The organism is Curtobacterium sp. NPDC087082 (assembly GCF_044745045.1).
Lineage (GTDB): Bacteria > Actinomycetota > Actinomycetes > Actinomycetales > Microbacteriaceae > Curtobacterium.
The window spans coordinates 437,298-480,193 of record NZ_JBIUZN010000004.1 but is presented as its reverse complement, the minus strand read 5'-3'; the positions used below and the strand labels follow the sequence as shown (position 1 = coordinate 480,193).

Sequence of the window (42,896 nt, the reverse complement as noted above, 5' to 3'; positions counted from 1 at the left end):
GGGGGGCGCCTCCCCGGCGGCCACATTGGTGGGTTGGCACATTACGGTGGGGGGAACCCTGAAAACGGGGGGGGGGGGGGGGGGCCGCCCCCCCCCCCCCCCCCGGGGGGGGGGGGGCCCCGGGGCCCCCGCGCCTCCCGTCTCGCTGTCACCGCGTCTGTTCATCGACCAGACCGGGCCCGTTCACCCGCCTGTACCCACGCACAGCCATCCTCGGATGGCACCCGTTCGGGGCACAGACGAGGGGAACACCCAATGCAGCACACTCCGCAGCGCCGCCGCCGCGCGGCGCTCGCACTCGGCGCCGCGCTCATCGCCGGCGCCGTCGCCCTGCCGGGCGCGGCCGAGGCCGTCGGGCAGCTCGCGCTGAACCAGCACGGCGGCGCACAGCGCCACCAGGGCGACCAGACCCGGTCGATCCAGCAGGAGATCAAGCGGGCCGGCGCGAAGAACGTCATCCTGCTCATCGGCGACGGGATGGGCGACTCCGAGATCACCATCGCGCGGAACTACCAGTACGGCGCGGCCGGTCGGCTCCCGGGCCTCGACGCGCTGCCGCTCACCGGCTCGTACACGACGTACTCCCTCTACAAGGACGGTGCGGACAAGGGCAAGCCCGACTACGTCACCGACTCGGCGGCATCCGGCAGCGCCTGGGCGACGGGGACGAAGACGTACGACGGCGCGATCTCGGTCGACATCGACGGGAAGCAGCAGCAGACGCTCCTCGAGCTCGCGAAGGCGAACGGCCTCCGCACCGGCGACGTGTCCACCGCCGAGATCCAGGACGCCACCCCGGCGGTCCAGGTCGCCCACGTCGGCGCCCGCTCCTGCTACGGCCCGGACACGGCGTCGTGCGGCACGGACGCGCTGCAGAACGGCGGGCTCGGGTCGATCAGCGAGCAGCTGCTGAACACGCGCCCGGACCTCACCCTCGGCGGCGGTTCGGCGAGCTTCCAGCAGACCGCGAAGGCCGGACAGTGGCAGGGCTCGACGCTCTTCGACCAGGCTGAGCAGCGCGGCTACCAGGTGGTCTCCGACGCCGACGGCCTCGCCGCCGTTCGTCGCGCGGACCAGTCGAAGCCGCTCCTCGGGCTCTTCACGCCGGGCAACTTCCCGACCCGGTACGCACCCACCACGGCGACGGTAGGCGGGGCGGACCAGGCACCGGTGCAGTGCACGCCGAACCCGGCACGCCTGTCGACCGGGCTGTCGCTGCAGTCGCTCACGAACAAGTCGATCGACCTGCTGAACCGTGACCGTGCGAAGACCGGCAAGGGCTTCTTCCTGCAGGTCGAGGGCGCGAGCATCGACAAGCAGGACCACGCCGCCGACGCCTGCGGCCAGATCGGCGAGACGATCGACTTCGACGAGGCCGTGCAGTCCGCACTCGCCTTCGCGAAGAAGGACGGCAACACGCTCGTCATCGCCACGGCCGACCACGCCCACTCGAGCCAGATCGTCGACAGCACGCCGCCGACCTCGCTCTCCACGGCGCTCCGCACCGCGGACGGCACCACGATGAAGGTCTCGTACGGCACCTCGGCCGCGGGCAGCTCGCAGCAGCACACCGGCACGCAGGTCCGCATCGCGGCGTACGGCCCGGGTGCCGCGAACGTCGTCGGGCTGTCGGACCAGACGGACACGTTCTCCACCATCCGCGACGGGCTCCGGCTGCACGACGACCTCGCAGCACTGTCGCGCGGCGCCCGCATCGACCTGTCCGTCGGGGCACCGCGTCCGAACCAGCGCGTGACGCTCACCGGGTCGCGGTTCGCCGGTGACCGCCAGGTGCGGGTCGCCGTCGGTTCGACCGACCTCGGCACGGTGGACGTCATCGACGGCACGGCGACGGTGGCGTGGAAGGCGACGTCGGGGAAGTCGACGATCACCTTCACCGGCGTGCAGTCCGGCAAGCAGGCCTCGAAGCAGGTCCGAGTCCGCTAGCCTCCTCGGCTCGGTCGAGACGGCCTGGTGACACCGGTCCCTCAGGGGGCCGGCGTCACCAGGCCGGTCTCGTACGCCAGCACCACCGCGTGCACCCGGTCCCGCAGCTGCAGCTTCGCCAGGATCCGGCCGACGTGCGTCTTCACGGTCTGCTCGGCGATGTAGAGCTCCGCCGCGATCTCCCCGTTCGACCGGCCCCGTGCCAGCAGGAGGAACACGTCGCGCTCCCGTTCGGTCAGCACCTCGAGCACCTCGGTCCGGGGTGCGGCCGGGAGCGGGCCCGCGACGAACGCCTCGACGAGGTGCCGGGTCACCCGCGGCGCCAGCAACGAGTCGCCCGCCGCGACCGTGCGGACCGCCTGCACGAGCTCGTCGGCGCTGGCGTCCTTGAGCAGGAACCCGCTCGCCCCGGCACGGAGGGCGTCGAACACGTAGTCGTCGATGTCGAACGTCGTGAGCATGACGACCCGCACCGGCTGCGTGGCCGGAGCGGCCGTGATCCGTCGGGTCGCCTCGATCCCGTCGAGCTCGGGCATCCGGACGTCCATGAGCACGACGTCGGGTCGGAGCCGCAGCGCCTCGACGACCGCTTCGGCGCCGTCCGACGCCTCGCCCACGACCTCGACGTCGTCCTGGGCCTGGAGGATCGCCCGCAGTCCCATGCGGAACATCTGCTGGTCGTCCACCACCATCACACGCGTCATCGGGTTCCTCGGTCGGGCGGGGCCGTGCTCGGCTGGGCGGTGCTCGGGTGGGCGGTGCTCGGGTGGGCGGGCAGGGTCACGGCGACCCGGAACCCGCCGTCCGGGAGCGGCCCGTGCTCGATCGTCCCGCCGAGTGCCGACACGCGCTCCCGCATGCCGGCGAGCCCGAACCCGCCATCGTCCGGGGGAGCGGCGGGGACGGTGCCGGCGGGTGGCGCGGCGTTGGTCACCTCGACCGCCAGCAGGGCGCCGCGCCGGGCGACCGTCACGATCGTGACCGCACCGGGAGCGTGCCGCGCGACGTTCCCGAGCGCCTCCTGCACGACCCGGTACGCGCTCAGCTGTGCCAGCCGGTCGTCCCCGTCGTCGGATGCGTCGTCGTCGAGGTGGAGCTCGACCGGGATCCCGGCGGCCCGCGTGGCCTGCACGAGCGCGGGGAGGTCGGCGAGCCGGGGCTGCGGCGCCCGTTCCGCCGAGCCGTCGCCGCGCAGGGTGCCGAGCAGCTGCCGCATCTCGCGGAGCGCCGTCCGCGAGGTCTCGGCGATCGCCGCGAACTCCGCACGTGCTGCCGGCGGGAGGTCGGCCACGCGGAACGGCGCCGACTCGGCCTGCATGTGCACGACGGACATGCTGTGCGCCACGACGTCGTGGAGTTCGCGGGCGATCCGGGAGCGTTCCTCGACCGACCGGCGGCGGGCCTGCTCGAGTTCGGCGTCGCGGCGGGCCTCGGCGAGCTCCACCCGGACGGCCCGGCGCTGCCCGATCGCCACGGCCGTCCCGGCGAGGAGCAGGTCGCTGCCGCCGGAGACGACGAAGGTCGCGGCCCAGACGTCGGCCGGGTCCCACCGACCGGGGACCACCGCGACCAGGCCGAGCGTGAGCACCGTCGCCGCGGTCCAGACAGCCGCGGTGAGTCGCCAGTCCGTCCGGACGCCGAGCACGACGAGGAGCGCGCCGACGCCGATGATCGCGGTGACCGGGAGCGGCCACGGACCGGCCGGCGACCCGGCGGTGAGGAGCCCGAGGGCCGCCACCCCCGCCAGGTGCACCACCGAGGCCGTCCGCGGCAGCACGGGAGCGAGCCCGAGCGAGACGGAGAGCACCGCGGTCACGAGCAGCGCGAGCGGGACGGGCACGTCGTACACGGCGACCGTCACGGGTGCGGCCACCGCGAAGAGCGTCGCGGCGACGACGACGAGCACGATCCGGGCGACGACGACGGGCCAGGTCGCCCACTCCCGGCGCGTCGACCACGGCCGGCGTCGGCGCGGCGTCACGGGTGGGACGTGGGCGGTCACGGTCGTGCGGTCCCTCCGGAGTGGGCGAGGTGCGGTGCGGTGCGGGGGGCGCTGAGGACCGCTGCCCGGGCGTCCGCGCGGTCGTCCGCCCGGGCGGACGCTCGGGCCTCCCGCTTCCGGGTGACTCTACCGATGACCCGGTCGACGGCGATCCCCAGTCCGGCGGCGACCACCATCGAGACCAGTGCTGCGACGAGCGGCTCGTGCAGCACGCTCGACGCCGCGAGGGCGATCCCGATCGAGGTGGCCGACCACGCCAGCCCGGCGACCGAGCTGATCGCGAGGAACTTACGGTACGGGAGCCGGGTCGCACCGGCGGTCATGTTCACCGCGACGCGTCCGACGGGGATGTACCGACCGACGAGGATGAGGCTCGCGGACCGCCGTCGCATCTGGCGCTCGGCGAACGCGAACGCCGCGGCGATCCTCGGACGCCGGGACCGGGCGAGGCGGCCGAGTCCGATCCGACGGCCGATCCAGTAGGCGACGGAGTCCCCGGCGACCGCCCCGAGTGCGGCGGCCGCGAGGACCCCGGCGAGGACCGGCTGGCCGGAGGTCGCGGCGATGGCGGCGACCGCGACGAGGGCGGCCTCGCTCGGCACGGGTGGGAAGAAGCCGTCCACCAGGCAGAGCGCGAAGATGACGACGAAGACGAGCGGGCTGGCCGCCAGCTCGACGACGAGCGGGGTGATCTGGTCGAACACGGTGGCTCCCTCCGCCGACGGACCTCGTCGACGGGTTCGACGCTACGGAGCGTGCGACCGGCTGCCATCCCGCGCGGGTCTCGACCACCCCCTACCGCGGTATGACTTCCCCCTGACGGGTCACGGTGTGGCCTCGGGGTCCGTCCGTGCGGCCTCGGTCGCCGCGGCCGCCTCGCGGATCCGTCGGACGACGGCGGTCGTGGAGTGCTCGGGCACGTAGTCGACCATGACGACCTCGCCGCCGTAGCCCTCCACCACCGCGGTCTCGCGCAGCATCTCGGGCGAGTAGTCACCGCCCTTGACGTAGACCTCGGGGTGCAGCCGTTCGATGAGCGGGATCGGGGTGTCGGTGGCGAAGACCGTCACCAGGTCGACGCACGCGAGGGCGGCGAGGACACCGGCCCGGTCCTCGGCCGGGTTGATCGGCCGCTCCGGACCCTTCAGGCGCCGGACGGAATCGTCGTCGTTCAGTGCGACGACGAGCAGGTCGCCGAGGTCCCGGGCCTGCCGGAGGTAGGTCGTGTGTCCGCGGTGGACCACGTCGAAGCAGCCGTTCGTGAACACGATCCGTCGTCCGGCCTCCCGCGCGGCGTCCACCGCGGCGGCGAGCTCGTCGTGGTCGACGACGGTCGCGGCCGGCGCGGTCACCGACTCCAGCAGCGCCGCGGCCGAGCACACCGAGGTGCCGGCCTCGCGGACGACGACATCGGCTGCCGCCTGGGCGACCGACACGGCGTCGCGGAGCGGGGCGTACACCGCGAGCGCCACCGTGGCAGCGGCGCAGAAGGTGTCGCCAGCACCGGAGGCCTGCTGCTCCGACGCGGGGACCGCCCGCGTGCGGAAGCCACCGTCGGAACCGTGCTCGACCAGGACCGTGCCGTCGCGGTCCAGCGTCACGACCGCCGCACGTGCGCCGGTCCGTCGGAGGACCTCGTGCCGGGCGTCGACGACCGCGGACGCCCGGTCCGGGCCGGTCCCGAGCGGCGCCCCGAGCAGGGCGGCCGCCTCGCCGGCGTTGGGCGTCACGAGGTCGGGCCGGAGCGCCGCCCAGCGGGTGAGGTCGTGCGCGTCGACGACGACCGCGGTGGGACGGTCGGCGTCGAGCACGGGGACGACGTCGGCCGGGTCCACCCCGAGGCCGTAGTCGCAGACGACCGCGGCGTCGGCGCACCGCAGCGCGCGGGCGACGGCCTCGGCCAGCCGGACGCCGTGCTCGGCGGTGGGCTCCGCGGCGATCTCGTCGACGCGGACGACGACCCGGTCGCCGCCGACGACCCGCGACTTCGTCGTGGTGCGGGTGCCGGGGACGACGACCATGCAGGACGTGTCCACCCCGGCGGCGTCGAGGCGTTCGCGGAGCACGGCACCGGCCTCGTCGTCGCCGAGCAGCCCGACCATCCGGACGCGGGCGCCGAGTGCGCGGGCGTTCACCGCGGTGTTCGCCGCGCCGCCAGGGACGGCCACGGTCTCCGTCACGCGGACCACCGGGGCCGGGGCCTCGCGCGAGACCCGTTCGGCCTCGCCGACGGTCCAGCGGTCGAGGATGCAGTCGCCGATCACGACGACGAGCGGCTCGCGGTCGTCGACCGTGGCGACGAGGTCCCGGACGAGCCGGACGTCGACGCTCACCGGTCACCCCCGGCCGGCGGGGCCGCCTCGAGGTGCACGACCGTCGTGGTGGTGAGCTCGTCGAGCAGGTGCGGGCCGTACCCAAACCCGGCTCCGGAGGCACCCCGGGGCTGCGCGCTGCCACCCGGGGCACCGCCGAAGACGGCGTTCACCTTCACCGTGCCGACGGGGAGTTCCGCGGCCGCACGCAGGGCGTGTCCGGTGTCGTTCGTGAGCACCGTCGCCGCGAGGCCGTAGCGGTCGGACGCCGCGAGCCGCAGGCCCTCGTCGAAGTCCTCGACGACGCGCACGGGGGCGATCGGCCCGAAGGTCTCCTCGATCATGACGAGCATGTCGTCGGTGACACCGGTGAGCACGGTCGCGGGGTAGAAGGCGCCCGGGCCGTCCGGTGTGGCACCGCCGGTGCGCGCCGACGCCCCACGCTGCAGCGCGTCGTCGACGTGCGACTGCACGGTGCGCCGGAGCCGGTCGTCGACGAGCGGCCCGTACTCCGCCGCCGGGGCGGACGTGCGCCGCTCGGCCTCGGCGACGAGTGCGGTCACGAACGGCTCGGCGACCGCGCGGTGCACGTACACCCGCTCGACGCTCGTGCAGATCTGGCCGGTGTTCGCGAAGGCGCCGAGGGCCACCTGGGCCGCGGCCCACACCGGGTCGACGTCGGCGTCCACGACGACCGCGTCGTTCCCGCCGTTCTCCCGGACGACGTGGGCACGGGTCCGCACTGCAGCCTCGGAGAGCCGGTCCCCGGTCGCGGTGGAGCCCACGTGCGCGTACACGTCGATGCCGTCCTGCGCGAGGAGCAGTTCACCCGTCGCGCCGTCGCCGTCCACGCCGACGAGGACGCCGTCCGGCAGGACCTCGGCGAGCAGGGCGTTCAGGCGGGCGATCGTCGCGGGGGAGCGCTCGCTGCCCTTGTGCACGACCGTGTTGCCGGTGACGATCGCGGCGCCGAGGATCCCGCACGCCACGGCGACCGGGTCGTTCCACGGGGTCAGCGCGAGCACCACGCCGCGGGGGTGCGGCACCGACCAGTCGGCAGCGCCGAACGCGCCGCGCAGGGCCTCGCCGCGGTGCACGGGTCCGAGCTCGGCGTACTGCACGAGCGTCCCGACCCCGGCCTCGACGCCGCCGAGCGCGTCGCCGGGGACCTTGCCGGTCTCCCGGGTGTTCAGCTCGGCCAGCTCCTGGGCGTGCGCGCGGACGTGCTCGGCAGCGCGGTGCAGCAGGGCACCCCGCTCCGCCGGTGCGGTCCGGGCCCACATCGGGGCCGCGGCCCGGGCACGGGCGACGGCGGTGCGGACCTCGTCCTCGGAGGCGCGGCGCACCGTCGAGGCGAGGGTCCCGGTGGCGGGGTCGGCCACCACGATGTCATCGGTGGCGGGGGGAGCGATCGTCATGGTGTCCTTCCGGGGGACGGGCGGGGGTCCGACGGTCCTCGCGGGAAGCTGGGCACGCCCACGGCATCGCGTTTCTCGTCCATCCGAGCCCGCTGCTGGACGTCCGGGCGGCCCCCGGTCGGTAGACGGGACGGGTGCAACTGATCGGCAACGGTGGAGAACGGTTCGACGATGTCCGCGAGATCGGGGTGCTCCGGGGCGGGGGCCTCGGCGACCTGCTCTTCGCGGTGCCGGCGCTCGATGCCCTGGCAGCGGCGTACCCCGAGGCGCGCGTCACCCTGCTCGGCACGCCGACCGCCCCGGCGGTGCTGCGCGGCCGGACCGACGCCGTGCACGTGTTCGAGGAGCTGCCGGTCGTCCCGGGCGTCCGGGACTCCGGCGAGGGTGCTCCGACCCTCGCGGACTTCGAGTCGCGGCTCGCCGGGCGCTTCGACCTCGCCGTGCAGCTGCACGGGGGCGGACGGAACTCGAACCCGTTCCTGCTCCGGCTCGGCGCCCGGCACACGGTCGGCACCGCCACCGAGGACGCCGAGGTCACGGAGCGCTGGGTCCGCTACGTCTACTACCAGCACGAGGTCCTCCGGGCGCTCGAGGTCGTGTCGCTCGCCGGTGCTGCACCGGCGACCCTCGACCCCCGCGTGCGGGTCTCCGACGAGGAGCGCGCGGCGGTCCGCCACCGGCTCGGCGTCCGCACCGCGTCGGACCGCAGCGGGCGGCTCGTCGCGATCCACCCGGGCGCCACCGATCCGCGGCGCCGCTGGAGTCCGGACCGGTTCGCCGCGGTCGCCCGGGCTCGGCTCGCCGCCGGTGACGACGTCGTCCTCGTCGGTGACGCCACGGACGTGCCCGCTGCGGCAGCGATCCGGGCCGCGCTGCCCGCCGACACCGCGTACCGCGTGCACGACCGCACCGGCTCGCTCCCGCTCACCGACCTCCCGGCGGTCCTCGCGGCGGCGGACGTCATGGTCGGCGACGACTCCGGCCCGCGGCACCTCGCCGTGGCCGTGGGCACCCCGACGGTGGGCGTGTTCTGGTTCGGCAACGTGGTGAACGCCGGTCCGTTCGACCGCGGTCGGCACCGCGTCCACCTCTCGTACGTGACGCGGTGCCCGGTGTGCGGGGTCGACGTGACGCAGGTCGGGTGGACGGCCGAGCGCTGCGCGCACGACCCGTCCTACGTCGACGAGGTCGAGCCGCAGGCCGTGCTCGACGACGTCGCGGACCTGCTCCGCACCACGTGACGGGAGGCGCGGTGCGGGCCCGCACCGCGCCTCCCGTCCGTCAGACGGTCGCGTCTACGGCCAGCTCGGCTCCGTCGCCGGCATGATCGACAGCTCGCGGATCTCGCAGCCGGCCGGCTGCGCGAGCGCGAACAGGATCGCGTTCGCGACGTACTCCGGCTCGATGAGCTGCGCGTCCGGCCCGGGCTTGTACTGCTCCGTGCGGTCGGCGAAGAAGTTCGTCCGCATGCCCGCCGGGATCACGTTCGTGACGCCGACGCTGCCGCCGGTCTCGGCGGCGAGGGCCTGCGAGAACCCGCGGACGCCGAACTTCGACGCCGAGTAGGCGGTGCCGTCCCCGACGCCGCGGAGGGCGAGCGACGAGGAGACCGTGACGACCCGACCGTGCGACGCCTCGAGTGCGGGCAGCGCCGCACGGACGACGGCCGCCGTGCCGAGCAGGTTGACGGCGACGATCCGCTCCCAGTCGCCGGACGAGATGCCGCCGATCGGAGCGGGCTTGTCGATCCCCGCCGCGGTCACGACGGCGTCGAGGCCGCCGTGCCGTTCCGCTGCCTCGCGGACGGCTCGCTCGGTCGCCTCCGTGTCGGTGACGTCGACCGCGACGGCGTCGAGGCCGTCCGGGACGGCATCGATCCGGAGGTCGAGGACGATCGGCGTGCCGCCGGCCTCGGTGACCGCGGCGACGACGGCGGCCCCGAGGCCGGAGGCGCCGCCGGTGACGAGGACACGGCCGATGGGGGTGGTGGGGACGGGCATGGACTTCCTTCCGTGGTGGGGTGGTGGGGGCGTGCCGGCTCAGCCGACGTGTTCGAGGGCCGCCGCGAGTCGCGTGGTCGACCGGCCGGGGTGGAACGGGACCGTCACGACGCGGCCGCCCCACTCGGCGAGGGTGCGCGACTCCGGGAGCTCGGCCGCGGTGTAGTCGCCGCCCTTCGCCCAGACGTCCGGACGGAAGCGGCGCAGGGCCTCGTCGGGCGTGTGCTCGTCGAAGACCACGACGGCGTCGACGCAGTCGAGCGCGAGGAGCAGCTCGACGCGGTCGTCCTGGCCCATGATCGGCCGGTCGGGGCCCTTGAGCGCCCGGACCGAGTCGTCGGAGTTCAGGCAGACCACCAGGCAGTCCCCGAGCGCCCGGGCTGCCGAGAGCGTGCGGGCGTGCCCGGCGTGCAGGAGGTCGAAGCAGCCACCCGTGGCCACCACGGTCCCGCCCGCGTTCCGCACGTCGTGCACGAGGCGCATCGCGTCGCGGTCGGCGCCGGGGACGCGCACGGGTGCCGGACCCTCCTGGGCGAAGAGCGCCGTGACGCCGCCCGCGGCGAGGTACTCGGACGCGGCGGTGACCCCGGCGGTGACGGCCTCGGCGACGTCGGCTCCCGAGGCGAGGGCGACGGCAACACCGGCGGCGAGACGGTCGCCCGCACCGCAGGGGTCGCCTGCGGTGACGGAGGGTGCCGGGACGAAGCGGTTGCCGTCCCTGCTGCTCGCGACGAGCGCGCCGCGGTCGCCGAGCGTCACGGCGACGGCGTCGACGCGCCACGTGGCGACCAGGTGGGCCGCTGCCGCGGTGGCGAAGGTGACGTCCGCGCTGCCGGCGCTGCCCGCGCCCGCGTGGGGTGCCACGACCGCGTCGGCGGTGAACCGGCGCGCCTCGGCGGAGTTCGGGGTCACGACCGCGACCCCGGCGACCGGTGCGGCGCCCGTCGGGTGCGGGTCCCAGACGACGGGGGTGCTCCGGGCCGCCCGGGCGAGGGCCTCCCGCATGGTCGGGGCGGCGGCGACCCCGCGGCCGTAGTCGGCGACGACGACGGCGTCGACCCCGTCGAGGGCGGCGGTCATCGCGTCGGTGACGTCCGGGACGGGCGGGGTGCCGCACCCCTCGTCGATCCGCACGAGGGCGTGGTCGACGACGCGCACGCGGGTCTTCACGGGCGTGGGCGCTCCGGACGGGCCCGCGACGACGGTGACGTCCGGGAGCAGGCTGCGGATCTCCGGTCCCCTGGAGTCGTCGGAGAGCACGGTGACGAGGGTCACGTCGTGGCCGTCGCGCGCGAGCATCGTCGCCACGAGGCCGGCGCCACCGGCACGGCGGTCGTCGGTGCGGACGTCGACGACGGGCACGGGCGCGTCGGGGCTGAGGCGCTCGCTCGTGCCGGAGACGTCGACGTCGAGCAGGGTGTCCCCGACGACGGCGATGCGGAGCCGCGGAGCGGTCGCGGACCCGTGCGGCACGGTGGGGTTCCCGTGCGGCACGGTGGGGTTCCCGTGCGGCCCGGTCATCGCCGTGCCCCGCGGCGGAGCGCCGGTTCCATCGCCCGGCACAGCGCGTGCACGAGGACGAGCTGCGCCTCCTGCACGTTCGCAGACGGCCCGTCGATGCAGATCGCGTCGTCGACCGCCTCGGCGAGCGGGTTCGGCCGCGGCCCCGTCATCGCGATCGTCCGGGCCCCGACGGCGCGGGCGGCCTCGGCGGCGCGGAGCAGGTTCGGGCTCCGACCGCTCGTGCTCAGCAGGACGAGGACGTCGCCGGCCCGTGCGTGCGCCGAGACCTGTCGGGCGAAGACCTGGTCGAAGCCGTAGTCGTTCCCGATGGCCGTCACGGCGGAGGACTCGGCGTGCAGGGAGATCGCCGAGTACGCCGGGCGGTCCCCGTCGAAGCGACCGGTCAGCTCGGACGTGAGGTGCTGCGCCTCGGCCGCCGACCCGCCGTTGCCCGCGGCGAGCAACCGGCGTCCGGCGACGAGCCGCGCGGCGATGTCGTCCGCCCAGGCACCGATGTGGTCGCCGTGGTCGACGAGCGACGCGACCACGGGGACCGAGGCCGCCACGTGGTCGAGCACGATCCGCGCACTGGCGCTGGTGCGCTCGTCGACGGTCCCCGTGCGTTGGTCGATTGTCATCGTGCCGTCCTCTCGGTGGACTGGGTGGAGCGGGCGGTCCGTCCGGCCCGTGGACCGCGGGTCTCGGTGTCGATCGGGGCGAGGGCGTCGGGGGCGAGGGCGTCCGGGACGGGGGCGGCGACCGACCGGCTGCCGGCGAGCAGCCGCTCGTAGACCCGCTCGCTGTCCGCGGCGACCTTCTGCCACGTGTAGCGCGACTCGGCACGCTCGCGGCCGGCCCGTCCGTACTGCGCCCGTCGGTCGGGGTCGTCGAGCAGACCGCCGACGGCCGCGGCGACGGCGTGCTCGTCGCGCGGGGGCACGTGCAGCCCGGTGGCGTCCTCGACGACGGTGTCGATCAGCCCCCCGACGCTCGACGCGACGACCGGGCGCCCGCACGCCATCGCCTCGAGCGGGACGATCCCGAACGGCTCGTACCAGGGCGCGCAGACGACGACGTCCGCGCTGCGGTAGACCGCCGGCATGTCGTGCTGTCCGAGCTGGCCCCGGAAGGTGACGTGGTCGCGGACACCGAGGGACCGCGCGAGCGCGTCGAGGCGCTGGTACTCCGGGTCGTCCGGGAGGTCGGCGCCGGCGACTCCGGCACCGCCGACGACGACGAGCTCGACGTCGCGACCCTCGTGCACGAGCGCGGCGAGTGCGGCGATGGTGGTCCCGACGCCCTTGCGCCGGACGAGCCGCGACGCCGTGAGGATCCGGGCGGCACGGCCGCGCTCCTCCACGGGGAGACCGGCGCCCTCGGGTCGGAACAGCGACACGTCGACGCCGCAGGGCACCACGGAGATGCGGTGCAGCGGGACACCGAGCGCCTTCAGCTCGAACGCCTCGTCCGAGCACGTCGCCACGACCTGGTCGGCGCTGCGGCCCACCGCGGGCTCGAGCCACTCGCGCTCGGCCGGGCTCGTGTCGGCAGCGCCCTGGTGTCGGCGCTTCACGACCCCGAGCGCGTGGAAGGTCTGGACGACCGGGATGCGGACGCCGCCGGTGCGCGCCTGGACCTGGGCGACGGCTTCGAGGGCCGCGTGCCCGGACATCCAGAAGTGCGCGTGCACGACGTCGGGCCGGTCGACGAACCACTCCGCGGCGAGCACCGACGCGAAGGTCCCCATGTACGGGAAGAGGTCGTCCTTCGGCACGGTCCGCGCGGGCCCGGCATCGACGTGCACGACCTCGACACCGGGGCGGAGCAGGACGCGCACGGGCTGGTCGGCGTCGTCGCGGCGCGTGTACACCGTCACCCGGTGCCCGCGGTCCGCGAGCGCGCCCGACAGTTCGGCGACGTGCACGTTCTGCCCGCCGGCGTCGACCCCGCCGAGGACCGCGAGCGGACTCGCGTGCTCGGACACCATCGCGATCCTCATCGCGCACTCCCTTCCAGCGCGGCGGAGGCCGTGCGGTTCCGCGTCACGGCGCGCGTCACGGCGTCGTCGAGCAGGTCGTCCCAGTCCGCGGTGAAGCGGCCGAGTGCGTGCCGCGCGAGCGCGGCCTCGCGGGCGACGGCACCCCGTCGGCGCGCTTCGTCCGGGTCCTCGAGCAGGGTCCTGGAGGCGCGGACCAGCTCCTCGACGTCCGTCGCGATCGCGCCCGCCTCGGCCGGGACCGTGCGGGCCGCGTCCGTCGTCGCCAGGACCAGGACCGGCATCGCCAGGTGCATCGCCTCGATGAGCGACAGGCCGAGGGACGTCCACCGGTTCGGGTGCACGTACGCCCGGCGCTCGGCGAGGGCGGCGTGCATCGGGTCGGCGGGCACGTCGCCGCGGGCGACCACACGGTCGCCGAAGTCGAGTTCGGGCAGGCGCTCGGTGCCCATGCCCCAGACGTCGACCGGCGCGACCGCGGCGAAGCGGGGGAGCAGGTCGGTCCCGACGACGCGGCCGCGGCGCACGGGTTCGTTGATGACGACGCCGAGTCGGTCGAGCGTGCCGGTGTACCGGGGCCCGGGGTCGACGACGCCGTGCTCGACGACCGTGGTCCGCGTCGAGCCGCAGTCCCACATGAGCGCGTTCCAGTGCGTGACGTGGGCGATGGTGACGTCGTCGCGGTCCCGCAGCGGGTGGCGGCTGTTCGGCACGTCCACACGGGGTGCGTTGTGCTCGACGAACACCATCGGGACCTCGCGCCCGCCGAGCAGCCGGCGCGCCTCGTCGAGTTCCTCGGGCCGCTGCAGCACCACGACGTCGACCTCGGCGTCGGCGACGTCGGCCGGGTCGATCTCGACGACGGAGGCCGGCCAGGCGCGGTCGGCACGGCCGAGCCCCCAGGCGTCCCGGGCGGGCGTGGTCGGGACGAGGTACTCGTGCTGGCCGCGGACGAAGGCGTCCATCCAGCCGCCGTGCACGTGCCACACGAGGATCCGCATGCGGGGCCTTCCGGTCGGGACGAGGAGAAGAGGAGGAGGAGCAGTGCGGAAGCTACGCAGCACCTTCTGGCGTGCTCCGCAGACTTCTCCGGACCATCCGGGAAGCGCGGTCGAGCAGCCTCCGGTGCGCTTCGAGGACGTCCTCGATGCGCACGGAGGACAGGCACGGGTGCCCCGGCACCGGGCACGCTCGGGCTCGGCTGAGGCGACACGGAGCCCCCTGGTCGCCGAGCAGTTCGACGAGCGGTGCGTCCGGCGCCCACTTGACCGCCGGGACCACCGGCGAGAACAGGCTGACGATCGGCACGCCCACCGCTGCGGCGAGGTGCGCCGGCCCCGTGTTGCCCACGACGACGACCTCGGCACCGGCCAGGACCGCCGCGAGCTCTGCCGGCGTGGTGCGGCCGCCGAGGTCGATCGCGGTGTCGCCGGCGACCCGCGCCGTCAGGGCGCGCTCGCCCGGCGAGCCGGTGACGACGACGGCGGTGCCCTGCGCCGCGTACGCGGCGACGAGGGCCCGGTGACGGTCCTCCGGCCAGGCGCGGGCCGGGACGCTCGCGCCGGGGTGCACGACCACGTACCGGTCCAGCCCGGCCACCTCGGCAGGCGGGGCGACGTCGAGACGCACGCCGAGCCTCCTGGACGCACCCGACGGCAGTCGGAACCCGGCGGCCTCGGCGATGCGGAGGGCGCGCTCGGGTTCGGGGACGTCCTCGGGGAGGTCCTCGCCGGGTCGGAGCCGCACGTCGAGCAGTGAACCGGGGTGGTCGACGCTCGCGCCGGAGACGCGACGGACGCCCGCGAGGCGGAGCAGCAGCGCGACCGGCAGCGGCGACTGGTGGAACGAGGTGAGGACCACGGCCTCGTCCGGCGCCTCCTCGGCGACCAGGGCGCGGAAGTCGGCGAGCAGTGCGTCGTCGATCGGGCGGGCGGTCTCGGTGACCCACGGCGCCGCCCAGACCCGGACCCGGTCCACGCCGGGCAGCAGGTCCGCGGCGGGCGCACCCTGCGGCCCGCACAGCATCGTCACGTGGGACGCGCCGGCGGCCACGGCCCGGACGGCGGGACCGGCGACGAGGACGTCGCCGAACGAGTCGAGCCGGACGACGAGGACCCGGGGTCCGGTCCTCACGTGCGCACCGCCCGCACGTGGTCGAGGACGAGCGCCACGGCGTCCTCGATCGTCGCCGCGACCGTCGGCGCGGCGTCGACCTCCTCCTGCCGGGTGCGCGGCGTCGGGACCAGGACGGCCTGGGCGCCCGCGGCCAGAGCGGCGGCGACGTCCGCGCCGATGTCGCCGACGACCACGAGCTCGGACGGGTCGAGGCCGAGACGTCCGGCCGCGTCGAGGACCATCCCGGGCCGCGGCTTCCGGCACGCGCAGTCGTCGTCGGCGTCGTGCGGGCAGACGCACCACACGTCGAAGGGTCCGACGAGTTCGTCCACCCGGGCGTTCGTGGCGTCGACCTGCTCGCGCGTCGCCATCCCCTTCGCGATCACCGACTGGTTCGTGACGACCCCGAGCGCCAGACCGGCTGCGCGGGCACGTGCCACTGCTCGACGCGCGCCGGGGACGGGCACCACCCGGTGCGGGTCGGCGTTGTACGGGACGTCGATGACGAGCGTGTCGTCCCGGTCGAAGAGGAGACCGCGCACGGTGCGGTCCGGAGCGAGGGCCATGCTCCTGACGTACCGACCGCGGGCCGGTGACGGGTTCAGGAACAGCCGCGGAACGCGTTCCCGGACGGGCGGGCGGCGGCGTCCGTCTAGCGTCGGCGCGGTGACCGCCGTCGACACCCTGCCCCCGTCCGACGGGCGCCCCGAGCTGCTCGTGCTCCGCGCCATCAAGCTCGGCGACCTGCTCGTCGCCGTGCCCGCACTGCACGCGCTGCGCCGCGCCTTCCCGGACCACCGGATCTCGCTCGCGACGACGGCCTGGCTGGCGCCCGTCGTGGAGCTCGTGCCCGACGTCGACGTGCACCTCGCCCAGCACGGTCTGGACCACCCGATCGGCGCACCCGCGGGCGCGGTCGACGTAGCGGTGAACCTGCACGGCGCCGGGCCGGAGTCGTCCGACCTCGTCGCCGTGCTCGGTGCCCGTCGGGTGATCGGCCACGCCGACCCCACGAACGGCTTCGACGGACCGGAGTGGCCCGACGCGGTGCACGAGCGCGACCGCTGGGCCGACCTGCTCCGGTGGCACGGGATCGAGGCCGACCCCGACGACGTCGCGATCGCCCGTCCCGACGCGCCGCCGGTCGCCGAGGGTGCCGCGGTCGTGCACGTCGGCGCGTTCCACGGTGCGCGGCACTGGCCGACGGACCGCTTCGCCGCCGTGGTGCGCGGACTGCGCGAGCGCGGCCTCGACGTGGTGCTGACGGGAGGCGCGGACGACGTCGAGCGCGCCGCCGCCGTCGCGCAGGCGGCCGGGCTGGCGCCGGGGGCGGTCCTGGCCGGCGTGCTCGCACTGCAGGACTTCGCGGGCGTGATCGCGGCCGCACGGCTCGTCGTGACGGTCGACACCGGCGCCGCGCACCTCGCGTCCGCCTACGGCGTCCCGTCGGTGGTGGTCTTCGGTCCGGCGCCGCCGGAGGCATGGGGGCCTCCGGCCTCCGGTCCGCACGTCGTCCTCACCGACGCCTCGGTGCGGCGCGGCGACGTCTTCGCCGAGGACCCGGACCCCGCGCTGCTCGCCATCGGGCCCGACGACGTGCTCGCCGCGGTGGACTCGCTCGGCGTGACCGACCCGTCCGCGGCCCGGTAGCGTCGACGGAGAGCGACCCGGACGCGCCGGGTGCTCGCGAGGAGGCGCACGTGTTCGAAGCCGCGAACATCCGGGACTGGATCGGCCTGCCGGTCGTCGACGAGGCGGACGACAAGGTCGGGACGCTCGAGAGCATCTACTACGACACCGCGACGTCCGAGCCTGCCTTCGGCGCGGTGACCACGGGGATGGTCGGCTTCCAGAAGCTCCTGTTCGTGCCCCTGACCGGAGCCCTCGTCGCGCCGAAGCACCTGCGTGTCGCGTACCCGAAGAAGACCATCAAGGCCGCGCCGACGATCGCGACCGACGGCGAGCTCGACGCGTCGCTCGAACCCGAGGTCTACCAGCACTACGGGCTCGAGTACCGCACCGGCAGCGGGGGAGAGCGGCGCCTGGGTCGTCGCTGACCGCGGCGCCCGGTCGTTCGCTGACCGCGGCCGCCGGGTCGACCGGTTAGCCTGGTCCGTCCGACCCGTCCCTGGAGGCCGAACCTGCTCCGCTCCGTCCGCTCGACGCTGCTCGCCGTGGTGGCGGCCTTCGTCGTGCTCGCCGGATCGGTCGCGGGTGGTGGTGCGGCGTGGGCTGCACCGATGTGGCCGGCCCCGCAGCCCTACCCGGTGACCGGTGTGCCGGCGGAGACGCTCGCGGACATCCCGCCGGGCAGCGAGTACGTCGCGCTCGGCGACTCGTACTCCGCGGGGTACGGGCTGTCCGACCCGACGCACCTGCCGACGAGTGCGTGCGGGCAGTCCGCCCAGGACTACCCGCACCGCATCGCCGCGCGCTTCGGGCTCGCCCTCACCGACGTCACGTGCGGCGGCGCCACGAGCGACGACGTCACGAGCGGCTTCCAGTTCAAGGGCGTGCCGCCGCAGATCCGGTCGCTGTCCGAACGCACCCGCCTGGTGACGCTGACGATCGGCGGGAACGACGCCGACCTCTTCGGCACGGCGGCGTCCTGCCTCGCGCTCTCGGCGAAGGGCCCGGTGTTCTCCGGACGCGACGCACCGTCCTGCCGGAGCACGCTCGTGGCCGACGGCGAGGACCTGCTCGGCACGAAGATCGAGTCCCGCGTCGCCCTCGGCATCGCCGACACCCTCGCCACGGTCAAGGAGGCCGCGCCGAACGCGACGATCGTCTTCCTCGGGTACCCGGCGATCTTCCCGGACGCCGACCACACGCCGAAGGGCGGCTGCTTCCGGTCCGCCCTCGACCTCGGGACGCTCGCGGGGTCCTTCCCGACGAACTCGTACCCGTTCACGAACACCGACGTGCGGTACCTGCACGGCGTGCAGGAGGCGCTGAACGACGTCTCGGCGTCGGCGGCACGAGCAGCCGGGGTCCGGTTCGTGGACGTGTTCTCGTCCACCCAGGCGCACTCGGCGTGCGCGACGAAGAAGCCCTACGTGTCGGGCGTCTCGCTCGACGGCACCGGCGACCTGCGGCGGATCGACCTCGAGCCGGGCGCCCTGCACCCGAACACGCGAGGCGTCGCCTACCTCACGAAGCGCGTGGCGGCCGCCGCGCGCGACCTCGCCGGCTGACCGGTCGCGGCGGGGACCTCCGCGCTGCCGACGTCGTGTGCGCCGTGCGCCGCCCGCGGGACCACGCACACCGGCGACGCGGTCTCCCGCAGGACGTCGTGCAGCACCGACCCCGAGAGCGCCGTCACGTGCCCGAGGCCGAGCACGACGAGCGAGGCACGGCGGGTGTGCGCGGCGATCGCGTGCCCCGGGTGCCCCTCGACGAGCAGCGGGTGGAACCGGACGCCGGGGTACCGAGCGGTCAGGGCCGTCGTGACCCGCTGCAGCAGCTCGGCGTTCCGGGTGCGCCACCGCAACGGGTCCTCGGCGAAGTCCGTGAGGCCCGTGCGGGTCAGCACCGGCATCTCCCAGGCACGCAGGAGCGTCACGCGACGGTGGAGTCGGTGCGCCTCGTCGACAGCGATCGCGAGGGCGCGTTCGTCGATCGGCTCCTCGACCGCGAGGACGACGTCGCCGTCGATCGGGTGCGGCCCCTCCGGCACGACGACCGTCGGCACGGCTGCCCGTTCGGCGACCCGCGCCGGGTCCCCACCAGCCGTCGAACCGCGCCGGCCACGGAAGGTCCCGACGACGAGCAGGTCGCCACCGTCGGACTCCTCGACGAGTGCCGCGGCGAAGGGCCCGGCGTGCCGACGCACCTCGACCCGGACGTCGGGCATCGCGGTGCGGGCAGCGTCCGCCAGGGCGTCGGCCACGCGCTTGCCGTCCGGTCCGGTGCGTCCTTCGATCGCCGGGTCCACGCCGATGACCCGGATGCGTTCGATGCCCGTGCCGACCCGGGACGTGACCCAGTGCAGGGCTTCCTCGTGCGGCTTCGCCGCGTCGGCGGCCAGTGTGACCGTCGTCCACCGTTCGTCCATCCCGATCGACCTCCTCGTCCGGGGTCCTCCGGGGGCGTCGCCATGGCGCTCCTTGCGCTGCAAACTACTCCCGTTGCCCGCTGTGTCGCCGTTGCCCGCTGTGTAGCCTCGCGCTGTGGTGTTGAGCGCTGGACTCCTGCTGTACCGGGCCGACGACGCCGGCGTGCAGGTCTGGATCGCGCACATGGGCGGGCCGTTCTGGCGGGACCGCCCGCGCGCGTGGTCGATCCCGAAGGGGATCGTCGAGGGGGACGAGGACCCGCTCGACACCGCACGGCGCGAGTTCGCCGAGGAGATCGGGGTCGCCGCACCGGACGGACCGGTGACCGATCTCGGCGAGGTGCGGCAGGCGTCCGGCAAGCGCGTGCGGGTGTTCGCGGTCGACGCCCCGGGCTTCTCGGTCGATCGGGTGCGGTCGAACACGGCGCGGATCGAGCTGCCGCGGGGCTCCGGACGGTTCGTCGAGGTGCCGGAGGTCGACGACGCACGCTGGGTCCCGATCGACGAGGCGCGGTCGATGGTCGTCGCGGGACAGGTCGCGGCGCTGGACCGGCTGACCGCGGAGTGACCGGCTCCGGGCGCGTGTCACGAACACGTCTCGGTGTGGACGGACTTCGCGGTCCCTGGATAACCTGAGCGAGCGTCGTGGTGAGGCGGCGCCGAAACAGGGGAGTTCCACATGCGGCGTTGGCGCGCAGTCACCGCAGGGCTGACCGGGATCGTGCTCGGAGCGGGTCTGGCGTTCGGGGGCGCCACGAGCGCGTCCGCCGCGCCGGCCGGCCACTGGGGCACGTTCACCGTCAGCGGGTCGAGCAAGGCCTACACGGGAACGATGACACTGCCGGGGTTCCCGGCGACGACGTTCACGTCGAACTCACGGCAGTCCACCGTGATCAGCGGTGCCTCGACCTGGCAGGGGCCGTCGACGGGGCCGGGCGCGGTGTACGGCTCGAGCCGCGGGAACACCTACATCAACCAGCGTCCGAACGCCGACTCGCCGACCTCGTCGGCGGCGTCGACCACGACCTACACCTTCGACGGTGCGACCCCAGGCAACGGCAGCTGGTCCTTCGTCCTCGGTGACGTCGACGCCGACCAGGCGACGATCTCCGCGACCGTCCAGGGCGGCGCAGCGGCGACCGCGGCACAGCTCGGCTACCAGAGCTCGTACAACTCGTGCTCGTCCGTCTCCGCCGGCGGATGGAGCTGCCCGGCCGATCCGGGCGGAGTCCCGGCCGGACAGGACACCCCCACGTGGGATGCCGCGACCCGGACCCTGACGGGGAACGCGGCCGCCAACGACACCTCCGGCGCCACCGCGTGGTTCACGCCGACGGTCCCGCTCGAGACCCTGACGATCACCTACCAGCAGCGCAGCGGGTTCCCCGTCTACCAGACCTGGTTCGCCAACCGCACGGCGGCGATCACCGGCACCGCGACGCTCGACGACACCCCGATCCCCGGCGCGACCGTCACGGTGCAGGCACCCCGCGGCACGCTCTACACGACGACCACGGGCGCCGACGGGACCTACTCGTTCCCGGAGCTCCCGGTCATCGGCGGCTACACCGTGACGATCACGCCGCCGCCGAACGCCGACGGCACCCCGTCGACGACGACGTCCCTCAACACGGTCCCCGGCGGCGCCGACCAGGTCGTGGACTTCCCGTTCACCGCACCACAGGGCACCACGTCGGTCATCGGCACCGTGACCGACGCCGACGGCAACCCCGTGTCGAACGTCCCCGTGGTGATCGTCGACCCGTCCGACGGCGAGGAACTCGTCAACACGACGACGAACAGCGACGGCGTCTACACCGGCTCCGACCTGCCCGCCGGCACCGACCTCGGTGTCTCGGTCGGCGACGAGGACCCGACGACGATCACGACCGGACCGGCCGGTGGCGACCCCACCGCGCTCGACCCGATCGAGGCCCCCGCCGCGGTCATCGCGACCGTCACCGGTGTCGTCAGCCTCGACGGCGCTCCCGTCGCGGCCGGCCAGGTCGTGGAGCTGCTGCAGGGCACCACCGTCGTGGCCTCGACCACCACGGACGCCTCGGGCCGCTACACGTTCCACACCGCGGCCGGCACGTACACCGTCCGCACCACCGTCCCGGAGCCCGGAGCGACCGGCCCGACCCAGAACACCGGGGTCACCGTCGCCGGTGGCGCGAGCGCGGAGTCGGACCTGCCGTTCGCGACGCCCGCGGCGCCGGTCGTCACGACCACGGACCAGCCCGGCACGGTCACCGACACGAACGGCGACCCGGCCGCGGGCGTCGACGTCGTCGCGACCCCGACCGACCCGGAGGCCGGCGACCCCGTCCGGACCACCACGGGCACGGACGGGACGTTCGACCTCACCGGCCTCGCGCCCGAGACGGAGTACACCGTCGAGGTCGACGGCGCGGACCCCGTGACGATCACCACGCCCGCGAGCGGTTCGGCCGCGGCGCTGGCGATCACGGTCCCGGCCGCCGTCGTGACCCCGACGCCCACGCCGTCGGCTCCCGCTCCGGCTCCGACGCCCGGCGGCGGTTCCGGCACGACGCCGATCTCGTCCGGTGGCGGATCGACCACCGGCGGCGCGCTGGCGTACACGGGCGCCGACCTGGCGCCGGGGCTCATCGCGGCGGGCGTGCTCGTGCTGCTCGGCGTCGGGCTCCTGACGTTCCGGGCGGTGCGCAACCGCCGCCGGACGTCGCACCTGCAGGACTGACCGCACGACGACGGGGCGGGGCCGGCGCTGCCGGTCCCGCCCCGTCGTGCGTGCGGGGCGCCTCAGCGCCGCCGACGCGTCGGCACCGAACCCGTCGCCACCGCGACCGACCCCGTCAGGGTCTGGATCGCCCGCGACACCACCGGCACCGAGGTCGTGACGACCGCGAGCGACGACGTGATCGCCTCGATCGACGAGGTCGACAGGTGCTCCTGGTTGTGCGTGTGCACCGGGAAGCCCCGACGCGCCGCGATCACGACGCCGAGCGACCCGACCAGCACGACGGCCCCGGCGAACGGCATGAACTGCAGCCCGACGACCCCGAGTGCCTGGCCGCCGATGGCCGCGCCGCCGGCGATGCCGATGTTCGACGCACCGTTGATGAGCGCACCCGCGATGTCGGGCGAGACACCGCCGGAGCGGATCGCCGCGGCCATGAAGAGCGTGCCGGTGGTGCCGTTCGCGGCCATCCACACGCCGGCGACGACCATCGTGCCGAGCAGCGACCCGTGCACGAACGGCAGCACCGCGAAGGCCGCTGCCATCACGGCGACGGCCGCGATCAGCGTCTGCCGCGGAGCCCGGTCGACGAACATGCCGGCGAGCCAGAGACCGACGACACCCGTGCCACCGAGGACGAGCAGCGCCCCGCTGACCATGTCGGCGTCGAGCCCGGCGTCGATCGCGTACGGCCCGATGTACGTGTAGACGACGTAGTGTCCGGCGAAGAGCAGCAGGTCGGCGATCACGACGGAGAGCAGGCCGGTGCGGGCCCAGGCCTTCGGGGAGCCGATGTGCGGCGACGATGCCCCGCGGACGCTCGGCAGGAACAGGAGCGCGACGACGGCGAGTGCTGCTGCGGCGACGGCGACGGCACCGACGGCCGGGCGCCACCCGATCGACTGCGCGACCCAGGTCGCCACGGGCACGCCGATGACGAAGCCGAGCGAGCTGCCGGAGTACACGAACGCGATCGCGCGACCGGCGAGACGCGGCGGCACGATGCGCGTCGCGTAGGCCGAGGCGACCGAGAAGAAGAGCGCGTGCGCGACACCGCCGACGATGCGTCCGGCGCAGACCACCGCGAAGGACGGCGCGAGCGCGATCATCACGTTCGACACCGTGTAGCCGATGAGCGTCGCCACGAGGACGGTCTTGCGGGGGAGTCGGGCGGTGAAGGACGTGAGCGGCAGCGCGAGGATCGCCACGGCGGCGGCGTACACCGTCACGACGATGCCCATGGTCGACTCGGAGACGCCGAGGTCGGCGCTCATGGTGCCGAGCAGCCCGACCGGCATGAGCTCGGTCGTGATCGCGAAGAACGTCGCGAGCCCGAGCACGGCGATGCCGACGATCGACTGCGTGGTGACGGTGATCGGCCGCGTGTTCGTCGACACGGCCGAGGTGGTGGTGTTGGTGGACACGATGCTGACCTCCTCCGGGGAACGGCGGAGCGCGCGTCGGTGTCGACGTGACGACGACCGGACCGGACGGTGCCGGCCGACGATGCGCGCTCGCTGTGGTGTGTGGATTGTGGGTACGACTCCACGGCGAGTGCGCTCTTCCAGTGTTGCACGCTGCAGCGAGGAGATGCGAGGGCCTTCGCCGAGAAAGTCCTAGGAGCGCTCCAACGCCGTCAGTGCCGAGACATTCCCGATCAGTTCTCGTTCGTCACGGTGCCCTGCACCCCGCCACCCCGGAGGCTCAGCGTCAGCGTGCCGCTCATCGACTGCGCCGACAGCGAGACCGACCCGTGCAGCGCGTCCTGCCGCGGGTAGCACGCGGACGTCGACTCCAGCCGGTTCGCCGTCGCGACGAGGCAGATCGTCGAGCGGTCCGTCCCGACGCCGGCCCACACGCTCCAGGGCGTCTCGAACGAGCCGCCGTCGAGCGCACGGTTCGTGAAGATGAGCCGCGTCGTCCGGAGCGTGACCGGCGCCTCGACCGGTCCCGGCAGCTGGTCGGCGTAGGTCTGCGGCGCGTCCAGCAGGTCCTCGAGCGTGATCGTCCCGGCACTCGGCGTCACGCTCGGCGCCGCCGCCGGGTCCGGCCTCGAGGTCCCGACCACCGTCCCCGCCGCGAACGCCACACCGACGGCCGCCGCGACGCCCAGCCCGATCCAGACGCGCGGCCGGGTGGTCCAGAACACCCGTGCGGCTCGCGTCCGCCAGGCGCCGATGCGGTCCAGGAGGCGCGACCCGCCTCCGTCACGGTCGCCCGGCTCCGTCCCGTGGCCGGTCCCCACCCCGTGGTCCGGTCCGTCGGGGACCCCGCTCGTGTCGTCGGTCGCCGCCCGGTTGACCGTGCTCGGAGCACCCTCGGCGGCGGCCGCGCCCTGTGGTCCCGCGTCCGGTGTCCGCGGCCCCGGTGTCGACGGCACCGAGACCGGACCCGGTGCCGGCGTCGTGACCCGGTCGGCGACGGCTCCCGAGGAACCGGCGAGGGGCCGCGCACCGCCGGTGTGGAACGGGCTCGTCGTGCCGGACGTGACGGCCCGGTCGGAGCCCGCCGCGGAGGTCGGACGCGACCGCCCCGTCGACCGGGCCCGCGGGGAGACGGGAGCCGCGCCTCCTGGACCGCGCCGTCCTCGGCCGAGCCGCTCGAGGGCGAGCCGCGCTGCGGCCGCGTCGGTCTCGGACGCGGCACCACCCCATGCGAGCGCCTCGAGCCGTGCTCGTTCTGCTGCCACGTCGTCGTCGGCCATGCGCACTCCCGGTCCGGTCGCACTGTCCGCCCATCGTCCCACCGGCGCCGTGCGGGCGCGCACCCAGTTCGCGGGGCGTAGACGGGGGTCATGAGCGACAAGCACGATCCCGACCCCGAGACCCTCGAGCCCCTGAGCCACGACACGCAGTCCGGGGAGGCCGACTACGTCGCGACGAGCCCGGGCGGGACGGGCACCGAGCGGCACGTCCCCCTGCCGGACGAGGAGCAGGGACGCGGCACCGAGTACGACCCCGTCGACCAGGGCCCGCAGCAGGAGGGCCAGGGCGGCTGACACGCCCGCCGCCCGACCGCGACGTCAGGCGAGCACGCGTCGCAGCACCGCACGCTCCCCGAGCGTCCACGCGGCACTCGTGACGACGTAGAGTGCGGCGGCCAGGGGCGCGATCGCGGCGAACACCACCGTGACGAAGGGCGCCCACCGGCCGATCGCCGCCGTCGCACCCGCCCCCGGCACCGCGGCGTCCGGCACCGCCGCCGGGTTCCACCGCAGGTTCGCCCGCCGGGTGAGCTCGACCACGAGGGCGAGCACGGCGAGCAGGAGCACCACGACCCACGCGTGCCACCAGAGCGGCGAGGTCACGACGACCACGAGCGCGTGCCCGAGCGGGACGCCCGCGAGCGTGGCCGTCAGCAGGGTGTTCACCGTGCCGTCGATCGAGGCGTGCGTGAACAGCGTGTACACGAGCGACAGCACCGGTGCCTGGGCGAGGACCGGCAGGCACCCGGCGAGCGGCGAGACCTTCTCGTTCGTGTAGAGCTCCTGCATCGCACGCTGCAGCCGTTCGGCGTCCTTCGCGTGGCGCTTCCGGAGCGCGGCGATCTGCGGGGCGAGGCGTCGGCGGTCCCGTTCCGCGCGGACCTGGAGCACGGCGAGCGGGACGAGCACGGCCCGGACCACGAGGGTGAGCAGCACGACGGCGACGGCGGCGGCGAGCCCTCCGGCGACGGGGGAGAGCGCCGCGCTGGTGGCGGCGAGGAGGTCGGCGCCGCCGTGCAGCAGCGGCCCGACGAGGGGCAGGGTGGTGAGGTCCATGACGTTCCGATCGGTTCGGTGGGAGGGGTCGCTTGTACGGCCCGTCCACCGGTCGGTGGTCAGGGCCTCAGGCGACGGCTCCCGGTGCCCGGGGTCGGGCGTGCCCGTCGGCGTCGGGGTGGCTCCACGCGATCCGCGTCACGAGGTCGACCGGGGCGCGCGACGACAGCGGCCGGACCGGCACCAGGCCGAGGACGATCGCGAGGACGCCGGCGACCAGCACCGCGACCGCCACGGCCGTGAGCCCGAGCGCGGCGACCGCGAGGAGCGGGACGGCACCGACCGACGGGTCGCCGAGCACCAGCGCGGCGGTGGCGCGCAGCAGGAGTTCGACGGCGGTCATGGTCCGTTCAGGGTAACGCCCGCGCGCCGTCGTGGGGGAAGTGGCTGGTCACGGCAGGATCGTGCCCATGACCGCAGGTTCGCCGAGCACCCCAGCGACCGCCGCCCTCGAGCGGGCAGGGGTCGCGTACACGCCGCACGTGTACGAGCACCACGAGACCGCCACGAACTTCGGCGAGGAGGCCGCGGCCGCCCTCGGGCTCCGCGAGGAGCAGGTGTTCAAGACCCTCGTGGTGTCGGTCGACGGTGCCCTGGCCGTGGCGATCGTCCCGGTGGCGAACCGGCTCGACCTCAAGGCGATCGCGGCTGCCGTCGGCGGGAAGAAGGCGACGCTCGCGGACCCGGCCCTCGCCGAGAAGCGCACCGGCTACGTGGTGGGCGGGATCAGCCCGGTCGGGCAGAAGACGAAGCTGCCGACCGTGGTGGACGAGTCGGCGCTGTCCTACGCGAGCATCTTCGTGTCCGGCGGGCGTCGCGGCTTCGACATCGAGGTGTCCCCGGCGGACCTCGTGCGCATCACCGAGGCGACCGCAGCACCGATCGCACGGACCTGAGCCGGGTCGCCGCAAGTTTCTTCCACGACCGGGAATGACCCGGTCCCTCCTGCGTTGCATTGAGTCGAAGGCACTCAAGTTCCCAGGAGGTCCCTTTGCCAGCAACGTTCGGCCCGACCGGCGGCAACGACTCGTTCGACGAGTTCCTCGCCCGCCTGCTCGCGGCACAGGACTCCGGCGCCCAGCGATCCGTACCGCTGGGACGCCCGGTCGACATCACGCGACTGCTCAGCCGTCGCACCCACGAGCTGCTCCAGCGCACCGCGGAGTTCGCGGCCGAGCAGGGGCAGCACGAGATCGACGCCCTGCACGTCCTGCACGTGCTCGTCCGCACCGACCCGTTCACCGCGGTCCTCCGGCACGCCGGGGTCGACCCCGAGCAGTTCGCGGACGAGGTCGAGCAGCGCCTGCCGATGGCGGGCGAACCCCGCCAGCAGCCCGACGGTCGCCCGGCCCTGACCGGGACCGCGCAGCGGATCCTGCTCGAGGCCACCCAGGCCGCCCGCGGGTTCGGCAGCACCTACACCGATCCCGAGCACGTCTTCTTCGCGCTCGTCATGGACCAGGACACCGTCACCGGGCAGCTGCTCGCCAGTGCCGGCGTCACCCCGCAGGTCATGCAGGACTACGCCGCGCAGGCCGCGGCGGCCGCCAGGGAGGGGCGCACGATGCCCACGAGCACCGACCAGACCACCGACACCGAGAGCGACACCCCGACGCTCGACCAGTTCGGCACCGACCTCACCGAGCGGGCCCGCGACGGCCGCATCGACCCGGTGATCGGCCGCGCCGACGAGATCGAGCAGACCGTCGAGATCCTGCTCCGTCGCACCAAGAACAACCCCGTCCTCATCGGCGAGCCCGGCGTCGGCAAGACCGCCATCGTCGAGGGACTCGCCCAGCGCATCGCCGACGGCGACGTGCCCGTGCTGCTCCAGGGCAAGCGCGTGGTCGCCCTCGACCTCGCCGGCATGCTCTCCGGCACGCGCTACCGCGGCGACTTCGAGGAGCGCCTCACGACGGCGATGGATGAGATCGCAGCGCACGCCGACGAGCTCATCGTGTTCGTGGACGAGCTGCACACCGTCGTCGGCGCCGGTGGTGGCGGCGAGGGCGGTTCGATGGACGCCGGCAACATCCTCAAGCCCCGGCTGGCCCGTGGCGACCTGCACATGGTCGGCGCGACCACGCTGAACGAGTACCGCCGGATCGAGAAGGACGCCGCACTCGAGCGTCGCTTCCAGCCGGTCACGGTGGGGGAGCCGAGCGTCGAGGACGCCGTCGCGATCCTCACCGGACTCGCCCCGCGCTACGAGGAGCACCACAGCGTCACGTACACGCCGGACGCCCTGCGCGCCTCGGTCGAGCTCTCGCACCGCTACGTCACCGACCGGCACCTGCCGGACAAGGCCATCGACCTCATCGACCAGGCCGGCGCACGTCGTCGCCTGGCCCTGTCTGGCGACGTCGACGTCGAGGCGCTCCGCGCACAGGTCGCGACGCTCACCGCATCGAAGGACGCGGCCGTCGCCGAGGAGCACTACGAGGAAGCGTCGCGCCTGCGCGACGAGATCGACGGACTGGAGGCGCGGATCACCGCCGCCGGATCGGCCGACGCAGGTCGCGCCTCCGGTCCGGAATCCGTGGGCACCTCGATCACGGAGGAGGACATCGCGGCCGTCGTGTCGCGTGCCACCGGGATCCCGGCGACCCGCCTGACGCAGGGCGACCGCTCCCGGCTCGCCGCGCTCGAGGACGAACTCCACGAGCGCGTCGTCGGCCAGGACGACGCCGTGCGGGCGATCGCGACCGCGGTGCGGCGCAGCCGGACCGGCATGGGCGACCCCCGTCGTCCGGTGGGCAGCTTCCTGTTCCTCGGTCCGACCGGTGTCGGCAAGACCGAGCTCGCGAAGGCGTTGGCCGGGTCGCTGTTCGGCGACGAGTCGGCGATGCTGCGCTTCGACATGAGCGAGTTCGGCGAGCGGCACACCGTGTCGCGGTTGGTCGGCGCCCCTCCCGGGTACGTCGGCTACGACGAGGCCGGGCAGCTGACCGAGCGTGTCCGTCGGAACCCGTACTCGGTCGTCCTGCTCGACGAGGTCGAGAAGGCGCACCCGGACGTGTTCAACCTGCTGCTGCAGGTGCTCGACGACGGTCGCCTGACGGACGGCCAGGGCCGCACGGTGGACTTCCGGAACACCGTCGTGATCATGACGTCGAACATCGGGTCGGAGTTCCTCGCGTCGCGCTCCGGTGCACTCGGCTTCGCGCCGGTCGGCTCCGCGGACGGGTTCGCCGAGGACGACCTGCGCGCCCGGGTCATGGGCAAGCTCCGTGAGGCGATGCGGCCGGAGTTCATCAACCGCATCGACGAGATCGTGCTGTTCCGCAAGCTCGACCGCTCGCAGATCGAGTCGATCGTGTCGCTCCTGCTCGAGGACACCGCGCTCCGCCTCGTCGCCCAGGGGATGACCCTGACGGTGACGGACGCCGCGGTCGGGTGGCTCGCCGAGCACGGCTACGAGCCGGAGTACGGCGCCCGCCCGCTCCGTCGGCTGATCCAGCGCGAGGTCGACGACCGCATCGCGAGCCTCGTGGTCGACGAGGCCGTGGCCGAGGGCGACACCGTCCGGGTCGACGTGGTCGACGGCGCGCTCGACGCCACGGTCGCGGTCCCCGCCGCGGTCTAGACACCTCGTCCGCATCGAACGCCCCGGTACCCCTCGTGGGACCGGGGCGTTCTGCGTGTCCGGCGTCCCCGAACTGTTCGGGAATGCAATTCCGGACGAATCTCGAGAAAAGGGTTGCGCGGGGAATACCGGTGTGGATAGTGTTCACGAGCAGCAATCACCGCGTCAGCACGAGACCGAGAGGGGGCCTGACCATGAAGTTCACCGAAACGACTCCGTTCCGTGGAATCCGTACGTCCGGCGGCACCCCGATCCGGGTCCGCTGACACGGGGCGTCCCACACCAGTCGCATCTCCGACCGGCCCGTCCGCGCTGAGGTCCTCCTCGCCGTCCGGTGCCGTTCCGACCCTCGGTCGCACTCGCCCGTCGCCCTCGCGGTGACGCACTCGGCGCGTGCCCGACACCGGTCGTGAATGTCGGTGGCCGGTGCGACGCTCCTTCCATCGGCAGCAATTCCTGACCGCACCCGTCGTGCATTCTTCGACGGGGCGCGGAATGCATTCTCCCGCATTCATCTCCCTTGCCCGCGTTCCGGGCAGTACTGCCATGCCCTGGCAGTCGTCGTCACGCCTGAAAGGCACCACCTTGTCAACGAAGACCGTCAACCGTCCCCCCGATACCCGTGCGGTGCGCCGTCGGGTCTCGCTCTCCGACCGCATCGCACTCCGCATCGGGATGTCCCTGATCATCTGGAGTCGTCGGACGCACCACGTGCGTCCGTCGGTCGACCTCGAGACGCGCCGGCGCCTCGAACGGGAGCGCGCCGCCCGCGAGGTCGCGTGGCTCACGCAGGTCGGCATGCTCAACCGCTGGCGCTGAGCCGCGCGGCGCGGCGGCGCGCCGCGCGCGCCGCCCCGCGGCTGCCGCAGTGTGCGAGGTTCCGCTCTCCGTGCCCGGCCCCTGGCCCCGCACGGAGCGCGGGACCTCGCACACTGTCACGCGAACCGCGCCCCCGCGCCCCCGCGCCCTGCGCGCCCCACCGCGCACGGTGTGGGGCGGGTCGGGCGCACCCCGCGCCTCCCGTACCGTTGTCGGGTGACCGAAACCGCAGCTGCACTCGTCGAACGCCTCACCGCCATCGTCCCGGACTTCCCATCGCCGGGGATCCTGTTCCGCGACGTCACGCCGGTGTTCTCCGACGCCGTCGCGTTCGGCCGCGTGTGCGAGGCACTCGCAGCACCCTTCGCGATCGGCGAGGGCTTCGCCGCCGTCGCCGGCATCGAGGCCCGCGGCTTCGCGCTGGCCGGCGGGATCGCCGCGCAGCACCAGGTCGGCGTCCTCACCGTCCGCAAGGCGGGCAAGCTCCCCGGCGAGGTCCTCAGCGAGCAGTACGCGCTCGAGTACGGCGAGGCCGAGCTCGAGCTCCGCCCCGGGCAGCTGCCCGCGGGCACGCGCGTGCTCGTGGTCGACGACGTCCTCGCGACCGGGGGCACCGCGGCCGCGACCGTGACCCTGCTCGAGCGCGCCGGCTACGAGGCGATCGGCTTCGCCGCGCTGCTCGAACTCGACGGCCTGTCGGGTCGCGAGCGCCTCGAACCGCGCCTGCCCGTGCAGACCCTCGGCGCCGTCCCCGCGTGAGCCTCGGCGGGGCGCCCCGCGCACTAGTCTTGATCCACCATCCAACCGAGGAGTCCCATCATCGTGACCGAGTCAGTCGCCGCAGCGCCGGAAGGCGCGTCGCCGGACAACGCCGAGCCCGCAGCCGTGCCCCAGGCACCCGAGCCCCGCACCGCGACGACGACCACGACGGGCACCGAGCTGTTCGACGGCGTCCGCGGCGTCGTGGCGATCCGTGTCGCGGGTGTGCTCAAGGACCTCGCCGCCTCGGTCGACGCCGGTGACGTCGTCGAGCCGGTCACCCTCGACGAGCAGGACGGCCTCGACATCCTGCGCCACTCGGCCGCGCACGTGCTCGCGCAGGCGGTGCAGCAGATCAACCCCGACGCCAAGCTCGGCATCGGCCCGCCCGTCACCGACGGCTACTACTACGACTTCGACGTCGCCGAGCCCTTCACCCCCGAAGACCTCAAGGCGATCGAGAAGGGCACGGACCGGATCATCCGGCAGGCCCAGCGCTTCCGCCGCGTCGTCGTCACCGACGAGGAAGCCCGCGAGCGCATGGCGGGGGAACCCTACAAGCAGGAGCTCATCGGCCTCAAGGGTGCTGCGGACGCCGGCGACTCGGGCGAGAGCGTCGAGGTCGGTGCCGGCGAGCTGACGGTCTACGAGAACGTCGACCCGAAGACGGGCGAGGTCGTCTGGCAGGACCTCTGCCGCGGCCCGCACCTGCCGCACACCCGCATCATCGGCAACGCGTCGAAGCTCATGCGCGTCGCCGCGGCGTACTGGCGCGGCTCGGAGAAGAACCCGCAGCTCCAGCGCGTGTACGGCACGGCCTGGCCCGACAAGGACCAGCTCAAGGCCTACCTGCTCCGGCTGGAAGAGGCTGCGAAGCGCGACCACCGCAAGCTCGGCGCCGAGCTCGACCTGTTCTCCTTCCCCGACGAGATCGGGTCCGGCCTGGCGATCTTCCACCCGAAGGGCGGCATCATCCGCCGCGAGATGGAGGACTACTCGCGCCGTCGGCACGAGCAAGAGGGCTACTCGTTCGTCTACACGCCCCACATCACCAAGGGCGACCTGTTCGAGACCTCCGGGCACCTCGGCTGGTACAAGGACGGCATGTTCCCGGCCATGCACATGGACGAGGCGCGCGACGAAGACGGCAACATCACCCGCCAGGGCGCTGACTACTACCTCAAGCCGATGAACTGTCCGATGCACATCCTGGCGTACCGCTCGCAGGCCCGCTCCTACCGCGACCTGCCCCTGCGGATGTTCGAGTTCGGCACGGTCTACCGCAACGAGAAGTCCGGCGTCATCCACGGGCTCACCCGCGTGCGCGGCCTGACCCAGGACGACGCGCACATCTTCACCACGCAGGAGAAGATGAAGGAGGAGCTCACCACGACCCTCCAGTTCGTGCTGTCGCTGCTCCGTGACTACGGCCTCGACGACTTCTACCTCGAGCTCTCCACGAAGGACCCCGAGAAGTACGTGGGCGACGACGACGTGTGGGACGTCGCCACGAACACCCTGCGCGAGGTGGCGGAGGAGACCGGACTCGAACTCGTGCCGGACCCCGCCGGTGCCGCCTTCTACGGCCCGAAGATCTCCGTGCAGGCCCGTGACGCCATCGGCCGCACCTGGCAGATGTCGACCGTCCAGCTCGACTTCAACCTGCCCGAGCGCTTCGGCCTCGAGTACGCGGCGGCGGACGGCACGCGGCAGCGCCCCGTCATGATCCACCGCGCGCTGTTCGGCTCGATCGAGCGGTTCTTCGGCGTCCTCACCGAGCACTACGCCGGCGCCTTCCCGGCCTGGCTCGCCCCGGTCCAGGTCGTCGCGATCCCGGTCGCGGCGGAGTACGGCGACTACCTCGACGAGGTCGTCGCGAAGCTGCGCTCGCACGGCGTCCGTGCCGAGGTCGACCACTCTGACGACCGCATGCAGAAGAAGATCCGCACGCACACGAAGCAGAAGGTGCCGTTCCAGCTCATCGCGGGCGGCGACGACCGCGACGCCGGCGCGGTCTCGTTCCGCTTCCGCGACGGTCGGCAGGACAACGGTGTGCCCGTGGACGAGGCGGTCGAGCGCATCCTCACCGCGATCCGCGAGCGCGCGCAGGTCTGATGACCCCTCCAGGAGGCACGGATCCCGTCGGTGGGACCGGTCGCGTCGACGACGCGGCCGGTCCCACCGCCGTGCCCGCTCCCGACTCGTCGGGTCCGGCCGGTGCGGCCGGCGCCGGCGGGGCGGACGACCCGCTCGTGATCCGCGACGCCGCGACCGGCGCCGCGGTGCCCGATGCGTTCCAGCGCCTCTGGAACCCGCACCGGATGGCGTACATCGACGCCGGGCGCGAGGGCAGGGGCCGCGGCCACGACGACGACTGCCCGTTCTGCGAGGCCCCGCACAAGTCCGACGAGGACGGCCTCATCGTCGCGCGGGGCGAGCACGCCTACGTCCTGCTCAACCTGTTCCCGTACAACAACGGGCACCTGCTCGTCTGCCCGTACCGTCACGTCCCGCTCTACGACGAGGCGACGCCGGACGAACTCCGCGAGATCGGCGAGCTCACCCAGACGGCGATGCGCGTCCTTCGGGCCGTGTCGCACTGCGACGGCTTCAACATCGGGATGAACCAGGGCGAGGTCGCCGGCGCCGGTGTGGCCGGCCACCTGCACCAGCACATCGTGCCGCGGTGGCAGTCGGACGCGAACTTCTTCCCGATCATCGCGCGGACGAAGTCGATGTCCCAGCTGCTCGGCGAGACCCGCCGACTCGTCGCCGAAGGGTGGCCGTCGGAGCACTAGACTGTCGGCATCATGAGCGACAGCAGCAGCACCACGAGCACCCCCGGCACCTCGATCACCGGCTCGGACCGCGTCAAGCGCGGCCTCGCCGAGATGCTCAAGGGCGGCGTGATCATGGACGTCGTCGACGCCGAGCAGGCCCGCATCGCGGAAGAGGCCGGCGCGACCGCCGTCATGGCCCTCGAGCGCGTCCCCGCCGACATCCGCGCGCAGGGTGGCGTCGCCCGCATGTCCGACCCGTCCATGATCGAGGAGATCATCGCGAGCGTGTCGATCCCCGTCATGGCGAAGGCCCGCATCGGCCACTTCGTCGAGGCGCAGGTGCTGCAGGAGCTCGGCGTCGACTACATCGACGAGTCCGAGGTGCTGTCGCCGGCCGACTACGTCAACCACATCGACAAGTGGAACTTCACCACCCCCTTCGTCTGCGGTGCGACCAACCTGGGCGAGGCGCTCCGTCGCATCACCGAGGGCGCGGCCATGATCCGCTCCAAGGGCGAGGCCGGCACGGGTGACGTGTCCGAGGCCACCAAGCACATCCGCACGATCAACAAGGAGATCGCGGCGCTGCGTCACCTCAAGGAAGACGAGCTCTACGTCGCCGCGAAGGACCTGCAGGCCCCGTTCGACATCGTGAAGGAGGTCGCGCAGACCGGCAAGCTCCCCGTGGTGCTCTTCACCGCCGGTGGCGTCGCGACCCCGGCCGACGCCGCGATGATGATGCAGCTCGGCGCGGACGGCGTGTTCGTCGGCTCCGGCATCTTCAAGTCGGGCGACCCGGCCAAGCGTGCCGCCGCGATCGTCAAGGCCACGACCTTCCACGACGACCCCAAGGTCATCGCCGAGGTGTCCCGCGGTCTGGGCGAGGCGATGGTCGGCATCAACGTCGCCGACGTCCCCGCACCGCACCGTCTCGCCGAGCGCGGCTGGTGAGCGCCCGGCCCCGCATCGGGGTCCTCGCGCTGCAGGGCGACTTCCGTGAGCACATCGCGTCGCTGACGGAACTCGGTGCCGACGTGGTGCCGCTCCGTCGCCCGGAGGAGATCGGCGCCCTCGACGGCGTCGTCATCCCGGGCGGGGAGTCCAGCGTCATGGACAAGCTCGCGCGTGCCTTCGGCGTGGCCGAGCCGCTGTCCGAGGCGATCCGCGGCGGGCTGCCGACCTACGGCACCTGCGCGGGCATGATCATGCTCTCCTCGCGCATCGCCGCCGGGATCCCCGGGCAGCAGACGCTCGACGTGCTCGACACGACGGTGCGCCGCAACGCCTTCGGCAGCCAGAACGACTCGTTCGAGATCGACATCCCGATGCCGGCCCTCGGCGAGGCCCCGGTGCACGCGGTGTTCATCCGCGCGCCCGTGGTGGAGCAGTACGGCCCCGGGGTCGACGTCCTCGGCGCGCTCCCCGACGGGCAGGTCGTCGCGGTCCAGCAGGGCGCCGTCATCGCGAGTGCGTTCCACCCCGAGGTCGCCGGCGAGGACCGCTTCCACCGGCGCTTCCTCGACCTCGTCCGCGCCGCCTGACGCCGACCGGCCCGTCGCTCGACGGGGTCAGGCCACGCCGGTAGCGACCAGCACCTGCACCACGACGGCCCGGACGGCGAACGCCGCGAACCCGAGGGCGATCACGGCGTACACGACGAGCCGAGCGCGCCGCGGCCGGCCCACCGCACGCAGGATCTCGGCCGCGCTCTGCAGCACGAACACCCGTGTGGCGAGCAGCAGCGGGACGACGGCCACGGCCCACGTCCCCGTGGTCGGTGCCGCCAGCGCGACGATGCCCCAGGTCACGAGCGCGGCGAAGCCGGCGATGTACGCACCACCGCGGTCGTTCTCCTCCTTGCGACGCCGTCCGCGGTCGGCGACGAGCCCGTCCCACAGCCCGGACCGCACCTGACGACGGCGTTGCACGATCGTGGTGGCGTCCTGCGCAGCGGACTGCAGCAGCAGCGCGACGCCGAGCACGGTGACGATGGTGGTGTACCCGTCGCCGGCTGGTGGGACGATGCCGGCGAGCAGGAGCACCGCTCCGGCGGCACCGGCGATCCAGGTGAGTGCCGCGACGCCGAGCACGACGGGTACGAGCGGGACCCGCCGCATCGTCCGGAGGAGCAGTCCGCGCGGGAACTTCGCGAACGAGTGCACCTCCACGAAGCAGACCCAGAGCGCCGCGATGCCGGTCAGGGTCCACCCGAGCGTCTTCGTGACGACGTTCGCACCGCCCCCGGCAGCGATGTGGGCGCCGAGCACCGTCACGACGAGGGACCAGGCGACGACGCCGACCGGCACGGACATGAGGCTCCAGAGCCCGTCGTCCACACGTCGGCGGGCCTCCCACGACGTCGGGTGCTGCGCGAGGACCCGAGCGGACTGCGCGACCCGCTCGGACAGCTGCAGGACCGATCCGGCCGCGAGCATCACCCACTCGTCGTTCGGGTCGAGCTCGAGTGCTCGGTCCATGGCCTCGCGTGCCCGTGGCGCGAGGGCCGCGTCGGTCCACGAGAGGGCGCGGTAGCACTGCGCCGCGTCGGCGAACAGCCGGGCGTCGTGGGGTGCGAGCTCGAGCGCGCGGTCGAGGGCTGCCGCGGACCGGGCGACGTCCGCCGTCGGCCACGCGGCTTCCTCCGCTGCGGACCGCTTCGCGTGCGACCAGCGTGTGTGTGCGAACGCCCACAGCAGGTGCGCGGTCGCCCAGTCCGGCCGGCGCTCGCGCAGTTCCTCGGCCGCGGCCTTCGCCGCCTGGCGCTCGTTCGCGTCGAGCATCGCGTTCACCCGGGCGGACAGGGCGGTGGCGTTGTCAGGGTCGAGCGCGAGGGCGCGCTCGGCGGCGGTGCGACTGGCGGCGTGGTCGTGGCGTGCGCGTTCCGCCCGTGCGAGCGTCGCCCACAGCCGGGGGTCGTCCGGTGTGCTCGCGACGGCGGCGGTGAGCACGGCCCGCGCGTCGTCCGGGCGCTTGAAGCCCAGGAGCGCGTCGGCGCGCTCGACCACGACGTCGACCGCGTCGACCATCAGAGCTGCTTCTCCTCGCGGAGCCACTCGACCATGTCGTCGTACTCGCCGCTGGCGTTGGAGTACTCCGCCACGTTGCGGGCGGTCTGCACCCAGGGGCCGATCGACGGCTTGACCTCCTTGAGGGCGGCGCGCATGTCGTCCATCCGCATCGGCCGCACCGACCCGGTCCGGATCGACTCCGTCATCGCCTTCTCCGCCGCGGTGGTCACGAGGTGCTCCAGGTCGGCGCCGGAGAAGCCCTTCGTGCGACGGACGAGGTCGCCGAGGTCGATGCCCTCGATCGGCCGTCGGCGGAGGTGGACACGGAGGATCGCCTCGCGGGCGTCGTCGTCCGGTGGGCGCACGAGGACCATCCGGTCGAAGCGTCCCGGTCGCTTCAGCGCAGCGTCGACCTCCCACGGGTGGTTCGTGGCCGCGAGGACGTAGACGCCGTCGTTCTGCGAGTCGACCCCGTCCATCTCGACGAGGATCTGGTTGACGACGTTCCGGAACGACGAGAACGTGTTCCCGCTCCGCTTCGCGCCGATCGCGTCCATCTCGTCGAAGAACAGCACGGCGGGCGCGTGCTCGCGGGCCGTGCGGAACACCCGGTGGATGTTCTTCTCGCTCTCGCCGATGAACCGGTCGAGCACGTCGCTGAGCGTGACGGAGATGAAGTGCGCTCCGAGCTCGCCGGCGATCGCGCGGGCGAGGAACGTCTTGCCGCAGCCGGGCGGACCGTACAGCAGCAGGCCGCCGCGGAGCTTCTTGCCGAACGCGGCCGCGATCTCGGGGTGCGCCATCGGCTGCAGGAACGACTCGTCGATCCGCCGCTTCACGACCTCGAGCCCGCCGACGTCGGCGAGTCGGACGGTCTCGCGGCGGAGTTCCGCCACCGGGTCGGCGTCCTCGGCGGTCTCGGCAGCCTCGGCCACGAGCTCCTCGTCGTGCTCGGCCACGACCCGCTCGACGAACGGCGGCTCGGTCGGGTTCGCGATCGACGCCTCGAGCTCGGACCAATCGATGTCCTCGTGCCGGTCGCTCGGTGCCGGTGTCGGCGGCGCGACCGGCGGCTCCGGCGGCTCCGATGCCGCGAGGGCCGCGCGCCGGACGACCGCCTTCGCCGCCTCGTCCTCCGGCGCCTCGCGCAGCACGACGCTCGCCTGCTCGATCGCCTCGCCGTGCCGGCCGGCGTCGGCGAGCAGCTCGGCGTAGCGGACCCGGAGGGTCCGGTCGTCGGGGAGCGCCTGGACGGCGGCCTCGAGTGCGGACAGCGGATCGGTCATGCGTTCCCCCTGGTCGTCCCGGTGCTGCGCCCATCGTACGTGCGTCGACGGGCCCGCCCGCGAGGCGGGGCCGCACCGTGCCTCCAGGCCGCTAAGCTGGACGGGACTTTCCGCAAGACGCAAGGAGCACCGTGTCCGGGCATTCCAAGTGGGCAACGACCAAGCACAAGAAGGCCGTCATCGACCAGCGACGTGCCAAGTCGTTCGCGAAGCTCATCAAGAACATCGAGGTCGCCGCCAAGATGGGCGGCGCCGACCTCTCCGGCAACCCGACCCTCGTCGACGCCGTGCAGAAGGCCAAGAAGACCTCGGTCCCCAACGACAACATCGACCGCGCCATCAAGCGCGGTGCCGGCCTGACCGGTGAGACGATCGAGTACACGACGATCATGTACGAGGGCTACGGCCCGAACGGCGTCGCGATGCTCATCGAGTGCCTCACGGACAACAAGAACCGTGCCGCTGCCGAGGTCCGCACCGCGATGTCGCGGAACGGCGGGACCATGGCGGACCCGGGCAGCGTCGCCTACAACTTCTCCCGCAAGGGCGTCATCTCCGTCACCAAGACCGACGGCCTCGACGAGGACACCGTCATGACGGCGGTGCTGGACGCCGGCGTCGAGGACGTCATCGACCAGGGCGGCGGCTTCGAGGTCATCACCGAGGCGACCGACCTCGTCGCGGCCCGCACCGCGCTGCAGGACGCCGGGATCGACTACGACTCCGCCGATGCCGAGTTCGTCCCCGGCCTCAAGGTGCCGGTCGACGCCGACACGGCGCGCAAGGTGTTCCGCCTGATCGACGCGCTCGAGGACAGCGACGACGTGCAGAACGTCTACTCGAACTTCGACATCCCCGCGGACGTCCAGGCCGAGCTCGACGAGGACGAGGACTAGCCCGATGCTGCGCGTGCTCGGGGTCGACCCCGGGCTCACGCGGTGCGGCGTCGGCATCGTCGAGGTCGCATCGAACCGCCGCGCCCGGCTCGTCCACGTGACGGTCGTGCGCACCCCGGCGGACATGGCGCTCGAGCAGCGGCTGCTCCGCATCGCCGACGGCATCGCCGCCGAGATCGACGAGCACCGTCCCGACGCCGTCGCGGTCGAGCGGGTGTTCGCGCAGGCGAACGTCCGGACGGTCATGGGCACGGCGCAGGCCGCCGGCCTCGCCCTGCACGCCGCGGCGGCACGGGGGCTGCCGGTCGGGCTGCACACCCCGTCCGAGGTGAAGGCCGCCGTGACCGGGTACGGCAACGCGGACAAGCGCCAGGTGCAGACGATGATCGCGCGCGTGCTCGGCCTCGACGAGGCCCCCAAGCCCGCCGACGCCGCGGACGCGCTCGCCCTGGCGGTGTGCCACGCCTGGAGGCTCGGGTCACCCGACACGGTCGGCACGCGTGCCACGAACCTCACCCCGGCACAGCGTGCCTGGCGGGACGCACAGGGCGGCACGGTCGACTCGCCGCTGGCACGCGCCGCGGCCGCCGCCGCCGGTCGCTCGCAGCGTGGCTCGTCGGCATCGTCGGTGGCCGGCCGTAGGCTCGGGGCATGATCGCGAGTCTCCGGGGCACCTGCATCGACATCGCCGGCTCCGGCGTGGTGATCGAGGTCGGGGGAGTGGGCTACGCGGTCACGGTGACCCCGGCGCACGCGCTGACGATGCGCCACGGGTCCGAGGTCTTCGTCCGGACCGCGATGATCGTGCGCGAGGACGAGCACCTCCTCTTCGGCTTCGAGTCCACCGACGCGCTCCAGGTGTTCGACCTCCTCCGCAGCGTGTCCGGCGTCGGCCCGAAGTCGGCGATGGGCGTCCTCGCCCACATGGACCCGGCCCAGGTCGCGAACGCCGTCGCACACGACGACGACGGCGCCTTCCGCAAGGTCTCCGGCATCGGCCCGAAGACCGCCAAGCTCATCATCGTCGCCCTCTCCGGCAAGCTCGCCGCGTTCGAGCAGGCCCCCGTCGTGGCGGCCCGCGGCGGGACCGCGCACCCGGCCGCGACCGACGTCGTCGCCGCCCTCGTCGGCCTCGGCTGGCGCGAGGACGCCGCGCAGCGTGCGGTCGACGAGACCATCGCGTCCGAGCCGGGCGTCGCCTCGATGGGCACCCAGGCACTGCTCCGCGCCGCCCTCGGCGCGCTCCGCCCCGCCGGTGCCGGCCGGTGAGCGGGATCACCGCCGCGGGCGCCGAGTCACAAGAGGAACTCGCGTTCGAGGGGGCCCTCCGGCCGAAGTCCCTCGACGAGTTCGTCGGGCAGCGGAAGGTCCGAGGGCAGCTCGACCTGCTCCTCAAGGCGGCGGCGCTGCAGGACCGGACGCCCGACCACATCCTGATGGCCGGCCCTCCCGGACTCGGCAAGACGACCCTCGCGATGATCGTCGCGCACGAGTCCGGTCGGCCCCTGCGGATGTCGAGCGGCCCGGCGATCCAGCACGCCGGTGACCTCGCCGCGGTGCTGTCGTCCCTCGTCCCCGGCGAGGTCCTGTTCATCGACGAGATCCACCGGATGGCCCGCTCGGCAGAGGAGATGCTCTACCTCGCGATGGAGGACTTCCGCATCGACGTGATGGTCGGCAAGGGGGCCGGCGCCACGAGCATCCCGCTCGACCTCGCGCCGTTCACCCTCGTCGGCGCCACCACGCGTGCCGGCCTCCTGCCGAACCCGCTGCGCGACCGCTTCGGGTTCACCGCCCACCTCGAGTTCTACGAGAAGGACGAGCTCGAGCAGGTCCTCATCCGGGCGGCGCACCTGCTCGAACTCGACATCGACCGGTCCGCCCTGCGCGAGATCGCCGGGCGCTCCCGGGGCACACCGCGCATCGCGAACCGCCTGCTCCGACGTGTCCGCGACTACGCCCTCGTGCACCGCACCACCGACGGCATGGCCGCCGTGCAGGGCGCCCTCGACCTCTACGACGTCGACGAACTCGGACTCGACCGTCTCGACCGCGCCGTGGTCGAGACGATGCTGACGCGCTTCGACGGCGGTCCCGTCGGCCTGAACACCCTCGCGGTGTCCGTCGGGGAAGAGTCCGAGACCATCGAGTCGGTCGTCGAACCGTTCCTCGTCCGGGTCGGCCTCGTCACCCGCAGTCCCCGCGGGCGGATCGCCACCCCGCAGGCCTGGCGGCACTTCGACATGACACCCGGGCAGACCGGCCTCGCACAGCCCGGGCTGTTCGACGACGACGCCGACTGACGTCCCCGTCCGCGGTCTCGGTGACATGCCACGCACAGACGTGTGCCCTAGACTGCTACGGCCCGAAACCGAGCAACCAGAGAAGGCAACGCATCATGGGTCAAGAAGTCATCCTCATCGTCATCGTCGTGGCGTTCGCGGCCTTCATGTTCTACAACAGCCGGAAGCGCAAGAAGCAGCAGGGCGAGCTCGCCACCAAGATGGTGCCGGGCGCGAAGGTCATGCTGTCCTTCGGTCTGTACGGCACGCTCCTGTCGGTCGACGACGAGAAGGTCACGGCCGACGTCGAGATCGCACCCGGAACGGTCGTCACCGTCCACCGCCAGACCCTGTCGCGTGTCGTCGACGACACCGCGTCGGACATCACCACCACGGCCACGCCCGAGGACGAGCCGGCAGCGCCGAAGCCCGTCGCCGAGCTCAACGGGGAGCCGATCTACGGCGAGCGTGTCGAGTCCACGGACGCCGACACCGACGCTGCGAAGCGCAAGACCGAAGACTGACTCCTCGGCCGCCGGGTCCACCGACCCGGCGGCGACACCTGCCGCCGGTCAACCGCCGTCGGTCCTGACAGAAAGACGAGACGACCGGTGGCACGATCGACACCCGTCAAGAAGGCGATCCGCTCGCTGACCTGGTTGGTGATCCTCATGGCGGTCCTCGCGGGGTTGAACACCGCCGCGTCGGTCCTCGCCGGGAACACCAAGGACGACAGCGGCAAGTGGTTCGAAGGGGCCAGCTGGGTCCCGGAACTCGCCCTCGACCTCCAGGGCGGCACGCAGCTGACGCTCGCGGCGCAGAACACCGAGGGCGGCTCGGTGACGAGCCAGCAGCTCAACCAGGCCGTGAACATCATCCGGCAGCGCATCAACGCGACCGGTGTCTCGGAATCGCAGATCAACACCCAGGGGACGAACAACATCGTCGTCTCCATCCCGGGCAAGCCGGACAAGGCGACGATCGACCGCATCGAGGCGGCGGCGAAGCTCACGTTCCGCCCGGTCCTCTACACCGAGGCGGCGACCAACACCGCGGTGGGCGGCAGTGGGTCCTCGTCGGCCTCCGCGACGCCGTACTCCCCGCCGGCATCGCTCGCCGCGACGCCGAGCGCCAAGCCGACCAACGGCAGCGACCTGAACTGGGTCACGCCGGCGCTGCAGGACCTGTACACGAACTACAACTGCAACGCTCCGGACGACGTCACGACGGCGCCGGACGACGAGCCCCTCGTCACCTGTGACCAGGACGGTGCCGCGAAGTACATCCTCGGCCCGGTCGAGGTGTCCGGCTCGGGCATCAGCAACGCCACCTCCGGCCTCGCGACCGACTCGCAGGGCACGTCGACCGGCCAGTGGGCCGTCAACCTGACGTTCAAGGGCAAGAGCTCGGACGACTTCCGTGACGTCACCAGCCGGCTCGTGAAGCTGCAGCCGCCGCAGAACCAGTTCGCGATCGTCCTCGACGGCTCTGTCATCACGGCGCCGGCGTCGAACGCGGCCATCACGAACGGCAAGGCGCAGATCACCGGCTCGTTCACGGCCGACTCCGCGAAGACCCTCGCCGACCAGTTGAAGTACGGCGCGCTGCCGATCAACTTCCAGGTCCAGTCGAACGAGAACATCTCCGCGAC

41 protein-coding genes (1 of these 41 only partly in view) are annotated in these 42,896 nt (G+C 73.4%); 22 read left to right on the top strand and 19 right to left on the bottom strand.

The features are described 5' to 3' along the window. The first annotated feature begins 255 nt into the window (after positions 1-255). Complete coding sequence (phoA, locus tag ACIPEP_RS13515) at positions 256-1,947, top strand: alkaline phosphatase (RefSeq protein WP_402717533.1); 1,692 nt, start codon at positions 256-258, stop codon at positions 1,945-1,947. A gap of 41 nt (positions 1,948-1,988) precedes the next feature. Here the strand turns inward: phoA and ACIPEP_RS13510 are convergent, their stop codons facing one another. From ACIPEP_RS13510 to ACIPEP_RS13490, 5 genes are all read right to left on the bottom strand, one after another. Further along, positions 1,989-2,651: a response regulator transcription factor gene (locus ACIPEP_RS13510; protein ID WP_071294651.1), complete on the bottom strand. Its 663-nt coding sequence runs from the start codon at positions 2,649-2,651 to the stop codon at positions 1,989-1,991. Continuing rightward, entirely contained in the window at positions 2,648-3,949 is a 1,302-nt protein-coding gene (locus tag ACIPEP_RS13505; RefSeq protein ID WP_402717532.1) for a sensor histidine kinase, read from the bottom strand. The genes ACIPEP_RS13510 and ACIPEP_RS13505 overlap by 4 nt, the downstream gene beginning before the upstream one ends. After that, complete coding sequence (locus tag ACIPEP_RS13500; RefSeq protein WP_402717531.1) at positions 3,946-4,653, bottom strand: DedA family protein; 708 nt, start codon at positions 4,651-4,653, stop codon at positions 3,946-3,948. Before ACIPEP_RS13500 ends, ACIPEP_RS13505 begins: the two co-directional genes overlap by 4 nt. 120 nt (positions 4,654-4,773) lie before the next feature. Beyond that, on the bottom strand, positions 4,774-6,282 hold the full coding sequence (gene rfaE2 / locus ACIPEP_RS13495) for a D-glycero-beta-D-manno-heptose 1-phosphate adenylyltransferase (protein WP_402717530.1): 1,509 nt from the start codon (positions 6,280-6,282) through the stop codon (positions 4,774-4,776). Then, positions 6,279-7,679 (bottom strand): aldehyde dehydrogenase family protein, encoded by a 1,401-nt coding sequence (locus ACIPEP_RS13490; RefSeq protein ID WP_402717529.1) that lies wholly within the window; start codon positions 7,677-7,679, stop codon positions 6,279-6,281. The genes rfaE2 and ACIPEP_RS13490 overlap by 4 nt, the downstream gene beginning before the upstream one ends. Before the next feature lie 134 nt (positions 7,680-7,813). On the opposite strand from ACIPEP_RS13490, the gene ACIPEP_RS13485 reads away from it, so the two are divergent. Continuing rightward, positions 7,814-8,920, top strand: a complete 1,107-nt coding sequence (locus ACIPEP_RS13485) for a glycosyltransferase family 9 protein (protein WP_402717528.1) — start codon at positions 7,814-7,816, stop codon at positions 8,918-8,920. 54 nt (positions 8,921-8,974) lie between these two features. Here the strand turns inward: ACIPEP_RS13485 and ACIPEP_RS13480 are convergent, their stop codons facing one another. Genes ACIPEP_RS13480 through ACIPEP_RS13450 form a run of 7 tightly spaced genes read right to left on the bottom strand, consistent with a single transcriptional unit; the run spans position 8,975 to position 15,859 of the window. Further along, the gene (locus ACIPEP_RS13480; protein WP_071294656.1) at positions 8,975-9,679 is read right to left on the bottom strand and encodes an SDR family oxidoreductase; all 705 of its coding nucleotides are present in this window, start codon (positions 9,677-9,679) and stop codon (positions 8,975-8,977) included. Between the two features lie 39 nt (positions 9,680-9,718). Then, positions 9,719-11,200: a PfkB family carbohydrate kinase gene (locus ACIPEP_RS13475; RefSeq protein WP_402717527.1), complete on the bottom strand. Its 1,482-nt coding sequence runs from the start codon at positions 11,198-11,200 to the stop codon at positions 9,719-9,721. Then, positions 11,197-11,820, bottom strand: coding sequence for an SIS domain-containing protein (locus ACIPEP_RS13470; protein WP_261646710.1), 624 nt, complete (start codon positions 11,818-11,820; stop codon positions 11,197-11,199). The genes ACIPEP_RS13475 and ACIPEP_RS13470 overlap by 4 nt, the downstream gene beginning before the upstream one ends. Beyond that, a complete protein-coding gene (locus ACIPEP_RS13465) occupies positions 11,817-13,181 on the bottom strand; it encodes a glycosyltransferase (RefSeq protein WP_402717526.1) in 1,365 nt (454 codons plus the stop codon). The genes ACIPEP_RS13470 and ACIPEP_RS13465 overlap by 4 nt, the downstream gene beginning before the upstream one ends. Beyond that, positions 13,178-14,179: a glycosyltransferase gene (locus tag ACIPEP_RS13460; RefSeq protein ID WP_402717525.1), complete on the bottom strand. Its 1,002-nt coding sequence runs from the start codon at positions 14,177-14,179 to the stop codon at positions 13,178-13,180. The genes ACIPEP_RS13465 and ACIPEP_RS13460 overlap by 4 nt, the downstream gene beginning before the upstream one ends. A 52-nt stretch (positions 14,180-14,231) precedes the next feature. Continuing rightward, positions 14,232-15,311 (bottom strand): glycosyltransferase family 9 protein, encoded by a 1,080-nt coding sequence (locus tag ACIPEP_RS13455; RefSeq protein ID WP_336696443.1) that lies wholly within the window; start codon positions 15,309-15,311, stop codon positions 14,232-14,234. After that, positions 15,308-15,859, bottom strand: coding sequence for an HAD-IIIA family hydrolase (locus tag ACIPEP_RS13450; protein WP_402717524.1), 552 nt, complete (start codon positions 15,857-15,859; stop codon positions 15,308-15,310). Before ACIPEP_RS13450 ends, ACIPEP_RS13455 begins: the two co-directional genes overlap by 4 nt. A gap of 100 nt (positions 15,860-15,959) precedes the next feature. On the opposite strand from ACIPEP_RS13450, the gene ACIPEP_RS13445 reads away from it, so the two are divergent. The 3 genes from ACIPEP_RS13445 to ACIPEP_RS13435 all read left to right on the top strand — a co-directional run bounded on the left by ACIPEP_RS13445 (position 15,960) and on the right by ACIPEP_RS13435 (position 18,487). Further along, positions 15,960-16,943 carry a glycosyltransferase family 9 protein gene (locus tag ACIPEP_RS13445; RefSeq protein ID WP_402717523.1) on the top strand — a complete coding sequence of 328 codons (984 nt, stop codon included), beginning with the start codon at positions 15,960-15,962 and terminating at the stop codon, positions 16,941-16,943. 50 nt (positions 16,944-16,993) lie between these two features. Beyond that, positions 16,994-17,350: a PRC-barrel domain-containing protein gene (locus ACIPEP_RS13440; protein WP_070418952.1), complete on the top strand. Its 357-nt coding sequence runs from the start codon at positions 16,994-16,996 to the stop codon at positions 17,348-17,350. A gap of 117 nt (positions 17,351-17,467) precedes the next feature. Next, positions 17,468-18,487: an SGNH/GDSL hydrolase family protein gene (locus ACIPEP_RS13435; protein WP_402717522.1), complete on the top strand. Its 1,020-nt coding sequence runs from the start codon at positions 17,468-17,470 to the stop codon at positions 18,485-18,487. Here the strand turns inward: ACIPEP_RS13435 and ACIPEP_RS13430 are convergent. Next, positions 18,439-19,347, bottom strand: coding sequence for a universal stress protein (locus ACIPEP_RS13430; protein WP_402717521.1), 909 nt, complete (start codon positions 19,345-19,347; stop codon positions 18,439-18,441). The genes ACIPEP_RS13435 and ACIPEP_RS13430 overlap by 49 nt on opposite strands. Before the next feature lie 115 nt (positions 19,348-19,462). On the opposite strand from ACIPEP_RS13430, the gene ACIPEP_RS13425 reads away from it, so the two are divergent. Together ACIPEP_RS13425 and ACIPEP_RS13420 are read left to right on the top strand one after the other, a co-directional pair. After that, positions 19,463-19,915: an NUDIX domain-containing protein gene (locus ACIPEP_RS13425; RefSeq protein ID WP_402717520.1), complete on the top strand. Its 453-nt coding sequence runs from the start codon at positions 19,463-19,465 to the stop codon at positions 19,913-19,915. A gap of 111 nt (positions 19,916-20,026) precedes the next feature. Further along, entirely contained in the window at positions 20,027-22,069 is a 2,043-nt protein-coding gene (locus tag ACIPEP_RS13420) for a carboxypeptidase regulatory-like domain-containing protein (protein ID WP_402717519.1), read from the top strand. Between the two features lie 62 nt (positions 22,070-22,131). On the opposite strand, the gene ACIPEP_RS13415 is transcribed toward ACIPEP_RS13420, so the two are convergent. Both ACIPEP_RS13415 and ACIPEP_RS13410 read right to left on the bottom strand, forming a co-directional pair. Next, positions 22,132-23,493: an MFS transporter gene (locus ACIPEP_RS13415; RefSeq protein ID WP_071294666.1), complete on the bottom strand. Its 1,362-nt coding sequence runs from the start codon at positions 23,491-23,493 to the stop codon at positions 22,132-22,134. Positions 23,494-23,726: 233 nt separating this feature from the next. Then, complete coding sequence (locus ACIPEP_RS13410) at positions 23,727-24,773, bottom strand: hypothetical protein (RefSeq protein WP_402717518.1); 1,047 nt, start codon at positions 24,771-24,773, stop codon at positions 23,727-23,729. A 90-nt stretch (positions 24,774-24,863) separates the two neighbouring features. Here ACIPEP_RS13410 and ACIPEP_RS13405 point away from each other — a divergent pair, with 90 nt between their 5' ends. Beyond that, the gene (locus ACIPEP_RS13405) at positions 24,864-25,067 is read left to right on the top strand and encodes a hypothetical protein (RefSeq protein WP_071294668.1); all 204 of its coding nucleotides are present in this window, start codon (positions 24,864-24,866) and stop codon (positions 25,065-25,067) included. A gap of 24 nt (positions 25,068-25,091) precedes the next feature. Here the strand turns inward: ACIPEP_RS13405 and ACIPEP_RS13400 are convergent, their stop codons facing one another. Both ACIPEP_RS13400 and ACIPEP_RS13395 read right to left on the bottom strand, forming a co-directional pair. After that, on the bottom strand, positions 25,092-25,829 hold the full coding sequence (locus tag ACIPEP_RS13400; protein ID WP_402717517.1) for a YidC/Oxa1 family membrane protein insertase: 738 nt from the start codon (positions 25,827-25,829) through the stop codon (positions 25,092-25,094). A gap of 67 nt (positions 25,830-25,896) precedes the next feature. Further along, on the bottom strand, positions 25,897-26,172 hold the full coding sequence (locus tag ACIPEP_RS13395) for a DUF6412 domain-containing protein (protein WP_402717516.1): 276 nt from the start codon (positions 26,170-26,172) through the stop codon (positions 25,897-25,899). Positions 26,173-26,239: 67 nt separating this feature from the next. Between ACIPEP_RS13395 and ybaK the strand changes: the two genes are divergently transcribed. From ybaK to pdxT, 8 genes are all read left to right on the top strand, one after another. Continuing rightward, positions 26,240-26,725: a Cys-tRNA(Pro) deacylase gene (ybaK, locus tag ACIPEP_RS13390; protein ID WP_070418963.1), complete on the top strand. Its 486-nt coding sequence runs from the start codon at positions 26,240-26,242 to the stop codon at positions 26,723-26,725. 95 nt (positions 26,726-26,820) lie between these two features. Next, entirely contained in the window at positions 26,821-29,415 is a 2,595-nt protein-coding gene (locus ACIPEP_RS13385) for an ATP-dependent Clp protease ATP-binding subunit (protein ID WP_402717515.1), read from the top strand. 585 nt (positions 29,416-30,000) lie between these two features. Further along, positions 30,001-30,234: a hypothetical protein gene (locus ACIPEP_RS13380; RefSeq protein ID WP_402717514.1), complete on the top strand. Its 234-nt coding sequence runs from the start codon at positions 30,001-30,003 to the stop codon at positions 30,232-30,234. 216 nt (positions 30,235-30,450) lie between these two features. Next, positions 30,451-30,993, top strand: a complete 543-nt coding sequence (locus tag ACIPEP_RS13375) for an adenine phosphoribosyltransferase (protein ID WP_070418966.1) — start codon at positions 30,451-30,453, stop codon at positions 30,991-30,993. A gap of 63 nt (positions 30,994-31,056) precedes the next feature. Further along, positions 31,057-33,108 carry a threonine--tRNA ligase gene (gene thrS / locus ACIPEP_RS13370; RefSeq protein WP_402717513.1) on the top strand — a complete coding sequence of 684 codons (2,052 nt, stop codon included), beginning with the start codon at positions 31,057-31,059 and terminating at the stop codon, positions 33,106-33,108. Further along, the gene (locus tag ACIPEP_RS13365; RefSeq protein WP_402717512.1) at positions 33,108-33,791 is read left to right on the top strand and encodes an HIT family protein; all 684 of its coding nucleotides are present in this window, start codon (positions 33,108-33,110) and stop codon (positions 33,789-33,791) included. The genes thrS and ACIPEP_RS13365 overlap by 1 nt, the downstream gene beginning before the upstream one ends. A gap of 12 nt (positions 33,792-33,803) precedes the next feature. Further along, positions 33,804-34,724 carry a pyridoxal 5'-phosphate synthase lyase subunit PdxS gene (pdxS, locus tag ACIPEP_RS13360; RefSeq protein ID WP_070418967.1) on the top strand — a complete coding sequence of 307 codons (921 nt, stop codon included), beginning with the start codon at positions 33,804-33,806 and terminating at the stop codon, positions 34,722-34,724. Continuing rightward, entirely contained in the window at positions 34,718-35,314 is a 597-nt protein-coding gene (pdxT, locus tag ACIPEP_RS13355) for a pyridoxal 5'-phosphate synthase glutaminase subunit PdxT (protein ID WP_402717542.1), read from the top strand. Before pdxS ends, pdxT begins: the two co-directional genes overlap by 7 nt. 27 nt (positions 35,315-35,341) lie before the next feature. Here pdxT and ACIPEP_RS13350 read toward each other — a convergent pair whose 3' ends face one another. Both ACIPEP_RS13350 and ACIPEP_RS13345 read right to left on the bottom strand, forming a co-directional pair. Beyond that, complete coding sequence (locus ACIPEP_RS13350) at positions 35,342-36,799, bottom strand: tetratricopeptide repeat protein (protein WP_402717511.1); 1,458 nt, start codon at positions 36,797-36,799, stop codon at positions 35,342-35,344. Beyond that, positions 36,799-38,067 carry an AAA family ATPase gene (locus ACIPEP_RS13345; protein ID WP_402717510.1) on the bottom strand — a complete coding sequence of 423 codons (1,269 nt, stop codon included), beginning with the start codon at positions 38,065-38,067 and terminating at the stop codon, positions 36,799-36,801. Before ACIPEP_RS13345 ends, ACIPEP_RS13350 begins: the two co-directional genes overlap by 1 nt. A 131-nt stretch (positions 38,068-38,198) precedes the next feature. On the opposite strand from ACIPEP_RS13345, the gene ACIPEP_RS13340 reads away from it, so the two are divergent. From ACIPEP_RS13340 to secD, 6 genes are all read left to right on the top strand, one after another. Continuing rightward, the gene (locus tag ACIPEP_RS13340) at positions 38,199-38,963 is read left to right on the top strand and encodes a YebC/PmpR family DNA-binding transcriptional regulator (RefSeq protein ID WP_070418971.1); all 765 of its coding nucleotides are present in this window, start codon (positions 38,199-38,201) and stop codon (positions 38,961-38,963) included. A 7-nt stretch (positions 38,964-38,970) separates the two neighbouring features. Next, entirely contained in the window at positions 38,971-39,618 is a 648-nt protein-coding gene (gene ruvC, locus ACIPEP_RS13335) for a crossover junction endodeoxyribonuclease RuvC (RefSeq protein WP_175475696.1), read from the top strand. After that, positions 39,615-40,232: a Holliday junction branch migration protein RuvA gene (ruvA, locus tag ACIPEP_RS13330; protein ID WP_071301584.1), complete on the top strand. Its 618-nt coding sequence runs from the start codon at positions 39,615-39,617 to the stop codon at positions 40,230-40,232. The genes ruvC and ruvA overlap by 4 nt, the downstream gene beginning before the upstream one ends. Next, a complete protein-coding gene (ruvB, locus tag ACIPEP_RS13325; RefSeq protein WP_071294678.1) occupies positions 40,229-41,266 on the top strand; it encodes a Holliday junction branch migration DNA helicase RuvB in 1,038 nt (345 codons plus the stop codon). The genes ruvA and ruvB overlap by 4 nt, the downstream gene beginning before the upstream one ends. A gap of 95 nt (positions 41,267-41,361) precedes the next feature. Then, entirely contained in the window at positions 41,362-41,769 is a 408-nt protein-coding gene (gene yajC / locus ACIPEP_RS13320; protein ID WP_070418975.1) for a preprotein translocase subunit YajC, read from the top strand. A gap of 87 nt (positions 41,770-41,856) precedes the next feature. Beyond that, positions 41,857-42,896: the 5' portion of a protein translocase subunit SecD gene (gene secD, locus ACIPEP_RS13315; RefSeq protein WP_071294679.1), read on the top strand. It continues 712 nt past the right edge of the window; the window shows 1,040 of its 1,752 coding nt (coding positions 1-1,040); the start codon lies at positions 41,857-41,859; its stop codon lies off the right edge, out of view.

Bases quoted from the DNA above. Each gene is read 5' to 3' on its own strand.
- ACIPEP_RS13400 (WP_402717517.1), bottom strand. From the start codon at position 25,829: ATGGACCTCACCACCCTGCCCCTCGTCGGGCCGCTGCTGCACGGCGGC.
- pdxS (WP_070418967.1), top strand. From the start codon at position 33,804: ATGAGCGACAGCAGCAGCACCACGAGCACCCCCGGCACCTCGATCACC.
- phoA (WP_402717533.1), top strand. From the start codon at position 256: ATGCAGCACACTCCGCAGCGCCGCCGCCGCGCGGCGCTCGCACTCGGC.
- ACIPEP_RS13460 (WP_402717525.1), bottom strand. From the start codon at position 14,179: ATGCGGATCCTCGTGTGGCACGTGCACGGCGGCTGGATGGACGCCTTC.
- ACIPEP_RS13490 (WP_402717529.1), bottom strand. From the start codon at position 7,679: ATGACGATCGCTCCCCCCGCCACCGATGACATCGTGGTGGCCGACCCC.
- ACIPEP_RS13475 (WP_402717527.1), bottom strand. From the start codon at position 11,200: ATGACCGGGCCGCACGGGAACCCCACCGTGCCGCACGGGAACCCCACC.
- ACIPEP_RS13350 (WP_402717511.1), bottom strand. From the start codon at position 36,799: ATGGTCGACGCGGTCGACGTCGTGGTCGAGCGCGCCGACGCGCTCCTG.
- yajC (WP_070418975.1), top strand. From the start codon at position 41,362: ATGGGTCAAGAAGTCATCCTCATCGTCATCGTCGTGGCGTTCGCGGCC.
- ACIPEP_RS13465 (WP_402717526.1), bottom strand. From the start codon at position 13,181: ATGAGGATCGCGATGGTGTCCGAGCACGCGAGTCCGCTCGCGGTCCTC.
- ACIPEP_RS13510 (WP_071294651.1), bottom strand. From the start codon at position 2,651: ATGACGCGTGTGATGGTGGTGGACGACCAGCAGATGTTCCGCATGGGA.
- ACIPEP_RS13405 (WP_071294668.1), top strand. From the start codon at position 24,864: ATGAGCGACAAGCACGATCCCGACCCCGAGACCCTCGAGCCCCTGAGC.
- ACIPEP_RS13345 (WP_402717510.1), bottom strand. From the start codon at position 38,067: ATGACCGATCCGCTGTCCGCACTCGAGGCCGCCGTCCAGGCGCTCCCC.
- ACIPEP_RS13470 (WP_261646710.1), bottom strand. From the start codon at position 11,820: ATGACAATCGACCAACGCACGGGGACCGTCGACGAGCGCACCAGCGCC.
- ACIPEP_RS13420 (WP_402717519.1), top strand. From the start codon at position 20,027: ATGCGGCGTTGGCGCGCAGTCACCGCAGGGCTGACCGGGATCGTGCTC.
- ACIPEP_RS13450 (WP_402717524.1), bottom strand. From the start codon at position 15,859: ATGGCCCTCGCTCCGGACCGCACCGTGCGCGGTCTCCTCTTCGACCGG.
- ACIPEP_RS13395 (WP_402717516.1), bottom strand. From the start codon at position 26,172: ATGACCGCCGTCGAACTCCTGCTGCGCGCCACCGCCGCGCTGGTGCTC.
- ybaK (WP_070418963.1), top strand. From the start codon at position 26,240: ATGACCGCAGGTTCGCCGAGCACCCCAGCGACCGCCGCCCTCGAGCGG.
- ruvA (WP_071301584.1), top strand. From the start codon at position 39,615: ATGATCGCGAGTCTCCGGGGCACCTGCATCGACATCGCCGGCTCCGGC.
- ACIPEP_RS13480 (WP_071294656.1), bottom strand. From the start codon at position 9,679: ATGCCCGTCCCCACCACCCCCATCGGCCGTGTCCTCGTCACCGGCGGC.
- ACIPEP_RS13365 (WP_402717512.1), top strand. From the start codon at position 33,108: ATGACCCCTCCAGGAGGCACGGATCCCGTCGGTGGGACCGGTCGCGTC.
- ACIPEP_RS13410 (WP_402717518.1), bottom strand. From the start codon at position 24,773: ATGGCCGACGACGACGTGGCAGCAGAACGAGCACGGCTCGAGGCGCTC.
- ACIPEP_RS13430 (WP_402717521.1), bottom strand. From the start codon at position 19,347: ATGGACGAACGGTGGACGACGGTCACACTGGCCGCCGACGCGGCGAAG.